This window comes from Streptomyces sp. (assembly GCF_019510245.1).
Lineage (GTDB): Bacteria > Actinomycetota > Actinomycetes > Streptomycetales > Streptomycetaceae > Streptomyces.
Map to the genome: position 1 here is coordinate 1 of NZ_JAEKKT010000199.1, position 45,563 is coordinate 45,563.

The 45,563-nt window shown below is 70.0% G+C and carries 45 protein-coding genes and 2 pseudogenes; 32 read left to right on the forward strand and 15 right to left on the reverse strand.

Annotated features, from left to right (window positions below):
* Window positions 1-131: 131 nt before the first annotated feature.
* Complete coding sequence (locus JF597_RS40065; protein WP_294008443.1) at window positions 132-1,334, forward strand: RNA-guided endonuclease TnpB family protein; 1,203 nt, start codon at window positions 132-134, stop codon at window positions 1,332-1,334.
* A 57-nt stretch (window positions 1,335-1,391) separates the two neighbouring features.
* On the opposite strand, the gene JF597_RS40070 is transcribed toward JF597_RS40065, so the two are convergent.
* On the reverse strand, window positions 1,392-5,963 hold the full coding sequence (locus JF597_RS40070) for an FtsK/SpoIIIE domain-containing protein (protein ID WP_294008445.1): 4,572 nt from the start codon (window positions 5,961-5,963) through the stop codon (window positions 1,392-1,394).
* Between the two features lie 246 nt (window positions 5,964-6,209).
* Between JF597_RS40070 and JF597_RS40075 the strand changes: the two genes are divergently transcribed.
* The 5 genes from JF597_RS40075 (at window position 6,210) to JF597_RS40095 (ending at window position 9,279) form a co-directional block, all read left to right on the forward strand.
* Window positions 6,210-6,512: a WXG100 family type VII secretion target gene (locus tag JF597_RS40075; protein WP_294008447.1), complete on the forward strand. Its 303-nt coding sequence runs from the start codon at window positions 6,210-6,212 to the stop codon at window positions 6,510-6,512.
* A gap of 320 nt (window positions 6,513-6,832) precedes the next feature.
* Entirely contained in the window at window positions 6,833-7,150 is a 318-nt protein-coding gene (locus tag JF597_RS40080; protein WP_294008449.1) for a hypothetical protein, read from the forward strand.
* Entirely contained in the window at window positions 7,140-7,847 is a 708-nt protein-coding gene (locus tag JF597_RS40085; RefSeq protein WP_294008451.1) for a hypothetical protein, read from the forward strand. Before JF597_RS40080 ends, JF597_RS40085 begins: the two co-directional genes overlap by 11 nt.
* Window positions 7,848-7,852: 5 nt before the next feature.
* Entirely contained in the window at window positions 7,853-8,332 is a 480-nt protein-coding gene (locus JF597_RS40090) for a putative T7SS-secreted protein (RefSeq protein ID WP_294008453.1), read from the forward strand.
* Window positions 8,308-9,279, forward strand: a complete 972-nt coding sequence (locus tag JF597_RS40095) for a hypothetical protein (protein ID WP_294008455.1) — start codon at window positions 8,308-8,310, stop codon at window positions 9,277-9,279. The genes JF597_RS40090 and JF597_RS40095 overlap by 25 nt, the downstream gene beginning before the upstream one ends.
* Here JF597_RS40095 and JF597_RS40100 read toward each other — a convergent pair.
* The 5 genes and pseudogenes from JF597_RS40100 to JF597_RS40120 form a co-directional block, all read right to left on the reverse strand.
* Window positions 9,269-9,766, reverse strand: a complete 498-nt coding sequence (locus JF597_RS40100; protein ID WP_294008457.1) for a hypothetical protein — start codon at window positions 9,764-9,766, stop codon at window positions 9,269-9,271. The genes JF597_RS40095 and JF597_RS40100 overlap by 11 nt on opposite strands.
* 53 nt (window positions 9,767-9,819) lie before the next feature.
* Window positions 9,820-10,425: a hypothetical protein gene (locus JF597_RS40105; RefSeq protein ID WP_294008459.1), complete on the reverse strand. Its 606-nt coding sequence runs from the start codon at window positions 10,423-10,425 to the stop codon at window positions 9,820-9,822.
* Between the two features lie 441 nt (window positions 10,426-10,866).
* A pseudogene (locus JF597_RS40110) lies at window positions 10,867-11,067 on the reverse strand (hypothetical protein); the annotation flags it as partial.
* A 138-nt stretch (window positions 11,068-11,205) separates the two neighbouring features.
* A complete protein-coding gene (locus JF597_RS40115; RefSeq protein ID WP_294008461.1) occupies window positions 11,206-11,583 on the reverse strand; it encodes a hypothetical protein in 378 nt (125 codons plus the stop codon).
* Window positions 11,583-11,930 carry a hypothetical protein gene (locus tag JF597_RS40120; protein WP_294008463.1) on the reverse strand — a complete coding sequence of 116 codons (348 nt, stop codon included), beginning with the start codon at window positions 11,928-11,930 and terminating at the stop codon, window positions 11,583-11,585. The genes JF597_RS40115 and JF597_RS40120 overlap by 1 nt, the downstream gene beginning before the upstream one ends.
* A 169-nt stretch (window positions 11,931-12,099) precedes the next feature.
* On the opposite strand from JF597_RS40120, the gene JF597_RS40125 reads away from it, so the two are divergent.
* Window positions 12,100-12,390, forward strand: coding sequence for a GntR family transcriptional regulator (locus tag JF597_RS40125; RefSeq protein ID WP_294008465.1), 291 nt, complete (start codon window positions 12,100-12,102; stop codon window positions 12,388-12,390).
* Here the strand turns inward: JF597_RS40125 and JF597_RS40130 are convergent.
* Together JF597_RS40130 and JF597_RS40135 are read right to left on the reverse strand one after the other, a co-directional pair.
* The gene (locus JF597_RS40130; RefSeq protein ID WP_294008467.1) at window positions 12,320-13,435 is read right to left on the reverse strand and encodes a hypothetical protein; all 1,116 of its coding nucleotides are present in this window, start codon (window positions 13,433-13,435) and stop codon (window positions 12,320-12,322) included. The two genes, JF597_RS40125 and JF597_RS40130, sit on opposite strands and share 71 nt — an antisense overlap.
* A gap of 35 nt (window positions 13,436-13,470) precedes the next feature.
* On the reverse strand, window positions 13,471-14,208 hold the full coding sequence (locus JF597_RS40135) for a hypothetical protein (protein ID WP_294008469.1): 738 nt from the start codon (window positions 14,206-14,208) through the stop codon (window positions 13,471-13,473).
* A 199-nt stretch (window positions 14,209-14,407) separates the two neighbouring features.
* Here JF597_RS40135 and JF597_RS40140 point away from each other — a divergent pair, with 199 nt between their 5' ends.
* Genes JF597_RS40140 through JF597_RS40160 form a run of 5 tightly spaced genes read left to right on the forward strand, consistent with a single transcriptional unit; the run spans window position 14,408 to window position 18,176 of the window.
* Window positions 14,408-14,710: a type VII secretion target gene (locus tag JF597_RS40140; RefSeq protein WP_294008471.1), complete on the forward strand. Its 303-nt coding sequence runs from the start codon at window positions 14,408-14,410 to the stop codon at window positions 14,708-14,710.
* Complete coding sequence (locus JF597_RS40145; RefSeq protein ID WP_294008473.1) at window positions 14,707-16,113, forward strand: hypothetical protein; 1,407 nt, start codon at window positions 14,707-14,709, stop codon at window positions 16,111-16,113. The genes JF597_RS40140 and JF597_RS40145 overlap by 4 nt, the downstream gene beginning before the upstream one ends.
* 46 nt (window positions 16,114-16,159) lie before the next feature.
* The gene (locus JF597_RS40150) at window positions 16,160-16,963 is read left to right on the forward strand and encodes a hypothetical protein (RefSeq protein ID WP_294008475.1); all 804 of its coding nucleotides are present in this window, start codon (window positions 16,160-16,162) and stop codon (window positions 16,961-16,963) included.
* Window positions 16,960-17,577, forward strand: coding sequence for a hypothetical protein (locus JF597_RS40155; RefSeq protein ID WP_294008477.1), 618 nt, complete (start codon window positions 16,960-16,962; stop codon window positions 17,575-17,577). The genes JF597_RS40150 and JF597_RS40155 overlap by 4 nt, the downstream gene beginning before the upstream one ends.
* Window positions 17,577-18,176, forward strand: a complete 600-nt coding sequence (locus tag JF597_RS40160) for a hypothetical protein (protein WP_294008479.1) — start codon at window positions 17,577-17,579, stop codon at window positions 18,174-18,176. Before JF597_RS40155 ends, JF597_RS40160 begins: the two co-directional genes overlap by 1 nt.
* 9 nt (window positions 18,177-18,185) lie before the next feature.
* On the opposite strand, the gene JF597_RS40165 is transcribed toward JF597_RS40160, so the two are convergent.
* Entirely contained in the window at window positions 18,186-18,857 is a 672-nt protein-coding gene (locus JF597_RS40165) for a hypothetical protein (RefSeq protein ID WP_294008481.1), read from the reverse strand.
* A 484-nt stretch (window positions 18,858-19,341) separates the two neighbouring features.
* Here JF597_RS40165 and JF597_RS40170 point away from each other — a divergent pair, with 484 nt between their 5' ends.
* The 9 genes and pseudogenes from JF597_RS40170 (at window position 19,342) to JF597_RS40210 (ending at window position 25,914) form a co-directional block, all read left to right on the forward strand.
* Window positions 19,342-20,073 carry a hypothetical protein gene (locus JF597_RS40170; protein ID WP_294008483.1) on the forward strand — a complete coding sequence of 244 codons (732 nt, stop codon included), beginning with the start codon at window positions 19,342-19,344 and terminating at the stop codon, window positions 20,071-20,073.
* Between the two features lie 16 nt (window positions 20,074-20,089).
* Complete coding sequence (locus JF597_RS40175) at window positions 20,090-20,941, forward strand: hypothetical protein (protein ID WP_294008485.1); 852 nt, start codon at window positions 20,090-20,092, stop codon at window positions 20,939-20,941.
* Complete coding sequence (locus JF597_RS40180) at window positions 20,938-22,245, forward strand: ATPase, T2SS/T4P/T4SS family (RefSeq protein WP_294008487.1); 1,308 nt, start codon at window positions 20,938-20,940, stop codon at window positions 22,243-22,245. Before JF597_RS40175 ends, JF597_RS40180 begins: the two co-directional genes overlap by 4 nt.
* 6 nt (window positions 22,246-22,251) lie before the next feature.
* Window positions 22,252-23,250, forward strand: coding sequence for a type II secretion system F family protein (locus tag JF597_RS40185; protein ID WP_294008489.1), 999 nt, complete (start codon window positions 22,252-22,254; stop codon window positions 23,248-23,250).
* On the forward strand, window positions 23,247-24,167 hold the full coding sequence (locus JF597_RS40190) for a type II secretion system F family protein (protein WP_294008491.1): 921 nt from the start codon (window positions 23,247-23,249) through the stop codon (window positions 24,165-24,167). The genes JF597_RS40185 and JF597_RS40190 overlap by 4 nt, the downstream gene beginning before the upstream one ends.
* A gap of 69 nt (window positions 24,168-24,236) precedes the next feature.
* Window positions 24,237-24,488: a hypothetical protein gene (locus JF597_RS40195; RefSeq protein ID WP_294008493.1), complete on the forward strand. Its 252-nt coding sequence runs from the start codon at window positions 24,237-24,239 to the stop codon at window positions 24,486-24,488.
* 135 nt (window positions 24,489-24,623) lie between these two features.
* Window positions 24,624-25,000 (forward strand): annotated as a pseudogene (locus JF597_RS40200) (TadE family protein).
* Window positions 25,001-25,456, forward strand: coding sequence for a TadE/TadG family type IV pilus assembly protein (locus JF597_RS40205; protein WP_294008495.1), 456 nt, complete (start codon window positions 25,001-25,003; stop codon window positions 25,454-25,456).
* A complete protein-coding gene (locus tag JF597_RS40210; protein WP_294008496.1) occupies window positions 25,453-25,914 on the forward strand; it encodes a pilus assembly protein TadG-related protein in 462 nt (153 codons plus the stop codon). The genes JF597_RS40205 and JF597_RS40210 overlap by 4 nt, the downstream gene beginning before the upstream one ends.
* Window positions 25,915-26,033: 119 nt before the next feature.
* Here JF597_RS40210 and JF597_RS40215 read toward each other — a convergent pair whose 3' ends face one another.
* On the reverse strand, window positions 26,034-27,656 hold the full coding sequence (locus tag JF597_RS40215) for a sigma-70 family RNA polymerase sigma factor (RefSeq protein ID WP_294008497.1): 1,623 nt from the start codon (window positions 27,654-27,656) through the stop codon (window positions 26,034-26,036).
* A gap of 195 nt (window positions 27,657-27,851) precedes the next feature.
* On the opposite strand from JF597_RS40215, the gene JF597_RS40220 reads away from it, so the two are divergent.
* The 5 genes from JF597_RS40220 to JF597_RS40240 all read left to right on the forward strand — a co-directional run bounded on the left by JF597_RS40220 (window position 27,852) and on the right by JF597_RS40240 (window position 34,027).
* Window positions 27,852-28,202, forward strand: coding sequence for an SsgA family sporulation/cell division regulator (locus tag JF597_RS40220; protein WP_294008498.1), 351 nt, complete (start codon window positions 27,852-27,854; stop codon window positions 28,200-28,202).
* 218 nt (window positions 28,203-28,420) lie between these two features.
* Complete coding sequence (locus tag JF597_RS40225; RefSeq protein WP_294008499.1) at window positions 28,421-31,420, forward strand: BTAD domain-containing putative transcriptional regulator; 3,000 nt, start codon at window positions 28,421-28,423, stop codon at window positions 31,418-31,420.
* Window positions 31,417-32,286, forward strand: a complete 870-nt coding sequence (locus tag JF597_RS40230; protein ID WP_294008500.1) for an A24 family peptidase — start codon at window positions 31,417-31,419, stop codon at window positions 32,284-32,286. Before JF597_RS40225 ends, JF597_RS40230 begins: the two co-directional genes overlap by 4 nt.
* A gap of 84 nt (window positions 32,287-32,370) precedes the next feature.
* Window positions 32,371-33,570, forward strand: coding sequence for a cyclic dehypoxanthinyl futalosine synthase (gene mqnC / locus JF597_RS40235; RefSeq protein ID WP_294008501.1), 1,200 nt, complete (start codon window positions 32,371-32,373; stop codon window positions 33,568-33,570).
* Window positions 33,571-33,577: 7 nt separating this feature from the next.
* On the forward strand, window positions 33,578-34,027 hold the full coding sequence (locus tag JF597_RS40240; protein ID WP_294008502.1) for a hypothetical protein: 450 nt from the start codon (window positions 33,578-33,580) through the stop codon (window positions 34,025-34,027).
* A gap of 64 nt (window positions 34,028-34,091) precedes the next feature.
* Here the strand turns inward: JF597_RS40240 and JF597_RS40245 are convergent, their stop codons facing one another.
* Window positions 34,092-35,138, reverse strand: coding sequence for a chitinase (locus tag JF597_RS40245; RefSeq protein ID WP_294008503.1), 1,047 nt, complete (start codon window positions 35,136-35,138; stop codon window positions 34,092-34,094).
* A gap of 305 nt (window positions 35,139-35,443) precedes the next feature.
* Between JF597_RS40245 and JF597_RS40250 the strand changes: the two genes are divergently transcribed.
* The 4 genes from JF597_RS40250 to JF597_RS40265 are packed head-to-tail and all read left to right on the forward strand — an operon-like array spanning window position 35,444 to window position 40,432.
* A complete protein-coding gene (locus JF597_RS40250) occupies window positions 35,444-35,833 on the forward strand; it encodes a hypothetical protein (protein ID WP_294008504.1) in 390 nt (129 codons plus the stop codon).
* A gap of 22 nt (window positions 35,834-35,855) precedes the next feature.
* A complete protein-coding gene (locus tag JF597_RS40255; RefSeq protein WP_294008505.1) occupies window positions 35,856-38,288 on the forward strand; it encodes a bifunctional polysaccharide deacetylase/glycosyltransferase family 2 protein in 2,433 nt (810 codons plus the stop codon).
* The gene (locus tag JF597_RS40260) at window positions 38,288-39,712 is read left to right on the forward strand and encodes an acyltransferase (RefSeq protein ID WP_294008506.1); all 1,425 of its coding nucleotides are present in this window, start codon (window positions 38,288-38,290) and stop codon (window positions 39,710-39,712) included. Before JF597_RS40255 ends, JF597_RS40260 begins: the two co-directional genes overlap by 1 nt.
* Window positions 39,713-39,736: 24 nt before the next feature.
* Complete coding sequence (locus JF597_RS40265; RefSeq protein ID WP_294008507.1) at window positions 39,737-40,432, forward strand: demethylmenaquinone methyltransferase; 696 nt, start codon at window positions 39,737-39,739, stop codon at window positions 40,430-40,432.
* A 15-nt stretch (window positions 40,433-40,447) separates the two neighbouring features.
* Here the strand turns inward: JF597_RS40265 and JF597_RS40270 are convergent, their stop codons facing one another.
* Together JF597_RS40270 and JF597_RS40275 are read right to left on the reverse strand one after the other, a co-directional pair.
* Window positions 40,448-40,786, reverse strand: a complete 339-nt coding sequence (locus tag JF597_RS40270; protein WP_294008508.1) for a PASTA domain-containing protein — start codon at window positions 40,784-40,786, stop codon at window positions 40,448-40,450.
* A gap of 83 nt (window positions 40,787-40,869) precedes the next feature.
* On the reverse strand, window positions 40,870-41,406 hold the full coding sequence (locus tag JF597_RS40275) for a GNAT family N-acetyltransferase (protein ID WP_294008509.1): 537 nt from the start codon (window positions 41,404-41,406) through the stop codon (window positions 40,870-40,872).
* A gap of 48 nt (window positions 41,407-41,454) precedes the next feature.
* Here JF597_RS40275 and JF597_RS40280 point away from each other — a divergent pair, with 48 nt between their 5' ends.
* Window positions 41,455-42,789 carry a geranylgeranyl reductase family protein gene (locus tag JF597_RS40280; protein ID WP_294008510.1) on the forward strand — a complete coding sequence of 445 codons (1,335 nt, stop codon included), beginning with the start codon at window positions 41,455-41,457 and terminating at the stop codon, window positions 42,787-42,789.
* A gap of 6 nt (window positions 42,790-42,795) precedes the next feature.
* On the opposite strand, the gene def is transcribed toward JF597_RS40280, so the two are convergent.
* Together def and JF597_RS40290 are read right to left on the reverse strand one after the other, a co-directional pair.
* On the reverse strand, window positions 42,796-43,422 hold the full coding sequence (def, locus tag JF597_RS40285; protein ID WP_294008511.1) for a peptide deformylase: 627 nt from the start codon (window positions 43,420-43,422) through the stop codon (window positions 42,796-42,798).
* A gap of 230 nt (window positions 43,423-43,652) precedes the next feature.
* On the reverse strand, window positions 43,653-44,459 hold the full coding sequence (locus JF597_RS40290) for a C40 family peptidase (protein ID WP_294008512.1): 807 nt from the start codon (window positions 44,457-44,459) through the stop codon (window positions 43,653-43,655).
* Between the two features lie 791 nt (window positions 44,460-45,250).
* On the opposite strand from JF597_RS40290, the gene JF597_RS40295 reads away from it, so the two are divergent.
* The coding region (locus JF597_RS40295; RefSeq protein ID WP_294008513.1) for an NADH-quinone oxidoreductase subunit A at window positions 45,251-45,563 on the forward strand (313 nt) is incomplete at its 3' end.

Sequence of the window (45,563 nt, forward strand, 5' to 3'; positions counted from 1 at the left end):
ACGCTCAAGATGGCGCACAGGCCAAGTGAAACTGCGCTGGCCCATGGGGCGAGCTTGAGCCGTGTGCATTGAAAGGTGCACGCACGGTTCTGAGGGGGCCGGGGTGCAGTAATGCATCCCGGCTACCCGACTTGTACCCGGACGCCGGTCAGCGGATCGCCCTGGCGAAGACGTTCGGGTGCGCGCGCGTCGTGTTCAACGACTGCGTGCGCGCCCGCGAGGACGCCCGGAAGGCGGGCGATGTCTTCCCGAAGGCTGGCGAGCTGTCGAAGAAGCTGATCACGCAGGCGAAACAGACCGTGGAGCGGTCCTGGCTGGGTGAGGTCTCCTCGGTCGTCCTCCAGCAGTCCCTGCGCGACGCCGACACCGCCTACAAGAACTTCTTCGCCTCCCTCAAGGGCACCCGCAAGGGCCCGGGACTGGGCCCGCCCCGCTTCAAGTCCCGCAAGGACAACCGCCAGGCGATCCGGTTCACCGCGAACGCACGCTGGAAGATCACCGACAGCGGACGGCTGGACCTGCCGAAGATCGGCGCGGTGAAGGTGAAATGGTCCCGCACCCTGCCTGCCGCTCCCACCTCCGTCACCGTGATCAAGGACGCCGCGGGCAGATTCTTCGCCTCGTTCGTCATCGATACCGACCCCGCCGCCGACGCGGCAGCGATGCCCGACACCGGCCAGGCCATCGGCATCGATCTCGGACTCGCCCACTTCGCCGTGCTGTCCACCGGCGAGAAGATCGACTCCCCCCGGTTCCTGCGCCGGGCGGAGAAGAAGCTGAAGAAGGCCCAGCGCGAGCTGTCCCGCAAACAGAAGGGATCCAGGAACCGCGAGAAGGCCCGCCTGAAGGTCGCCCGCGCCCACGCCAAGGTCACCGACGCCCGCAAAGAGTTCCACCACCAGCTCTCCACCCGGCTGATCTCCGAGAACCAAGGGATCGCCGTGGAGGACCTGTCGGTGACGGGGCTGGCACGCACTCGGCTGGCGAAGTCCGTGCACGACGCCGGCTGGTCGCAGTTCGTGGCCATGCTGGAGTACAAGGCGGCACGGTATGGACGCACTCTGGTGAAGATCGGGCGTTTCGAGCCGACCTCCCAGACCTGCTCAGCCTGTGGCGTGGTGGACGGGCCCAAAGCACTGTCCGTCCGGGAGTGGACCTGTGCCGCCTGCGGCACGACCCACGACCGGGACCACAACGCCGCACTCAACATCAAGACGGCCGCCGGACTGGCGGCATCGGCCTGCGGAGCGCCGGTAAGACCAGAACCCGTTCTGGCACAGCGCGTAGAAACAGGAAGCCACGGATTCCCGACGACCGGAAACCGTGCCGCGTAGCGGCACAGCAACCAGTCGGGAAGGCCAGAATCCTCGCCCTTCAGGGCGAGGAGCATGTCAATGCGGGGTCGTCACCGTGACGTGCTCCCCGCTGCCCAGGTGCAGCATGCCCTTGCCCGGCTGGATCGGGCCGCCCACCATGGCCCGGGTGGTCCGGATGCCGATCAGCTCGCCGGAGCCGGACTCCTGGGGGGAGAGCAGGATGCCCCGGCGGGCCTTCTTGGCGTCCACCTGCCAGCCCGAGAAGCCGTCGCAGATCTCGTCCTCGTCACCGGCGATGACGACGGCGAGCCCCTCCTCGGTGCCACGCTCCACGATCCGCTTGAAGACGTCCTCGGCGTCGCAGTCGTCCAGCACCTCGGCGTCGTCGACCAGCACGACGATCGGCTCGGCCGGGGACGCCGACGACAGCACCTCCGTCAGCTCGTCCTCGTCCACGTCCCGCCCGGTGAATACCTTCAACACGCCTTCTCGACCCTCCAGTTCACGCAGCGGCGACTGCCGGGGCGCGGCGACGACGATCCGCACGCCGTTGGCGAGGTAGGAGCGGGCGAAGCCCAGCAGGGCCGTCGAGCGGCCGGACTTGGCGGGGCCGCCGATCACGAAGGCGGGGACGCCCTGCGCCAGGTCCGGTCCGAAGGCGGTGAGTTCGTCGCCGCCGACACCCACCAGGGCCCACAGCGGGGCGGCCGCCGCGGCCGGGGCCCGCATCGCCCAGGCCTCCTCGAAGGAGATCCGGCTGGGCAGCACGTCCACCCGGAACGGGCGCCGGGAGCGCTCCACCTGGGCGTCGCGGGCCTCGGCCGCCTCGCCGATCGCGACGATCGCCGCGTTCTGGCCCTGACCGGTGGTGTCCGCGGAGAGCAGCGCGAACTGCGTCTCGGCGGCCGTCTCGCTGCGGAAGGCGCGCCCGGGCGGGATCTCCTCGGGAACCTTGCGGGAGTTGATGTCCAGCATCGAGAAGTCGGCGCGGTCGGCGAGCCGCAGACCGTACTTGTCCTCGGTGAGGGAGGAGATCCGGCCGGCCAGGATCTGCCGGTCACCGGTGAGGACGAGATGGATGCCGACGCTGGCGCCCTCCCGCATCATCACCATGATCTGGTCGGTGAGGTCACCGTGGTTCAGTTCGCCGAGGGTGGGCAGCCAGCCCTCCCAGCGGTCCAGCAGCAGCACGATGTGTGGCAGCCGCTCCGCCTCCGGTACGGCGGCCCGCTGCTCGCCGATGTCCGCGAACCCTCGGTCGGCGAGGAGCTCCTGACGTCGGCTCAGTTCGCCGGAGAGGCGGGCCATGAGCCGTTCCACCCGCTCGGTCTGGTTGCGGCCGACGACGGCACCGCAGTGCGGCAGCCGGGTCAGCGCGTTCAGCGCGCCGTTGCCGCAGTCGATGCCGTAGAGGTGCACGTCGGCACAGGAGTTGGTGCGGGCCAGCGAACCGGCGATGGTGCGCAGCACCTGCGAGCGTCCGGTGCGCGGGGCACCGGCGATGATGAGGTGCCCGAAGGTCGCGAAGTCGACGGCGACCGCGCGCCGGGCCTGGTCGGCGGGCAGGTCCTCGACACCGTACGCCGCGGCGGGCAGGGCGCCCTGCGCCTGGACGGCCGGCACGTCGTCGAGCAGCAGCATGTCGTCGAGGGCGGGCAGCCACGGCGAGTGCTGGGCGGGGATCCGCAGCGCGGTGTTGGCCTCGCGGACGGCGTCGACGAGCACCTTCAGGTCGGTGATCTCGTCGTCCTCCTTCGCCTCGGACTTCGGCTTGCGCAGCGCCGCCCGCCCGAGGTCCTGCCAGGACAGCGCCCCGGCCCAGGGCGCGAGCGTGGCCGGGTCCGCGGCCCCCGGCCGCCGTCCCCCGACCCGGCCCGACTGGAAGGGGATCAGCGAGGCGTGCCCGAGCCGGACGTACGCCCGTCCCGGCGTGCTCTTCGCGATGTGCCCGGCGTCGGGCGCGTCGATGACGTCGGTCGACTCACCGGCATCGGTGACGCGCAGCGCGATCCGGAGGTTGGTGTTGGCGCGGATCTCGGGCGACACGACACCGGAGGGCCGCTGGGTGGCGAGCAGCAGGTGGATCCCGAGCGACCGCCCTCGCTGGGCGATGTTCACCAGTCCCGTGACGAAGTCCGGCAGGTCGCGCACCATGGACGCGAACTCGTCGATGACGATGAGCAGTCGGGGGACGGGGGAGCGGGAGGGGTCTCTCCGGACGAGGTCCTGGTAGTCCTCGATGTCCTTGGCGTCGGCCGCGGCGAGGATGTGCTCGCGCCGCTTGAGTTCCGCCCCCAGCGACTCCAGCGCCCGCTCCACGAGGTGGGCGTCGAGGTCGGTCACCATGCCCACGGTGTGCGGCAGCTTCACGCAGTCCTTGAACGCCGAGCCGCCCTTGTAGTCGACGAGGACGAAGGTCATGTTCTCGGGGGTGTTGGCGACGGCCAGCGCGGCCACGATGGTCTGCAGCAGCTCGGACTTGCCGGAACCGGTGGTGCCGGCGATGAGCCCGTGCGGCCCGTCGCGCCGCAGGTCGATGCCGAACGGGCCGTCGTACGACTCGCCGATGACGGCCATGGTCGACTGGCCGCCCATCCGCCAGCGCGCGGCGATCGCGTCCCGCGTGGGCGGTTCCAGCTGGAGCACGTCGAGCAGCCGGCTGGCCGCGGGCAGGGCGGAGTCCTCGCTCTCACCGCTGATGTCGCGGAGCGGGGAGAGCGAGCGGGCGAGCCGCCCGCACCAGGCGGCCGAGACGAAGTCGGGCCGCACGTTCCGCTTGCGCAGCGCCCCGCTCTGCTCGACGCGCAGCCGCAACTCCAGGTCCTGCGGCGCCTGTTCCTCGCCGCCGCTCTGGGGATGCCAGGCCTGGAAGGACGGGAAGCCGCCGACCGCCTGCTGCGCCACGGGCGCCGCTTGCGCGGCCTCCTTGACGGGCCGCGGCTCGGCGACGACGACGCCCTGGCACTCCCCGGGCAGGAACCGCTCCTCCTCGTCGAGGCAGAGGGAGCGGATGGCGACGCCGGGCCCCTCCTTGAGCAGCCGTACGACACCGGGCATGGACCGCAGCCGCCGGGACCCGTCCCACACCACCACGATGTCCGGGTCGGAGAACGCCGGCCCGTCCGTCTTGCTCCGGCCGCCCTTCTGCAGGGCCTTCTGCCGTCCGTCGAGCAACTGGGTCAGCTCGCCGACGCGGGCGCCGACGGTCTCGGAGTCGGTGCCGATGAGGACGTTGACGTCCTGGCCGCCACCCGGCCGGGCGTGCGGCAACCACCGCACCCATTCCCAACGTTCACCGGCGTCGTTGTCGGTGAGCACGTAGAACTGCACGTCCATGGGGCTGTGCAGGACGGAGGTCTGGGCGACGGCCCACCGCCCCAGCGCATGCGCCGAATCCCCCGGCCCGGCGATGCCGATCACCCCGAGGTCGCGCAGCGAAAGCCCCACCGGGGCGTCCTCGATGTACCAGCGGACCTTGCGCTTGTGCTCGTCCTGCTCGGGGTCGTCGAGCTCGACCTCGCTGGGCACCCGCCCGGTGCCGAACCGGATCAGCAGATGGTCCGCGTCCGTACGCCGCCGCTCCCACAACCGGGTACGCGGCCCGGTCCCGTACGTCAGCACGGCCGCCGGATCCGGCACCGCCGCCCGCCGCTCGGACCGCTCCGCGACGAGCGCCTCCTGCGCCTCCCCCTCGATCCGCGCCTTGTGCTCCTTGTACTCCTTGAGCTGCTTGGCGTGCGACTTCCGCCCGTGCTTCTTGTCCATGAAGTAGTTGCCGAAGAGCATGAGGGGGCTCATCAGCGCCATGATCAGGTAGTACCAGCGCCCGAACATCATCACGGAGACGACGGCGCCGACCAGCGGCAGCAGCGCCATCAGCCAGGGCAGCGGCCGGGCCTCGTAGTCGCCGGGCGGGTTGGGCAGCGAGAAGTGCGTCTGCCGTTCGGCGGGACGCAGCCGCGGGGGCCGGTTGTAGTCGAGCCCGGCACCGTCGTCGGACCACTTGAGCGCGGCGTTGGGCGGGGCGTACCCGGCGATCTCGAGGAGGGTGTTGCCGAGGGCGAGCTGTGAGTTGAGGGGCCAGTCGCCGCCGCTCTGCACCGTTTCCCCGTCCAGCCGCGCGTCTTCGGCATGTATCGCGACTTTGCAGGTGCCGTCGATGGCGATGGTGAGGGTGGCCGCGCGGGCGGGCAGTTCCGGGTCCTCGACGCGGAGGTGGGAGGCGGGTCCGGAGCCGATGTCGTACCGCCCGACGCCGAGCCGGTGCACGGCGCCGGCGGCGGGACCCCCGGCGACCCGGAACTCGACGATGCCCGTGGGTTCACCGAGCAGGCACCCGGCGGGATCGTGGAGACTGACGACGACGCCGTCCCGCAGGGGCGAGCCGACGACGGTGGCCGCGGGGTCGAGGGCGTACCCGTCGACGTAGGCGAGCGGCCCGGAGACCCGGACGGCCGCGGCCTGTTGCCGATGCGCGCCGATGGGTATGACCTGGGCGCCGCCCGCACCGGGGTCCGGATATCCGAGACCGACCTGCCGGGCCAGCTCCCTTGCGACGTCACCGACGGTCGACTCCGGATCCGCGTCGAGCACCACGTCGGCGGTGGCACCGCCGACCGGATCGACGACGGTCAGACTCAGGCGCACGTTCCGTCCCCCCACACACCTAAAGCACCCAACACATCAGTGCAAGTGACCTTAGCCGTCCATCCTTTCCCGGGTGCAACGGGATGAGCACGGTTCACGATTCCACCGCATGAGGACCGTGCGGTCGCACGCGTCACCCCCGTAGGATCTTTGCTCGTGCGGACGCGGCCATGTCATGGCCACGGGTCTGCACGGACAACGCCACGGGGGAAGGCCCTGAGGCCACACGAACGGGAGGGAGCCGTCATGGCCGGCAAAGACACGGATCTCACATATGCCGAGATGGAGAAGGTCGCGGGCGACCTGATCAAGGACATGCACGAGCTTGAGGACAAGATCAATAATGTCGCGAAGCGGGTCTCCGCGCTGGTGGAGAACGGCTTCACCACCCAGAGGGCCTCGGGGGCGTACGACGACTCCATGAAGGACTTCACGAAGGGAGCGACGAAGACGATCCAGGGCCTGCACGGGCTGTCCGACTTCCTGAAGAAGGCCAAGGAAGCGTACGAGCAGCTGGACGACTCGTTGGCGAAGCAGGCCAAGGGCTAGTCACCTCGGCATGTGACGGGCCACGTCGGTGCGATGGAGCGGTCGGCCATCGCACCGACGGGTTTTGTGCGTACGTCTTCGTCCAACTCGTCGCGAACCGTTGAACTGAACCCTCGTGGGGTGACTGACCGCGAATGTACGCAGTTCTTTGGTGCACTGTGTTTCCGGGAGACGCGCACAGTAACCACTTGTAACGCGTCCGCTGCAATGAAACGGCCGGTGGCGGTCGTACCTGCCCAGAGCAGTAGGCTCCGACGGCCGCATTGTCGGCGCGACTTGTGCGGCGCCGACTCAATCTGGGTTATTGGGGGATACCAGACATGTCCAAGGGTGATCTCGTCGTGAGCCTCGTCGGGCTCGATACCTTGGCGGGGCAACTGCGGTCGATCAAGCAACGCATGGACGACACCGGCCAGGTTGACCGGAAGCTCGGAAACGGAGAGCTGGGTTCGAGCGCGGCATTCGACGCGATGGAAGACTTCATGCACGGCTGGAAGGACGGCCGTAAGGAGATCGACGTCGGTCTTGAGAACGTGGCGAAGATGGCACAGGAGATCGTCGACAAGATGACCAAGCTCGACACGGATCTCCGGAACGCTGTCCGCAAGCACGAGAAGGAGGGCAAGGGTGGAAACTGAGGCCCCCCTCGCTGATGAGCCCACGGCTGAGGACCCCTTTGCGGGAGCGGCCCCCGGGGACGTCATCGGCATCAACATCCAGGTCCCCAGCACCTGGTACGAGTTCGACGTCCACCCCGCCACGGTGAACCGCTCGATCCGAGAGGTCGTGGCCGAACGGGTCAAGCAGCGACCGGAACTGGCGGAGCACCAGGCGGACTTGGTCAAAACCCTGAAGAAGGTGGCTCGCGAGGCCCGGAAGGGCAACGTCGTCTACTCCGGCTCCATGTGCGAGATCGTCGACGGCGAGCCGATGGTGGCGAGCCTCACGGTCAGTGTGAACGCGGCCGTCAACGAGACCACCGGCGAGACCGCCATCACCGGACTCGACACGCTCATGAGCGTCTTGGCGCCGATCGAGCCCGGCCGTCGGCCCACGGACCCCTGGCGCCGCGTGCGCCTGGTGGAACTGCCGGATGCCGGCCAGGCGGCACGCGCCGAAGGCATCGAAGACATTGAGATCCCCGACGACAACCGCAGCTACCGTGCCGTGATGATGCAGACGCTCGTCCCGTTCCCGGGCAGCAACCCGAAGGTCGCCGTCATCAGCGCCAGCACCCCGCAACTCGCCCTGGTCGAGCCCATGCTGGAGCTTTTCGACCTCATCACCAGCACCTTCCGCTTCGTCTACCGCGCCGACCCCGCCACGGAGAGCTGAGCTCAATGGTCCGCCCCACCGACTGGCACAACCTCGACCTGCACGACGACCCGACGCCCGGTGATCCACACGAGGTCAAACTCCAGGGCCAGCGGTACAAGACCTTCGTCGAAGACGTCGCCACGGTGCTCAGAGGCATACGCTCCGCCTCGAAGGACTCCGTCCTCAAGGAGTCGGCCGGCAAGGCCATGGACGCCTTCAAGGAACAGATCGGCAAGCTGCCCGGCCAGTTGCAGAAGCTGCACGACTCGTACGAGTTGGTTTCGGGTGCCCTGCTCACGTACGCCGGAAAGCTGGAGCACGCCCAGACCACGGCGGACCACGCGCTGGCCAAGGCGCGGATACTGCGCGGCGAGCTCTCCAGGGCACAGTCCCGGCTGGCCGGCGCCACCACTGCGGCGAACAGCGCCAAGTCGGCCCAGGACAAGCTGAACAGCACGCCAACGAGCACCAGAAGGCGGTGCAGGGCCAGGTCGACAGCCTGAACTCCCAACTGGCAGAGCTCAGGGCCAAGGCGGAGAACGCCGGCAAGGACCAGGACAGGGCCGCCACGAAACTCGTCCATGACATCCACAGTGCTTCCGACGCCGGGATCCACAACAAGAAGTGGTACGAGAAGGTCGGGGACTGGCTCGGCAAAGCCTGGAAATTGACTGTGTTCGTGGCCAAGATCTTCGTTGCCGTGGCAGGGATCGTGCTGCTGTTCATGGGGGGCCCACTGGTGTGGTTCGTCTTGGCGGCGGCATTGATCGTGCTGGCGGACACCATCGTCCAGTTCGCTCAGGGAAAGGCTGGTTGGGGCGATCTGCTCTTTGCCGCGCTGGACTGCATCCCAGTGGTCGGCAAGCTGTCCATGCTGGCGAAGGCGGGCAAACTCGCTGGTGGGGTCAAGATGGTGTTGCGGGTGAGGAAAGCGGAGATCGCCAGCGCCCGCCTGATCAAACTGTGGCACACGGGCGAGGACCTTAAGGGCTTTCGTAAGATTGCCTTCGCCTTTGGCAAGGGCGAGTTCAAGAACACGCTCAAGGATGCCCTGAACGGTGGCTGGGATGACGTGAAGAAGAACGCGACGGGTAACCTCGTCAGCAACGCCGTCGGTGTGGGTTCCGGTGCACTGGTGAGCAAGGGCTTGAGCAAGGGCCTGCCCAGTGCGGCCACAGCCATCTACCGAAGCGGTCGGATCAACATGACGCGCGGGGAGTTCCATGATCTGGGCATGGCCTTGGCTGGGAAGACCAAGAAGAGCGCGGCCGTTCTGGGAGCCACTCAGGGATTCCTCACGAGTGTCACCAAAGCCACCGTCAACAGCGCAGTGTTCGGCGCCGACTTTGATACCAGCGGCGTACTGTTGGACACCGTCAGTGGCTACGGTGACAGCGGTCTGGGCTACAAGCCGGGCATCCTGTCCGCCAAGGCTGCACTCAACGGCTGAGGTGTGCCCTCGATTCTTCGAACCGTGCCAGTGATTCCTTCACCTGGATACGGAAGTCGATGTACCGATCAGTACCGTCCTCGGCCCTTTCGACGTACCTGGTGGGCTCCGTGACACGGCCGAGGACGCTGTCCGTAAGTTGCTGAGCCGCCGTCCAGATGGCGGCGGCTGTGGACTGCGATGACGAATCGTCGATCACCGTCCAGCGATGACTGATCGTCATGCGTCCGTCCCTGAGCCTGAACTTCAGCGAAAGTCCGAGGCCTGAGCACTTGAACGTGCCGCGCCCGCGCTGCAGCAGCTCGCTCACACCGTCGAGCAGATCGACCAGCGCCGGGAAGAGTATGATCCCCGGGCCGCCGTCCGGCTGCCGAGAGTTGCGCGAGGTGGCGCTCCCGGCGCTTCCCTTCACGTCCAGATGCCCCTGGAACATGCCGTCGATTACGTCGTCTTGATCGTCGAGAGTGCTGTACAGGAATTCAGGCATCGGAACCTCACGCTGTTCTTGTCGGGCTCTCTGGGCGGTGGGGCCTGTGACGGTTAGTTGCCGGTGCCAGCCTCCTGCGCCAACTGCCAGGCGGCTTCGTCAACTCCGTTCGAGCGACCACCGGTGAGTGGCGGATGCTTGGGGCGGACGGCGATAAGTTCGTGTTGCCCCAGAGGCGTGATCACCATGCCGAAGCGCGGATCGCCCGCAAAGGCGAACCCGCGGGCTCGGGCGTCGGTCAGCGTGGCCCGCCATCGTTTGCCGAGCCCGTTTCGCAGTGCGAGAACGCTGACCCTCTTGTTCGGGGCATCCGGGTCGGGAAGTTGAAAATGCGCGACGTCCCCTGCCAGCACCTTCTTCAGCGGAGGGTGCTCTTTCCACGGATAGACGGCCAGGATTCCCTTCATCTGTTTAACGCGTGACAAACGGCGCTCCGATACGACGAGTCCAACTGTAGACAGAAGGACCAGCGGAGCAACGACGTATCCGGGGATTGACCCATCGGCCAGCGACTGCCACAAAACCATTGTCAACAAAGGGAAGCCGGGCAGGGAAAATCCCCAGAGGGTGAATGTCCAGAGAGACCGCCGACGCGCACGCTGCCATGCGCGAAGGGTGTCTGGATCATCGAAGGCGGTACGAGTCGTTTCGTCCCCCATGCGGTGAACCCTCCCGGCATTTGGTTAATTGTGCCCGCCCGTCGCTCATTTGACGGAATCGGTAAGTTAATCGGCGTTACATGCCGACGGTATCAGGAGTGCTCCGCTGGCGGAGCGAGCGGGATGTGAGGCCGGTGCGGCTCTTTCCATGCCGCGCCCAAGGGTGATTCTAAGGACCGGACTCGGGGGACGGGGTGCGCACCGTCTCACCCATGGACGCCGGCCCGTTGGGCCGGTCCAGGTACTCGACGCGTGCGTGCTGATCCGCTGTCGCCACCGCCCGTGCCGCACTCACAAGAGCCCGCCGCGCGGCCTGCGCCCTTCGGAGGTGTCGGGATCTTGCCGATCCTGCAACCGGGCGGCAGCGTCCGCAGAGACACCGAGACGGCCCTGTGCGTGTTCGGCCAGGGTCATCCTGTTCACGCGTGGAGAAGATTCCTCTCAACGGTTGACGGCTTGAGCTTCCTGGACCTTGATGTCCTGGGTCGTCCCGAAGGTGCTGTCCGGCAGGTCGCCGCCCGCGCCACCGGTTCCCGACCAGCTGATCTGTCAGGTGATGGTCGCCTTCAGGTGGTATGCGCCGTCGCCGGACGAGCGCAGGTACTTGCTTCCGCAGGGCGGGGTCTGGTCGGATTTACCACGATCTCATACCCGTTCGTGCGCTGTGTCCGGGGTGTGGTGAGCCGTGAGTTCCGTTTCGCTATCGCGGTGCCTGGCATCTCGGGCCGACGCACGGCACCGGTTCGGTCCGTGCGTCGGCCGGGAGCGGTGGTGGGTGCGTTATATGTTGCTCTGCCCGTGGGAGCCATCGCGGTCCTCCTCGTCGTCCGGTACGACCAACCGCATGCCCCGGGACTCGGCGACACGCAGCGCGTCGGTGAGGCACTCAGCGAGGCGGATGCCGGCGTAGCGGACCTCGGTGTACGGCGACATCGGGTCGTCCAGCACCTTGCGGGCCTGGCCGAGGACGTCGCTGCCGGTGGCGAGCTGGGCGGCTTCCAGGTCATCGGCGAAGTGGGAGAGATAGCCGCCGTTGCTGTCCGTGACCAGGAAGCAGGGCTTGCCTTCGGGGGTGGGCCAGGGGAGGAGGCGGGGAGAGAGATCGCGGTGTACGTCGCCATTTGCGACGCGGTAGGTGGGGCCGTTCGCGAGTTCCATCAGGCAGCCACCTCCGGCGCGCCGATCACGTGCTGATCGAGGTCGATCCCGAAGTCGGCGGCGAGGACGAGGGCGAGCCGTCGGCGCTGCTGGAGGGCGGCCTCCCGCTCGTGGGCGGTGAGGTAGGGGCGGACGAGGGGGGAGTCGGCGCCGTCGAGAAGGGTGTCCAGACCGTACGGCGACCGGTGGCAGGGGAGGTGCGGGGTCTCGGCGGTGAGGGGGCAGCGTACGAGCGTGAAGTGGACGTGGGGGAAGGGCGGCCGGTGCGGACGGCGGCGCCGTTTCCCGGTGCCGGGGGCGAAGAGGAGGCGCAGCCATTCGAGGGCGCGGGGGATAAGGTCGTGCATGTCGACGCTCCTTGTAAGCGTTGGCCATGCCCCGGGAGGTAGCCGCCTCGCCGGGGTCTTTGTAGACCACTCTGCCCTAGGACGCGATAGGTAGCAACCAGAAGCATTAGGTTGCATGTGGACGTTCCCTCATGTGGTGCCTTGCTTCAAGCCGCCTTAGCGTGCGGTTATGGCTAACGATCGGTGGACGCCCGACCCCACAAGTCCCGCCTACGTGTATCTGCAAGTCGCACACCACATCGCAGAGCAGATCCGCACTGGACGCCTGCCGGTGGGCGCCCGGCTTCCCGCTGAACGTGATCTTGCCGAGCAATACGCGGTAGCCATCAACACCGCCCGCCGGGCCGTGCGCGAGCTTCGGGACCAGGGCCTTGTCATCACAGTCCCGATCAAGGGCACGTTTGTGCAGACTCAGGAGCCTTCCAGCGAGCCATCCGAAGACAGCGGACCGAACGCATGACGGAGCCGCGCGTTACGCGCGGCTCCGTCTCTCTCTGGGCGCCCCCTTGGCTACTCGCCGGTCCCGCGTCTTCTTGGGACTCCCGGGGCGGCCAGTAGCGGGAGCCCCGCGGGCCGCCCGAATCTGGCTGCTGGGCGGGACCGTCTGGGTCGGCCGAGTTCGTCCACGTGACTTTCCAGGTGATGGACGCCTTGAAGGGGTAGGTGCCAGCTCCGGACGAGCGGCGGTATGTGACGGTGCAGGCCGTGTCCTTGCTGTCGACTGTGTAGCCGTTGTCGCCCTTCACCAGGTCGTACGTGCAGGTCTGCGGATCGGCGTCCGAAGTGCCCGCGTCGACCTTGAGGGCGATGGGGGTGGCGACGGTCGTCGCGGCCATCGCCACGCCCTTGTAGTCGATGCTGGCCGTTGTCCACACCCGGTCGAAGTCGCCGTCCAGCTTCACGCGAGTACCGAGGTTCACCTTGAGCCGGTCAGGCGTCGGGCTCAGTACCACCGGCGGGGTGGGCAACTTGGTCGAGTTGTAGGCAAGTTCGGAGAGGGTCTCCGGAGTCAGCTGGTGAGGGTCCTGCTTCGGTTGGGCGGGCGGGACCCAGATCTCCCAATTGTCGGTGGGGACCGGACAGAGCGAGGAGTAGGCGTCGTCCCGGAACTGGACCTGCCACCAGAGTCCTTTGTCGCCCTTGTGGTAGTCCTCGTCGGCGCGCTTCTTTGCGTAGCTCGCCGCTGGTTCCTGGGCTCCCTTGTACGAGGACTTGATGAACTCCTCGTACTCGTCCGGCGTGTACATCGGCTCGTACCAGCAGACCGGGGGCTTCCAGTTCGCATTTGAGGAGGTGGCCCTCGACGTGGAGCCGCTGGAGCTGCCGGTCCTGCTCTGCCGGACCTGGATGTGGGCACCGATGACACCCTTGCCGGAGCTCGCGCTGGAGTCGGAGTCGGGCTGGCCCGTCTGGCCGGTTCCGGTCGTGCCGGTGTCGCCTCCTCCTGTGCTGTCGTCCGCGTGCGCTGGGAAGCTCGCCGCCAACACCAGGACAAGGCCGATCACAGCAGCCGTTCGGAAGCCTGGGTGAACCACGTTCGTCACTGGCTCTGCACGCACGCCGCATCCCCCTTCTTCCAACTCTGCTGCGTCACCTGCCAGTCACCGGCGGAGTCTCGCTGGGCCTGGACCGTGTACAGGACGAAGCTCTTGTCGCTCGGCTGCGTGCGCTGCACCTTGCCGGTCTTGATCACCTTGTCGTAGGCCTTGCTCTGGTCCTCGCAGTAGCGGGCGGCCGCCTTGCCGCTCGCGACGTCCGTGACCTCGAAGTCGTAATACCGGTACTGACCGGTGACGGTGAGCCCTTCCTTCTTGAACTCCGCGACCCGGTTCACCCAGAAGATCCGGGCATTGGCGGCGAAGTAGCGGTTCACGTTGGCGGTCTGCCCATCACCTTTACCGAAGGCCTCGATGCGGGCCTGGGCTGCGTACGCCACGTCCCGGAGGACCGCGTCCTTCGTGGCATCGCCGGTCGAATCCCGCTCCACCTTCATCTGGATGTCCGACGGAAACGCGAAGGCAGGTGCGTTCTTTTCCGCCGAGGCGGAGGGCGACGCCGAGGGTGACGGAGAGGCCGACCCTCCGGTACCGGCCCCCGCGATCTTGTCGTTGCCCTTGGAGCCGTCGTCCCCGCCTCCGCACGCCGTCAGCAGCAGAGCTGCGGTCGCGGCGAGCGCGGCGGCAACGGGCATGGTGCGGCGCTTCACTGTGGACTCCCCCGTGAGAATGAAGTTCGGCAAGACTGCAAACGGTATCTGTGAGGTCCCGGGTTTCGCCACCGCGAACGTCCTGACGGGCCGGTTGCGGGGGACTTCTGGACAGAGGGTGGAGGCGGTGCGGCCCGTCGGGCGATGGCCCCCTCCTTTGAGCTCCCTTTGCGGTCCGTTGGTTGTAGCCCCGAAAACCCTCGACACACAGTGACCCTGGCCCTCTGCGTCTCGCGGGGCGGCCGGTAGGCAGGTGTTCACGGGGGTAGTTGTGGCGGACCACGTCAAGGTGTCCACGAGTGAGTTGCGGGAGATCAGCAGATCTGTCGCGAAGTTGAAGTCCAACTTCGAACATGCGAAGGACCTCGTCGACTCGTACGGCTCGGAGATCGGGTCCGGCGAGGTGGCCGATGCCCTCGGTGACTTCGCGGACGACTGGAAGAAGAAGCGCAAACAGCTCTGCGACGGGCTGGAGTTCCTCGGGAAGACGGCGGGCGAGGCGGCGAAGGCCTACGACGGGATCGATCAGCATCTTGCCGACGCGCTGGTCAAGGCTCAGCCGGGGGACAAGTGAGCGATCACGACTTCGCCGGCGTCGACTGGCAGACGGCCCGGTACGACGACAGGGAGTTCACGCCGGGGGACCCGTACGAGGTCGCCCGGCTCGGGAAGCGGATCTCCGACACGGCCAAGCTGATCGAGGAGCAGGCCGGCAAGCTGAACAACCTCGTCGACGGGAACGGGTGGGACTCCGACGCGGGGAGGGAGTTCACCAAGAGGACGGGCGACACCGTCACGCTGCTGAGCCAGTCGCATCAGCGGTATGCCGCGGCGGGGGCGGCGCTCGGTTCCTCCGTGCCGTACGAGCCCATCGCCGACTCCGTGCGGGAGAACTGGGCCACCGCCCTCAACCACGCTCAGAACAGGGTGCGCGCCGCACTGAAGAAGGCCGCCGCGGCCGACGCCGACAGCAGTAACTACCAGAAGCAGATCGATCAGCATCCCTCCGGTGACGACAACCACCCGGACAAGCAGAAGCTGAAGCGGCAGAAGGAGGCCTCGGACGGGGAGCTCGACGCCGCGAAGCGGGAGCTTCGGGCCGCGCTCGAGTACCGGGACACGCAGGCCGGGTATGCCGCCAAGGCGCTACGGGACGCCATCGACCACGACGGGCTGAAGGATCCCAAGCACCACTGGTGGGACAACTGGAAGGACTGGGTCGCCGACATCGGGCACTGGGCCGGGGTGGCCGCCGCTGTGCTGGGCGTCCTGGCCCTCGCCCTCAGCTGGGTGCCGGTCCTCGGTGAGGTACTCGGCGCGCTGGCGCTCATCGCCTCGGTCGTCGCCCTGGTCTGCGACACCGTTTCGGCGCTGGACGGCAAGGGGACCTGGCTGGACGTCGCCATCGACGCCATCGGCGTGCTCTCCTTCGGTGCGGGACGGGTCCTGGGGACGACGGCCAAGGAGGCGGCGATGGCCGCCCGGGGCGCCTCCGCGGTCAAGGACCTTCAGTTGGCCCGGGAGATCGGGCTGAATCCGACAGCGGCCCGCGAACTCGCCGAGACGCTCAACGGTGTCAAGCCCGGTGAGATCGGCAAGGCGCTGTCCGAAGGGCCCACGAAACTCCTGCCGCGGATGCGTTCGGTGGTCAAGGAGTCGCTGAACCTCAAGGCGTATGCGACCGACATCCGTGACGCCCCCGCAGTGCACCGGGCGGCCAAGGCCTTCGCCGAATCGGCGCCCAAACTGTCGGAGATCGCTGACTCCTCCTTCAAGAGCATGGCGGGCCAGGCCAAGGCCCTTTACTACGGCAGCCAGGTGCTGCCGCTCCTGGCCGGCTGGTCGAACCTGGCCCACACACAGGCCCACGAGCCGTGGCTCACCGGGCCGAACGTCCTTCAGGGCGTCAAGGAGGTTCCGGGCATCGGGGCCGGCGGAACACCGTTCTACAACTGGCACTGGAGCACCAGCGGCTGACCCGGTCGGCTGTCAGGAACCCCAGAGCGGAGAGAGCAAGGATCACGTGGCGAGTGAGAACGAGCGGTCTGTCGACGAACTGTTCGCGGAACTGCCCGAGAAATGGCAGCGGTCGCTGGAAGAGGTGGGGATGGGGCTGCCGGAGCTGCGGCGGATCGCGGCCGGCCCGGACGGCATGCGGCGGGTACGCACCATCCTCGCCGAGTTCTCGGAGGCCGGCCCCGCTTCTCGGCCTCCACGGATGGTGTACGGCGGCGCAACGCCGGTGTGGCCGTGGGCCCGGCTGCTCCTGGTGGCCGTCGTGTCGGTCGCCGTTTGCCTGCTCTCCAGCCTGTTCGTCGGCAAGGCGGCGGCGTTCGTCGGGCTGCTGCTCGGACTTCCGGTCATCCGGGTGGCCTTCAAGACCCGTGACTCCCGAGGAGCCCCCGTGGCCCGGTACGTCACCGCGGCCGCCTATCTCGTGCTGGTCCTGGTCGGCTCGTACTTCGCCAACGCCTGGTACCTGCAGCTGCGCGGGGTGGAGCAGACGGTCACCATCGCCACGCCGACCCATCAGTGGACGCACGGCACCCGTGAGACGTACTGCCGGGTCCGACTGCGGGACGGGTCCGTCCACGAGGTGGTCGACAACAGGGAGAACTGCGCCGACCGGATCGGGCAGACGACGACAGCCGTCGTCGATCCGGCAGGCCACTACAAGCCCTCGCTCGGCACCAAGTCCGAGATGGGCGGACTCCTCGAGGGTTACGTCTGCCTGGGCGCCGCCGTGGTGCTCGTGCTGGCACCGGTGACGGTCGTGGCCGTCGGGCGGCGCAACCGGTACGGCCAGGCGATGGGGACGGCGGTATGACCGGCGAGACCGCCGCTACGGCCACGGCGCCCCCTTCCGACTACCGGCTCGCCGTTCCCGAGGGCTGGGAGCGGATCGTGCTCGATCCCGACCGGTGGGCCCACCGGATCGACAAGGTGGTCAAGCGCGGTCTGCGGCGTACGCAGGCCGGTCCGCAGCTTGAAGCAGCGCTCGCGGAGCGGATGCGGGAGCAGGCCGAGGCGGCGCACGCCAACGGCGGTGTCGAGATGTACGTCATGAACCAGGTCCTCGGCCAGGTTCCGGTCTCCGCCGGCCTGGTCGTCACCCTGCTCCGCCCGGCCCCCGGCACCGAGGCCGGCGACCTCGGGGACATCGCCCGCTCCCTTGCCCTGCGCGCGACCGCGGAGGCAGAGGACGTCACCTTCGTCGATCTCGCCCCGGGTCCCGCCGTACGCCACCGCTATGTGCGCCGCCCGGCCCCCGACGACTCCGACGGCAACAAGCTCGCGGTAACGCACCTGGACGTCTACCTCGCCGTGCCCAACAGTGACCAGCGGCTGCTGCTCTCCTTCTCCACGCCGATGGAACCGCTGGCGGAAGCCCTGGTCGGTCTCTTCGACGCCGTCGCCCGCACTCTGCAATGGATGGCCTGATGCCCGAGTTCGCAGCGTCCACGGTGCATATGAAGGTGCCGGAGGACGCCGTGTCCCTACCGGTGCGCGTGGCGGGGGCCGACCTGCATACGTGGGCCGCGGGGGCGGCCGCGCGGCTCGTCGGTACCGACACCCCCGACCCCAAGCTCCTCGACGCCCTCGCCGCCGAACTCCGCGAGGCCGCCGCCGACTCCCGCGAGCGCGGTCCGATCACGGCGCTGTCGTACGTCCCCGAGCCGCGCCTCGGTGAGCTCGCCCGGATCGAGTTGTCCGCGCTGGTCGCCGACGACACGTACCCGGCCGTGACCGTCGACCTTCTCCGGAGCTACCTCGCGGCCCCCACCGCCGACTCCTACCGGCTGCCCGAGGCGGAGCTGCGCACCCTGCCTGCCGGGCCCGCGGTGCGCGTCCGGCACGCGTACGTCCGGGACGTCGGCCGGGACGGGCTGGGGACGGTGCTGGAGACGTGCGCGTACGGCATAAGGGCCGACGAGACGTGGGGGCTGGTCCTGCTGACTTCCTGGCAGGCGCTGGCCCACACGGACACCCTGTGCGAGCTGACCGACGAGCTGGCCCGGACGGTCCGGGTCACCGCGTAGCCGGACGGCTCAGGCAGCCGCCAGGCGGCTGACGAGGGGCTCGCCCTCCAGAGACGTCAGGCGGCACCAGGAGCCGTCCGTGAAGGTGATCCTGAAGTCCCGGCCGCCGATGCTGAACGGCCGTCGTTCGACCGTGGCGACGGTGCTCAGGTCCGTCTCCCAGAGGACTTCCTCCCAGGGTTCCCGGGGGTCCTGGAGTCCGCCGAGGACCAGCAGGCGGCGGTCGGTGAGGACCAGGTGCGTGGTGTCCGTGTCGGGGCGGCGGGCCGGGTCGAGTTCCCAGGGGAGGGTACGGGCGATCGTGCCGGGGGCGGCCCACAGCACCGGGAAGTCCGTCTCCTCGTTCTCCGGGTCCTCGCTGCTGCCCAGCGAGCCGGAGCCGCTAGGGCCGCTGCCGGAGGGCACGTTGCCGCCGGAGACCACGGCCAGGGCGAGCACACCGAGGAGGAACGCGACGCCCAGCACGGCCCGCACCACGGGGGCGGTCCGCGACCTGAGCCGGTAGGCCGGGCCCGCCGGCCAGCCCGGCAACTCGGCCTGTATGTCGCACCGTTCGGTGTCGCGGAACCAGCGCCGGCCCCGGACCCGGTGCGCCGCGCCGGTCGCGAAGGACACCGGGGCGCGCGCCACGAGTAGCTCGCCCTCCGGGGGTTGCCAGGAGTGGCGCTGCGGCACGGTCACGGTCGGTCCTCCTCAGGGTGGTTCACGGCGACGGAATCCGTCGTCCGGCCGGTGATCCGTGATCCTAGTCAGGCCGGCGTCGGAAACCGGCCGCCGGCGTGAGCACTTCGTGCAGGCCTGATGAGCGCACGGTGACGCCGCCGGGTGCGGACCGGCCACGAGCACGGTGCGGGGGATTCACCGGCGCACACCTTCGGGTCCCTTGATGTGTCGCGAGTCCCAACCGCCTTACAGGTCGCCACCGTTGCAGACCGCAACGACGATTTCAGTGAGGTCAAGGAGTCCGGCCGCGCCTTGAGGGGCTTATGTGCGGCTGATACGGTGCGATCGCTTGACACCCACCCCGCGGCCGAGTATTTGGCCGGTTCGGGGTGATTCGTGTGGAGTGTCCGCTTTCGCTGTGCCGGTGCGCAGGGCGACGAGCGTTGACAGGTTTTCAGAGTTCTTGACAGACACTGTCTTGGCTGTAACGGGGAGCGGTTGCGTGAAGATCCAAGAGCGTACGGGGGCGGGCGCCGGTCGTTCCGCCGGTCCGGCTCAGCCTTCGGTCGGTGACCGCCTTCCCACCGCGCCGCGCGAGCGCAAGCCCGCTCTGGCCGCGCTCGCCGTGCTGCTGATCCTGCTGGGTGCCCTGGGGGCCACGACGCTCGTGCTGCAGGCAGGTAAGCGGATCGAGGTCATCAAGATCACGCAGGAGATTCCGGCCGGCTCCTCGGTGACCGGAAGCAACGTGACCTCCGTGATGGTCGCCGACGACTCCAGCATCCACTACGTCCGGTGGTCCCAGCTGGAGAGCCTGAAGAAGCTGAAGGCCGTCAGCACCATCCCGGCCGGCGCCGTCGCCGTCGGCGAGATGTTCGGCAGCGGCAGCAAGCTTCCCGCCGGAAAGTCCACCGTCGGCCTGGCCCTCAAGGAGGGGCAGTACCCGTCCGGCATCGAGATCGGCGACACCGTCGCCGCATACCGCGTCACGGGCTCCTCGTCCTCCGGCGGCTCGTCCTCCGGTGGTTCGTCCTCCTCCGCCGATGGTGACTCGCTGATCACGGGCAACGCCAAGGTCAGCGCCGTACCGAGCGACAAGAGCAGCTCGGACCTGGTCAGCAGCACCAACTACGCCATCACGCTCACCGTCGACAGCGACAAGGCGGCGGAGCTTGCCAACGCGGCGTCCAACGGAGAGGTCGCCCTCGTCCTCGTACCCGGCAACGGCAACTAGAAGGCGGCCCCACCCCATGGCGCTCATCGCAATCGCCGCCGACAAGGGTTCTCCCGGCGTCACCACCGCGGCCGTCGCGCTGGCCGCGGTCTGGCCGCGCCGGGTCCTGCTCGCCGAGGCCGACCCGGCCGGCGGCGACCTCGTCTACCGCAGTGCCGCCGCGCACGGCGGGCCGCTCAACCCCAACACCGGCATGCTGTCCATCGCCGCCACGGCGCGCCGAGGGCTGGTACCGGACCAACTCTGGGACCACGTACAGCCGTTGAGTGGCGGGCTCGAGGTGCTCGTCGGGCTCGGGATAGCCGAGCACGCCGCCGGGCTCGCCGGGCTGTGGCCCACCCTCGGGCACGCCTTCGCCGCCCTCGCCGACTCCCCGAACGCCCCGGCCGACGTCATCGCCGACTGCGGACGGATCAGCGGTGACACCCCGGCCGTGGAGATGTTCCCGCACGCCGCCCTGGTGTTGCTCGTCTCGCGGACCGAGCCCGAGGCGCTCGCCCGGGTCCGGGACCGGGCCGCCGCCCTCGCGCAGAAGCTGCACGGCGGTCCGCGCGGCGCCGCCACCCTCGCCACCCCGCTGATCGGGGTCGTCCTGGTCGCCGACCCGTCGGGCGCCGGCAAGCTGGTCAACCAGGTCAACGACATGCTCGTGCACGCCCAGACCGGCGCCCGCGTGGTCGGCACCATCGCCGACGACCCGGCCGGCGCCGACCAGCTGGCCGGCCGCAAGCGCGGGCGTCTCGACAAGTCCCTGCTCATCCGCTCGGCCCGCAAGGTCACCGCCGACCTCCACCAGCAGTACGGTGCCGCCTGGACCGTACCGACGTCCGTACCGCCGCAGGCGCCCCACGCGGGGGCCGGCCGATGACCGCTGTCGACCACCAGTTGGTCAAGCGGTTCCGGCAGGACGCCGGCGACCGAATCGCCGAGCAGCGCCGCAAGGACCAGGCGTCCGGCGTGACGCCCATGTCCACCGAGGACGAACGGCAGTACGCCCGCGCGGTCATAGCCCAGATCCTGGAGGAGTACGCCCGCGCGGAGATCAACGCAGGACGCACCCCGCTGGACGCGGAGACCGAGGAGCAGTACGCGGCCGCCGTGCACGCGGCGCTGTTCGGCGTGGGGCGGCTGCAGCCGCTGCTCGACGACCCGGACGTCGAGAATATCGACATCAACGGGTGCGACCAGGTCTTCGTCGGGTTCAGCGACGGGCGCGAGGTCGTCGGGGACCCCGTCGCGGAGACCGACGAGGAGCTCATCGAGCTCATCCAGGTGCTCGGCGCCTACTCCGGTCTGTCCTCGCGGCCCTTCGACTCCGCCAACCCGCAGCTCGACCTGCGCCTTCCCGACGGGTCCCGGCTCTCCGCCGTCATGGACGTCACCCGGCGGCCCGCGCTCTCCATCCGCCGCGCCCGCATGGGCAAGGTCTTCATCTCCGACCTGGTGGGGAACGGGACGCTCACGCCCGAGGTGGCGCACTTCATGGCCTGCGCCGTCCGCGCCCGCAAGAACATCATGATCGCGGGGGCGACCAACGCCGGCAAGACGACGCTGCTGCGCGCCCTCGCCAACGAGATCCCGCCGCACGAACGGCTCATCACCGTCGAGCGGGCGCTGGAGCTCGGCCTCGACACCTTCCACGACCTGCACCCGAATGTGGTCGCGTTCGAGGAGCGGCTGCCCAACTCGGAGGGCCAGGGCGCCATTTCCATGGCCGAGCTGGTGCGCCGGTCCCTGCGCATGAACCCGTCCCGGGTCATCGTCGGCGAGGTCCTCGGCGACGAGATCGTCACCATGCTCAACGCGATGTCGCAGGGCAACGACGGGTCGCTCTCCACGATCCACGCGAACAGCTCCAGCGAGGTCTTCAACCGCATCTCCACCTACGCGCTCCAGGCCTCCGAGCGGCTGCCCATCGAGGCCAGCCAGATGCTGATCGCGGGCGCGGTGAACTTCGTCGTCTTCATCCAGCGGCGCAACGACTACCAGACCGGCGGTCGCCTCCAGCGCATGGTCACCTCCGTCCGCGAGGTCAACGGCGTGGACGGCAGGGTGCTGTCCAGCGAGGTGTTCGCGGAGGCCCCGGACGGCCGGATCGTCCCGCACGCGCCCATAGCCTGCCTGGAGGACCTGATGGCCTACGGCTACCAGCCACACGGGGCGTGGGGGTGACGTGACATGAACCTCAACCCCTTCGCCTCCCTGGGCTCCATGGGCGGGCTCTTCTCCACCACGGTCCTCTACGGCCTCGGCTGCGGTGTCGCCGTCGGCGGCGGACTGGCGCTGCTGATCCTCGCGGTCCGCGGCCTGCCCGCCAAGCCCGACCACGAGAAGCAGAAGGCGAACGAACGGGCCGCCGAACTCATCCGGTTCGCCGGCCAGCGCGGTTCGCTGGCCGCCATCATCGGCCTCGTCGTCCTGCTGCTGACCCGCTGGGCGGTGGCCGGCATCGCGGCCGGCGTCCTCGTCTTCTTCTGGGACAAGCTGTTCGGCGGCGCCGCCGAGGAGCGGGCCGCGATGAAGCGCGTGGAGGCCCTCGCCTCCTGGACCGAGTCGCTGCGCGACACGATCGCCGGCGCGGTCGGCCTGGAGCAGGCCATCCCGGCCTCCGGCCGGGCCGCCGCACCGATCCTGCGGCCGCACCTCGACGCCCTCGTCGACCGGCTGCGCGCCCGCACCCCGCTGCCCGACGCACTCCAGCACCTCGCCGACGAGATCGACGACGCCTCCGCCGACATCATCGTGGCGGCTCTCATCCTCAACGCCCGCCTCCGCGGCCCCGGTCTGCGCCAGGTGCTCGGCGCGCTCGCCAAGTCGGCACGCGAGGAGGTCGACATGCGCCAGCGCGTGATGGCCCAGCGGGCCTCCACCCGGCGCTCGGTGCAGATCGTCGTCGCCGTGTCGGTCGCGTTCGTCCTCGGCCTCGCCGTCTTCAACCGGGACTTCGTCGCGCCGTACGGCACCGCCGTCGGCCAGCTGGTCCTCGCCCTGGTCTGCGGGCTGTTCGCGCTCGGCTTCTGGTGGCTGCGCAAGCTGTCCACCATCGAGACCCCGGAGCGGTTCCTGGTCCGCGACCAGTCGTCCGTGCAGTTCGTACGGCCGCCCCGCGCCGCTCCCGGCCAGGCCGGCCAGCCCGGCCAGCAACAGCTCCCCACCGAGGAAGGAGCCCGCCGGTGAACCTCACGATGCCGATCGTCGTCGGCGTGACCCTGGGGCTCGGCGTCTACGTCCTGATCCGCGCCCTGATGCCGTCCAGGCGCAGCGCGGTGGCCCAGGTCGCCCGGATCGACGCGATGCGGGCGCGCGGCGCGGCCTACGAGTCGGCGCGGCAGACGCGGGACACCGGCAAACTCGGCACGCTGCGCGCCGAGGTCGGCGAGCGCGTCGCCGACTTCTACCGGCAGCAGGGCTGGGAACAGCGCTCGCTCCGCGCCGACCTCGCCGTACTGGACCGCAGCTGGGAGAAGTTCCTGGCGACCAAGGTGCTGCTCGCGGCGGCCGGCCTGATCTTCGGGCCGTTCCTGTTCGCCGTCGTCTACACGATGGGCTTCGGCCACAACCCGGTCATCCCGGTCTGGCTGGCCCTGGCCTGCGCCGCCCTGTTCTTCTTCCTGCCCGACCTGGAGGTACGACGGGACGCGGCCGAGAAGCGCCGGGATCTGCGGCGCGTGATCGGGGCGTACCTCGACCTGGTGTCGATGAGCCTCGCCGGCGGCCGCGGCCTGCCCGAGGCCCTGATGGCGGCCGCCGAGGTCTCCGACGGCTGGGCCAACCAGCGCATCCGCAACGCCCTCGCCGACGCCCGCATCACCGGTGTCAGCCAGTGGCAGGCGCTGGGCGCGCTCGGCGAGGAGCTCGGCGTGGAGGAGCTCAAGGACCTCTCCGCCTCCCTCGCCCTGGTCGCGGACGACGGTGCCAAGGTCCGCGAGTCCCTCGCCTCCCGTGCCGAGACCATGCGCCACCGCGAACTCGCCGAGATCGAGGGCAGCGCGGGCGAGAAGTCCCAGTCGATGCTCGTCGCCCAGCTGCTGCTGTGCGCCGGCTTCCTGGTTTTCCTGATCTTCCCGGCGGCGATGCGGGTGTTCCAGGTGTGAGCCGGCCCGAGCTGACCCGAGCTTCGTAGAGAACCTTCGCCAACTGCTGTTTCGAGAGGACAAGTCATCATGAACACACGGAACTTCAGCACCGGGATCCCGGCGATGGACTTCCTGGTCACCTTCCTGCAGGCCCGCGTGGAGCGCGCCCGCTCCGGCGAACTCGACCGCGGTGCCTCCGCCGTCGAGTGGGTCATCATCTCGGCGGTCGTCGTGGCGATCGTCGGCGTGGTGGCGGCCATCATCAACGCCGCGCTGAGCGACGGCGCCAACAAGGTCGGCAACTGCATCAAGGGCGCCAACGCCAGCGGAACCTGCTGAGCGGCCGAGCGCGACCACTACGGGGATGACAAGGTGACGGGGGAGACGGGGATGTCTGCGGGCGTGAGCGGAGGCCTGCGCGGCTGGGTACGCCGCCGGGCGGCGGCCGCGCGCGGCGACTCGGCCGACTCGGGCATGACGGCCATCGAGTTCGTGTTCCTCACCCCCGTCCTCTTCTTCATGATCTTCGCGACGGTGCAGTTCGCGCTGTACTTCTTCGCCGACCACGTGGCCCAGGCGGCGGCCCAGGCCGGCGCCCGCAAGGCCCGCGCCACCGCCGACGCGGAGCCCGGCGCCTGGCGCGGCGAGGCCCAGGACGTGGTCGACTCTTACATCAGGCAACTCGGGCCGCAGCTGGTCCTGTCGCCCGACGTGCGGTGCTCCAGCCGGAGCAGACCACGGTCGGCGTCGAGATCACGGCCCGCATCCCGACGGTGTTCCCGGGCCTGGACCTGACGGTGCACGCACGGTCCGCGGGACCGGTGGAGCGGTTCGTGGAGGACAGGAACTAGATGTCCTCCGTGCAGAGGTCCGTGCAGAGGTCCGTGCAGAGGTCCGTGCAGAGAAGACTTCCGGCCGACGACCAGGGGCTGTCGACCGTCGAGGTCGTCATCCTCGCCCCGGTCATGATCATGTTCATCCTGGTCCTGGTCGCCTTCGGCCAGCTCGTCGACGGGCGGGGGGCCATCGACGGCGCCGCGCGGGACGCGGCCCGCGCCGGGTCCATCCAGAAGGACCACGTCACGGCCATGTCGGAGGCCCGGAAGGCCGCCGAGGCGGACCTGTCCGACGTCTGCTCGGGGCCGGTCTCCGTCGTCCAGACCAGCGCGGGGTTCGAGTCCGGCGGCATCTTCACGGTCGAGGTGAGCTGCCGGGTGAGGGGCCTCGCCATGCTGGGCCTGGACATCCCGACGACCCTGTCCTCGACGTTCTCCTCGCCCCTCGACCCGTTCCGGAGGGCGGCATGAGCCTCGCGGTGCTGCGCAGTTGGTGGACCGCGCGCCGGCTCCGTCTCGACGACCGGGGCTCGGGCGCCGGCGCGGTCATCATCTTCGCCCTGGTCTTCCTCGCCCTGTCCGCGTTCGTCATCGACGGCGGCCTGTCCATCTCCAAGCGCGAACGGGCCGCGGACATCGCCGAACAGGCGGCCCGTTACGCGGCCCAGGACATCGACCTGGACGCGCTGTACGAGAACCAGGGCGAGGCGCCGATCAACTTCCAGGACTGCGACGCCCGGGTGCAGACCTTCGCCCGCGAGATGGACATGTCCGCCGCCGACGTCGCGGGCACCCACTGCACCGCCGCCGACGCCCAACAGGTCCAGGTCGAGGTCCAGTTGACGTACGAACCGGTCTTCACGGGCATGTTCTACGGCGGCGCGATCGTGGTGCACGGCGAGGCCACGGCGGAGAACGAGGTCGGCTAGGCGCCGGGCGCTCCGCCGGCAGGGCCGCGGTGCGCCGTCGTTCGTCCGTCCGCGGCGCCGTCCGGGCTGGTCGCGCCCGCGGGGCTGTAGTCGCACGTGCAATGCAGCCGCGCGCCCCTTCAGGGCGTTTGCTCAGGCCTCGGGGCAGCGGCGGTGCGGTTGCCGTGGCCATGGGTACGACCGTGGCCGTGGCCGTGGCCGTGGCCGTGGCCGTGGCCGTCGTGACCGTGCCGGGGTGGGCAGTCGTCGTCGGGCGGAGTGACCGGATCCGGGTCGGCCGGTGCCGGGTCGGGGTCCGTGACGGGCGGGGGGTCCACGGGAGCCGGGTCCGCCGGGGGTGTGGGATCCGCCGGGGGAGTCGGAGCGGGAGCGGTGGGCGGTGCCGGGGGAGTGGGTGCCGGGGCCGTGGGAGGGGAGGGCGGCGTCGGCACCGGCGGTGCGGGCGGAGTGCCGCTCCCGTTGCCGTTGCCGTTGCCGTTGCCGTTGCCGTTGCCGTTGCCGTTGCCGTTGCCGTCGCCGTCGCCGTCGCCCGGTGGGGTCTGCCCGCCGGGATCCGCCGTCGAGCCGCCGTTGCCGCTGTCACCGCCGGACGGCGGCTGCGTGGTGGGCCCGGACCCGGACGCGACCGCGCCGTCCGCGCCGTCGTCCGTGACCTGCGGCCGTACCGCCTCCCCGCCGCCCTGCCCCGGTGTCACCGTCGGCCGGGTGGCGGGCGGGTCCGTCGGGGCCGCCGGCTGCCCGGCCACCGGTACCTGCGCCACCGGCGCGTCGGCGACCGGTGTCCGGGCCGGGACGGAGGCGGATCGGCCGGGGCCGAGTACCAGCACCAGCGCGGCCGCGGCGGCCGCCATCGCGCCCGCCGCCGCGACCATCACCGGCGCCTTCGTGCCGGCGACACCGGTGGCCTGCCGTACGCCGTGCAGCAGCCCGCTGCCGCCCGCGCCCCCGCCCGTGGCGTGGCCGCCCGCCGCGGCTCCGGCCGTGGTCAGGGACAGCAGGAACCTGCCGGCCGTGCCGCCCACCGCGAACACCAGCAGGGCCGGGCCGGCCAGGGCGGGGAGCCGGTCGTTGGCGCTGATCAGGGCGGCGAGCCGGGTCCGGCAGTCCTCGCAGGTGTCCACGTGGCCGAGCAGCCGGTCGGACTGACGCTCCGTCGCGGCGCCCCGCACGTACGCGGGCATCCGGCTCCAGTGGACCTGGCAGGCGGGGTCGTCCGGAGCCCCGGTCTGGGTGCGCAGGAAGGCCTGCCGCATCCCCTCCCGGGCGCGGTGCAGCAGGACGGCGGTAGCTCCCTCCTTGGTGCCCAGCTGCGGCCCGATCTGGGCCAGCGGCTGGCCTTCCGCCTCGGCCAGCCAGAGGGCCTTGACCCAGCGTTCGGGCAACTGGGCCAGGACGCGGACCAGCAGGTCGACGGAGGAGACGTGCTCGGCGGGGTCCTCGCCGTGCCGGCCGGACTCGGCCTGTTCCTCCGCGTGCGGGTCGCGGGGCGTCTCGCGTACGGCACCGTTGGTGGCGTACGCGAGGTGCCGGACGGTCGTCGTCAGGTACGCCGACACGTTGTCGATCTCGTGGCCCTCGGCCAGCCGTCGCCAGACCCGGAAGTGCGCCTCGGCGACGAGGTCTTCGGCGAGCCAGGCGTTGCGGGTGAGGGAGCGGGCGTACGCGACGAGCCGCGGCTGCTGTTCCTCGTAGATCCGGGCATAGGCGGCGGTGCTGATCACTGCAGAGGAACCGTCGTGCATGGCGGAACGCTCCAGTTGCCGGCTCAGGGGCGGGAGAAGGTTTGTCAGCCTAGATGACGAAACTTTCAAGCAAAGTTTCCAGAGCGCCGACAAGTGACGCATGTCACTCAACTTCCTTGCGTTTCCGGCGTAATCAACCCGCGGCCGGGGGCTCTCACTTGTACGACGGCCCACCACGCACCCCCGGAGACGATCGTGCCCATCACGCTCGAGCAGCCCACCGGCGCCCGCCTGCTCACCGCCGACGCGCAGGAGGTGTCGGTGCCCGCGACGCTCCGCTACACCTCGGCCGACCCGCAGGCCGTGCACTTCGTCTTCCCGCCGTGGATCTCCCTGGACGGCGAGGAGGTCACCTGGACCTTCGCGCGGGCCCTGCTGGAGGAGGGCCTGGAGGGCCCGGCCGTGCTCGGCAACGTGCACGTACGCCCGTACGGCGACTCCCGCACGGTCGTCGAACTCCGCGCGGCGGAGGGCGTGGCGGCGGTCAGCTTCCCGACCTCCGCCCTCACCCGCTTCCTGCTGTCCTCGCTGCGGGTCGGCGGCTGACGGACTGTGCGGGATGTGTGGAGGCGGTGTGTGCGGGGCGGGTGGCGGTAACTCCGGCCAATGGGGAACGGGTTGCCGAAAGCGGAGAAGTCGGGCGGTGGTTGGTCGCTCCACCCCTTCGACGCTGTCGGTGCCAGTCAATAGGATCGTCAAGGGGACCTCGGCAGGCTCGATGTGCCCCCGACCCACTCCTTCCACACGACCACGGGGCACTCGTCATGGCGCGACGCAGCACATCAAGCTCGACGGGAAGGCCGACGGGCACCGGTCCGTCGGGTCCGCGGAACCGGACCCCGCAGCCGGTGCGGCTGCGTCGGCGTACTTTCGGGGACGTCGTCAAGGCGTTCCTCGCCTTCGTGGTGCTGCTCGTCCTCGTCGTCGGCGTCCCCGGCGCCCTCGCCGTGACGGTCGGCTGGCCCCTGCCGCGCAGTGCGCCCAGCATGGACTGGCTGTCGCAGCCGATCGACGTCCAGACGTTCCTGAACGCGCTGACGGTCGTCGTCTGGCTGGCCTGGGCCCAGTTCACGGCCTGCGTGCTGGTCGAGGTCAAGGCCGCCGTCTCCGGTGTCGGCCTGCCCGGCCGGGTCCCCGGCGCCGGCCCCAGCCAGCTGCTCGCCCGGCAGCTCGTCGCCGCGCTGCTGCTGGTCGGCGCGACCGCCGCCAGCTTCACCCCGGGCCTCTCGCAGCTCGGCCACAGCCTGGAGGGCAACCAGAAGGGCACGGTGGCCACCGCCCAGGCGACCCCCGGCATCCTCGCCCAGCAGCAGGAGCAGGCGAAGAGCACCGCCGCCGCCCTGGCCGAGCAGGCCGGCCACGCCTCGGCCCAGGCGGAACAGGGCGCCACCGCCACGCACGGTGCCACGAAGTACTACCGCATCCAGCCGCCCGAGGGCCGCCACCACGACTCCCTGTGGGAGATAGCGCAACGCCACCTCGGCGACGGCCGCCGGTACAAGGAGATCTACGAGCTCAACAAGGACCGCGTCCAGCCCGACGGCTCCCGGCTCTCCGAGGCCAGCCTCATCCGCCCCGGCTGGATCATGGAGATGCCCGGCGACGCGCACGGCGGCGAACTCGTCGCGAACCCCGACGCGCACGTCTCGCCGGAGGTCCGGCAGCAGATCGGCGACTACGCGCAGACCGGCGACAACGCCCAGCACCAGCACCAGGAGCACCAGGAGCAGGGCGGCGGGCAGCACGCGGGCGAGGACGGCGCCACCGCTCAGATCACCGTGCCGAGCCAACGCCAGGCCGGCGACGGCACCGGCACCCCCTCCGCACACGGGACCCCGGCGCACGAGACCTCGGCGCACGGGACCTCCGGGCACTCCTCCTTCGGTCTGCCCGAGGCCCTTCTCGGTGCCCCTCTCCTCGCCGCCGGCCTGCTCGCCGCCCTCGGCCGCCGGCGCCGGCAGGCCCTGTGGCAGTCGGCGCTCGGTGCCGTCGGCGGCCGCCGCGGCATGGAGCCGCCGATCCCGGCCGGCGACGCCCAGGACGTGCAGGACGCGCTGCTGGTCGGCGCCGACCCGGAGGGCGTACGACTGCTCGACCGGTCGCTGCGCGCCCTCGCCGCCGCCCTCACCGCCGAGTCCCGTTCCCTGCCCGTCGTCTACGCGGCCTGGCTCAGCCACGGCGACCTGCACCTGCAACTCGCCCAGCCGGCGGGCAAACCCCCGGCGCCCTGGCAGCTCGGCCAGGACCAGACGTTCTGGACGCTGTCCCGCGCGGACGCCGAGCGCTACGAGGACACCGACGCGGCCGCCCCGTACCCGGGTCTGGTCAGCCTCGGCACCATGGACGACTCGCGGCTGCTGCTCAACCTGGAGTCCGTGCCCGGCATCGTCTCGCTGAGCGGCCGCGAGGCCGACCGGGCCGCCGTGTTCGCCTCCGTCGCCGCCGAACTCGCCACCAACGGCTGGGCGGACCGGATGACCATCACCCTGGTCGGCTTCGGCGCGGACCTCACCCCGCTCGCCCCCAGCCGGCTGCGCCATCTCGACGACGTGGAGGCGCTGTTCGAGACGATGGAGGCGGAGACCCGGCAGCGGCGCGGCGCGCTCGGCGCCGCCGACCACCACTCGGTCCTCACCGGCCGGACCGGGCCCGCCCAGCACACCCGCTGGGCGCCGAACCTCGTCCTGCTCGCCACCCAGCCGTCCGCCGAGGACGCCGTGCGCCTCGCCGAACTCGCCGCCGACGCCGCCCGGCTCGGCATCGGCTACCTGGTCGGCAGCGAGAGCGACGACCTGCCCGGCGCCGCCTGGGCGATGGAGATCACCCCGGACGGCAGGCTCCTCGCCCCGCTCCTCGGCCTCGAACTCCAGGCCCAGCTGCTGCCCGCGGTCCAGCAGCGCGCGGTCGTCGAGCTCTTCGTGGAGTCCGATCCCGAGCGCGACCCCGACGGGCCCACCACCACCCCGCCGTTCCTCGTCGACATCAGCGAACAGGGCCGCCCCGCGGTGTACGCGCGGCTCGTCGGCCCGTACGAGATCATCGGCCTGGACACCCCCGACGGGGACCGCAGCCCCCTCCTCCACGAGGCCCTCGCCCTCCTCCTCCTGCACCGCGAGGGCGTGCACCCGCGGGTGCTGTCGTCCGCGCTGTGGCCGCGGGGCGTCACGGAGGACGTCCGCGACGCCCTCCTGGAGCGGCTGCGCGGCTGGCTCGGCACCGACCCCGACGGCAGCCCCCGGCTGCGCGCGGACGCGGCAGGCCGCCTCACGCTCGCCAAGTCGGTCGTCTCCGACCTGGACGTGCTGCGCTCCCTCTACTACGAGGCCACCCAGGGCAAGGGTGTCGAGAGCCGCGCGGTCCGCGGCCGCCTCCTCACCGACGCGCTCGTCCTGGTGCGCGGCCCGCTGCTCGCCGACCGCGCGGAGGGCCGCTACCGCTGGCTCACCCACGAGATCATCGACGCCCAGCTCCCGCTCCTCGTCGCCGACATCGGCCTCGCGCTGTCCGCGTTCCACCTGGAGAAGGACCGCGCGGAGAAGGCGATCGAGGCACTCGGCGCGGCCCTGCGGACCGCGCCGGAGGACGAGCGCCTCTGGAACGAGCTGCTGCGCGCCACGCACGCCACCGGCGACCCGGACCGGCTGCGCGCCCTCGCCGCCGACCTGATCGCCCGCAGCGGCGCACGCGGCCTGCCCCCGCGCACCGAGGCCCTCCTCGACGAACTCCTGCCGACCTGGCGCGACGGCGCCGCCGCCACCGGATGACGACCGCCCTGGACGTCGCCCTCCCGGCCGTCGCCGCCCTCTGGGGCGCGACGGCCGGCGCCCTGCTGCCCCGCGCCGCCTACCGCTTCTCGGCGCCGGCGGGGGAGGAGTGGCGCAAGCAGTGCCCGGCGGCTCACCCCGTCAGAGGCTGGCTGGGCACCGCACCCTGCACCGTCTGCACTACCGACGCCCCGGCCCAAGCACCCACCGCCGGCGACGAACCCGCGGTCGCCGACGGCGAGGACGCCCCACCGGAGCCATCCGCACCCGACAACGAGACTGTCACGGGTGGTGCGGGCTGGAACACCAAAACCGCAACCACCCACCCACCCGCACCCGCAGCCCTCGCCCTCGCCACCGCCCTCGTCTGCGCAGCCCTCGCCCTGGCCACCGGCACCCGCCCCGAGCTCGCCGTCTGGCTGCTCCTGGCCCCCGTCGGCGTACTGCTCGCGGTGGTCGACTTCCGGGTGCAGCGCCTCCCCGACCCCCTCACGCTCCCCCTCGCGGCCGCCGCCCTCGCCCTCCTCGGGGCGGCCGCCCTGCTCCCCGAGCACGCCGGCGACTGGTCCACCTCCGTCTGCGCGGCCCTCGCCCTCGGCGGCGGCTACTTCGTCCTCTTCCTCATCAACCCGGGCGGCATGGGCTTCGGCGACGTGAAGCTGGCCCTCGGCGCGGGCGCCGTCCTCGGCTGGTACGGCTGGCCCACGGTGCTGCTCGGCACGTTCGCCGGTTTCCTGCTGGGCGCGCTGTACGGCGGTGCGCTCGTCGTCGTACGGCGGGCGGGGCGCAGGACGGCGATCGCGTTCGGGCCGTTCCTGATCGCGGGCGCGTTCGCGGGGCTGCTGGTGGGGGCGTACACGGCCTGAGGCCGGGCCGTCCGAAAGGCGGACGCGGGGCTGGCGTAGGCTGGTTCGGTCCGTCCACAAGCCATTACGAAAGGGACGCGCCCGGTGACCGAGAAGGCCGACCTTCAGTCCGTCCTCGACCGTGCCGCTGCCGGTGGGCGGATCACCCCGGAAGAGGCGCTCGACCTCTACCGCGACGCCCCCCTGCACGCGCTGGGCGCCGCCGCCGACGCCGTACGCCGCCGCCGCTACGCGGGCACCGAGCACATCGCGACGTACATCATCGAGCGGAACATCAACTACACGAACGTGTGCGTCACGGCGTGCAAGTTCTGCGCCTTCTACGCGGCCCCCAAGGACACCGCCAAGGGCTGGACCCGCGACCTCGACGACATCCTGCGCCGCTGCGCGGAGACGGTCGAGCTGGGCGGCACCCAGATCATGTTCCAGGGCGGCCACCACCCGGACTACGGCGTCGAGTACTACGAGAAGCACTTCAAGGCGATCAAGGACGCGTTCCCGCAGCTGGTGATCCACTCCCTGGGCGCCTCCGAGGTCGAGCACATGGCGCGGATCTCCGGCGTCTCCGTCGAGGAGGCCATCACCCGCATCCACGAGGCCGGCCTGGACTCCTTCGCCGGCGCGGGCGCGGAGCTCCTCCCCGAGCGCCCCCGCAAGGCCATCGCGCCCCTCAAGGAGAGCGGCGAGCGCTGGCTGGAGATCATGGAGACGGCGCACGGGCTGGGCGTCGAGTCCACGTCGACCATGCTCATGGGCACCGGCGAGACCAACGCCGAGCGCATCGAGCACCTGCGCATGATCCGCGACGTCCAGGACCGCACGGGCGGCTTCCGCGCCTTCATCCCGTACACCTACCAGCCCGAGAACAACCACCTGAAGGGCCGCACGCAGGCCACGCTCTTCGAGTACCTGCGGATGATCGCGATCGCGCGCCTGTTCATGGACAACGTCGCCCACATCCAGGGCTCCTGGCTGACGACCGGCAAGGAGGTCGGCCAGCTCTCGCTGCACTACGGCGCGGACGACCTCGGCTCGATCATGCTGGAGGAGAACGTCGTCTCCTCCGCGGGCGCCAAGCACCGCTCCAACCGCCTGGAGATCATCGACCTGATCCGCAAGGCGGGCCGCGTCCCCGCGCAGCGCGCCACGACGTACGAGCACCTCGTGGTCCACGACGACCCGGCGAACGACCCGGTCGACGAGCGGGTGATGTCCCACATCTCCTCGACGGCGATCGAGGGCGGCACCGCCCACCCCGAGTTGAAGCTGCTGGCCTCCAACTGACGTACGGGTGGAGACGATTCACACGGCGAACCGGGTCTTCGTCACCTGGGACGCCGAGCCGGTCGAGAGCGGTGCGGTGGCCGTCGTACAGGACCGGATCGCCGCCGTGGGGCCGTACGAGGAACTGCGCGAGCGCTTCCCGCGGGCGCGGGTCCGCACCTGGCCCGGCGCGCTGGGCCCCGCCCGCCTCCACGACGGGCCCCTCCCGGCCGCGCCCAGCCCGCGCGAGCGGGTGCACGCCGTGCTGAAGCGGGGGGCGGCGGCGGTCCTGGAGCGGTACGTCGACTCGCCCGAACTGAGGGCGGCGGCGGACCGCAACGACGTGGTGGTCCTCCTGGGCACGCCCTCGGAGTCGGCGCTCGTGCGGTCCGCCAGGGCCGACCTGGCGGTGTTCGACGAGGCGGGGGAGTGCATCGCGACGGTGTGTGCGGGGCGCCTTGTCCACAGGCGGCGCTAGTCCGACCTGCTTTCAGGGGCGTGGGGAACTGCGCGATCGACCCCCACCGGCCGTCAGACGACACTCAACCGGCAAACGCCTCCGCGAACGCCCCCGAACTCTGAGTCACCCCGCTGCAATCGGTCGCCGCGTCATCCTGTGAAGCAGCCCCGCTCGCACACCGCACATCCCGGAACGTCGACCACATCGACACCCACGCGACCCCCTCCTCGTCCGCGAACGCCCGCACGTCCTTCGCGTCGGACAGCGTGAACGTCTCCCCGTCCACGTCGTTGACCCCGATCATCGAGGTCAGCGCCATCCCGCCCCACGCCCCCGCGTCGGACAGCCCGAACACCTTCTTCAGCTGCGTGTGCGCGGCCTTCGCCGAGGTGACCGCGTAGTCGCCCATGTCCCCGTCGTACGACTCGCCGTAGTTCATGGTCATGATGTCGACCGTCGAGACCTGCACGTCGTACTTGTTCGCGGACGCCAGCAGCGCGAGGCTGTCGGAGTCGAGCCCCGACGGCATCACCGGCAGCGTGAAGGAGACCTCCAGGTCCGGCCGTTCCTTCTGGAGCAGCGCGATCGCCTCCGACCGCAGGGCGACCGAGTCCGAGTCGGTCAGCGTGTCTCCCTCGATGTCGAAGTCGGCCTGGGAGGAGCCGGCGGCGTCCAGCGCGGCGCCATAGGCGGCGGCGAGCTTCGACGCGCTGGAGCACGTCGTCGCCAGCTCCTTGCCCGAGGCCCCGCCGAAGGAGACCCGGACCGTCGCGCCGTCCTCCTTCAGCTCGGAGATCCGCGACTTCACGGTCGAACTGCCGACGGCGGCCGTCCCGTTCCACGCGGGCGTACAGCTGCTGCCGTCGGCGATCACGAAGGCCAGGTTGTACGTCGAGGGCGACCCCGCGTCGTCCGTGGCGGCGGCCTCCGTCGCGCTGACGTACGGCGCGTAGGACGTGCCGGACCCGTCCGAGCCGTCCGACCCGTCCGCCTCGCTCGCCGAGGCCGACGCCTTCTTCGACGGCGCGGGCGCCGCGTCCGACGTGCCGTCGGAGCCCGAGGAGCACCCCGTGACTGCCATGGCAAACAGGCAAGTAAGCCCAGCAGTCGGCCTGAGGAAACTCCGCATGAAGATGCACCCGCTCTCGTGATGTGTGTCTCAGGCTCGAAACAAAGCCTGATTCAAAAGGAAAACGTCTCACACGGTCATGGTGTTCAACGGTTCGCTCGATACATAGAAACCTCATGGAGTGAAGCGCGTGAATGGGGCGAAAGGCGCATCACAAAAGGGGTGTTCAGGTGGTTTCCCCTACCCGGTGGCCACCGCAGCTGTTCACAGAATCTCTCAGTGAAAAGACAGGTAAAGGGGTTTCTCATGGTCGCCTCACAAGAACCCCGAAGGGGGTCACATAAAGACTCCCTAATATCCGTGGAATGCAATCCGAGCCTGCCATCGAAAGCCGCGCCGCGGTGCGCGGTCGCCGCCGCAAACAAGGCAACGGGTCTGCCGAGGGGCCTGTCTTCGTCGACTCCTCGGGGCGCCGCTCCAAGGTGCTGCGGCGCGTCGGCCTCCTCCTCGGCGTCGTCTGCCTCGCCTACACGGGAGTGCTCGGCGCCGCCTTCATGGGCTGGGGAACCTCGCTCACCCCGGACTCGCTGATCCCCGACTTCGCGCGCGCCGGCAACGCCCCCGGCGGCGAGCGCCCGCAGGGCGGCATCGGCCGTCAGGCCGGTCTGCCCAGCGGCCGCCCGTCGGCACTGCCCTCGGTCACCGCGACCCCGTCCGTTTCCGCATCCGCCACCGCATCCGCATCCGCGGACTGACCGGGAACGCAGGCCTCTCCCCATGACTTCTCCGACCTCCGCACGCGGCCGCAGGCGCGCCCCCACCCGCATCGAGCGGGCGGCGGGCAGGGCCGCGGCGCTGCAGAAACCACGTGTCATCCTCGCCCTGCTGCTCCTGCTGGCGCTGACCTGCGTCATGCTGCTCGACGGCTATCTGCGCGCAGAGGTCGGCGGCGACCAGCGGGTGCGCACCGGCGCCGGCTCCGGCAAGGTGCCGGACAAGATCATCGACGGCGGCCCGATCCTCACGTTCCGGGGCGGCCGGGCGACCACGGTCTCGGTCCCCGCCAAGACCATCGCCCTCACCTTCGACGACGGCCCGAACCCGACCTACACCCCGCGGGTCCTCAAGATCCTCGAACAGTACGACGTGCCCGCCACGTTCTTCCTGGTCGGCTCCATGGTGTCGCGCTACCCGGGCATCGTGAAGACGATGGTCCAGCAGGGCAACGAGGTCGGCATCCACACGTTCACGCACGTCGACCTGTCGTACCAGAGCGACGCCCGGATCAACCGCGAGATGCAGCAGACCCAGCTCGCGCTGGCGGGCGCGGCCGGCATCACCACGACCCTCTTCCGTGCGCCGTACTCATCGGAGACGGACGCCATCGACAACTACAGCTGGCCCGTCTACCAGAAGCTCGGCAAGGAGGGCTACACCAGCGTCTTCGTCGACACCGACAGCGACGACTGGAAGAAGCCGGGCGTCTCGAAGATCGTCAAGTGGGCCACGCCGAGCGGGACCAAGGGCGCCGCGGTCCTCTTCCACGACGCCGGCGGCGAGCGCTCGCAGACGATCAAGGCGCTGCCGCAGTACATCAAGAAGATGAAGGCGAAGGGCTACACCTTCACCACCGTCAGCGGTGTCATCGAGAAGCGGAACGCCGCGAACCGGCAGGCCGCCGCCGCGAGCACCACCTCGAACGCCCGGACCACCACCGGCCTCACCGAGGCCGGCGCGACCGGAACCGGAACCGGCACCGGGACGAGCACCGGTACGGGCGCCGGTGCGGGTACAGGTACGGGCACCGGATCCCGGCCGGGCGGCGGCACCGGTCCGAGCGGCGAGGCCGGTACCGCCCCCGAAGGCGGCACCGGCACCCGCACCACCGCCGTCTCCCGCCTCCAGGCCGCCCACCGGACGGCCACCGGCATGACCCTCTACGAGGGCAAGGCCCTCATCGTGGCGGTCGCGATAGCCGAGTGGGCCCTCCCCGTCCTCTCCGGACTGCTGTTCGTCGTCGGCGTCGCGGTGATGGGCCGCTTCGGGATGATGCTGCTCATCGCCCGCCGCCACTACAGACAGCGCAACAAACGCCGGTTCAGCTGGGGCCCGACGGTCACCCGGCCGGCGAGCGTGATCGTCCCGGCGTACAACGAGAAGGAGTGCATCGCCAACACCCTGGAGTCGCTGGCGCAGAGCACCCATCCGATCGAGGTCATCGTCGTCGACGACGGTTCCACGGACGGCACCTCGGAGATCGCCCGCGCCGCCGCCGACAAGCTGGGCATGCGCAACGTCCGCGTCGTCCGCCAGGAGAACGCGGGCAAGCCGGCCGCCCTCAACAACGGCGTGCGCAACGCCGCCTACGACATCGTCGTGATGATGGACGGCGACACGGTCTTCGAGCCGGACACGGTACGGCACCTCGTGCAGCCGTTCGCCGACCCCGAGGTCGGCGCGGTCGCCGGCAACGCGAAGGTCGGCAACCGCAACACGGTCATCGGTGCCTGGCAGCACATCGAGTACGTGATGGGCTTCAACCTCGACCGGCGCATGTACGACCTGCTGCGCTGCATGCCGACCATCCCCGGCGCGATCGGCGCCTTCCGCCGTGAGGCGGTCCTGGAGGTGGGCGGCATGAGCGAGGACACCCTCGCCGAGGACACCGACATCACCATCGCCATGCACCGCGCGGGCTGGCGGGTCGTCTACCAGGAGCACGCCAAGGCCTGGACGGAGGCGCCCGGTTCGCTGAAGCAGCTGTGGTCCCAGCGCTACCGCTGGTCCTACGGCACCATGCAGGCCCTCTGGAAGCACCGCAAGTCCCTCACGGACAAGGGCCCGTCCGGCCGCTTCGGCCGCGTCGGCATGCCCCTGGTGGTCCTCTTCCAGATCGTCACACCGGTCTTCGCCCCGCTCATCGACGTCTTCACGGTCTACTCCATGATCTTCGTCGACTTCGAGGCGGCCCTGCTGGCCTGGCTCGCCGTCCTCGGCATCCAACTGGCCTGCGCCGCGTACGCGTTCCGCCTGGACAAGGAGAAGTACCGCTACCTCGCGATGATGCCGCTGCAACAGCTGGCCTACCGCCAGATGATGTACCTCGTCCTCATCCACTCCTGCATCACCGCCCTCACCGGCGGCCGCCTGCGCTGGCAGAAGCTCAAGCGCACCGGCGAGGTCGGCACCCCGGCGGGAGTGAGCGGCTGATGACCTGGGACCAGCAGTACCCGTACCAGCAGAACCCGCACCCGCAGGACTACAACGGCTACGACTACGACCCCTACGGCGGCCAGCAGCAGTACGCCCAGCAGCCGTACCCCGACCACACCCACACCCCGGCACCGGACCAGACGGCCCCACTGCCCCTGGTGGACCCACAACCGCAACCGCAACCGGACCTGCAACCGCAACCGCAATCGCAACCGCAACCGCAGCCGGGTCCCACCGCTGCCACCGCAACCGCGGTGGGCAATCGTTCCGCACGGCGATGGGGGTCCCCCCGCTCGAGCGAAGCCGAGAGTGGGGGAGGGCGGGCACAGCCGACAGCGCCGGGCACCGAGGCAACAGACGCCAAGGACGCCGACCCTCGGCCCAAGGCCCCTGCACGGGACCGCTACTTCGACACCCTCCGAGCCGTCGCCCTCATCCGCGTCGTCACCTACCACACCTTCGGCTGGGCCTGGTGCGGCATGGTGTTCCCCTCCATGGGCATCATGTTCGGCCTCGCCGGCACCCTGATGGCGAAGTCCCTGGAGCGCCCCGCGGCGAAGGTGGTCAAGAGCCGCCTGCGCCGTCTGCTTCCCCCCTTCTGGTTCTGGGGTTTCTTCGTCGTCCTGGCGATGCTGATCCACGACTGGATGCCGGGCCGGCAGATCGTCTACTGGATCGTGCCGCTCGGCGACCCGCCGGGCGACGCGTGGGGCGAGCAGGCCTGGGAGATCCTCTGGTACCTGCGCACCTACCTCTGGTTCGTCCTCCTCTCCCCGGCCCTGCTGTGGATCTTCCGCAAGGCCCCCGTCCCGGTGCTCCTGGCGTCGCTGGCCCCGATCCTGGTCCTGAACTTCGTCTGGTCGGGCCCGGACAGCCGCTTCGGCAGCGCACTGTGGGACCTGGCGACGTACCTCTTCTGCTGGATCCTCGGCTTCGCGCACCGCGACGGCGTGCTCCGGCGGATGAAGCCGGCCCTGGTGATCGTCGGCTCGCTCGCCGCCGTCGGCTACGGCGGCTGGTACGCCTTCTCGCACCAGGCCGACTTCGGCACCTACGACCTGGACGAGAACCCCCTCGCGCAGGCCTTCTGGTCGGCCGGGTTCGTGATGCTGCTGATGTGGGCGAAGGCCTACTTCAAGATCGACTTCGCCTGGCTGACACGCTTCCGGAAGCTCGACCGGACGGTCACGATCTTCAACGCCCGCGCGGTGACGGTCTACCTCTGGCACGAGATCGCCCTGGTCCTCGCGGTCCCGCTGATCGACCAGATGTGGAACGTGCCCGCATTCGAGAAGTGGCTCCCGCTGGACAGCCAGTGGTTCATGTTCGGCGTGGGCTGGATCCTGATCGCGGTGTTCGTCGTGGCGTGCGGCTGGGTGGAGGACGTGGCCGCGAAGAAGAAGCCGAAGCTCCTCCCCTGAGGGCGTGCTGCAAGAATGGCGAGCGTGACCCGCGCTTCCCTGAACAAGCAGCCGCACGAAGTCGCCTCGATGTTCGACGACGTGGCGGAACGGTACGACCTGACCAACGACGTGCTGTCGCTCGGCCAGGACCGGCAGTGGCGGAAGGAGGTCGCCAAGGCGGTCGACGCGCGCCCCGCGCAGAAGGTCCTGGACCTGGCGGCCGGCACGGGCACCTCCTCCCAGCCGTTCGTCCGGGCCGGCGCCTATGTCGTGCCCTGCGACTTCTCCCTCGGGATGCTCCAGGTCGGCAAGCGGCGCAACGCCTGGATGCCCTTCACCGCCGGGGACGCCACCCGGCTGCCGTTCGGGGACGACACCTTCGACGCCGTGACGATCTCCTTCGGGCTGCGCAACGTCCAGGACACCGACGCGGCCCTGCGTGAGATGTACCGGGTGACGCGGCCCGGCGGGCGGGTGGTGATCTGCGAGTTCTCGCACCCGACCTGGGCGCCGTTCCGGACCGTCTACACCGAGTACCTGATGCGCGCCCTGCCGCCGGTCGCCCGCGCGGTCTCCTCCAACCCGGACGCCTACGTCTACCTCGCGGAGTCCATCCGCGCCTGGCCCGACCAGCCCGCCCTGGCCGGACGGCTGCGTGCGGCGGGCTGGTCGAAGGTGGCCTGGCGCAACCTCACCGGCGGGATCGTCGCCCTGCACCGGGGCTTCAAGGAGGCCTGAGCCCCGACCGGGGGATCACAGGCTGCTCACCTCGAAGGTGGTGTCCCCGGGCTGGTCCAGCTCCCGTTGCAGCCCGCCCCCGGGCGGCCGTGGGATGCGGGGCTCACGCACGCCCCCGCCGCCCTCGCCCTCACCGAAGTCGAACCACACGTACACCATCGAGTCCCGCGGCACCTCGGCACCGGGCTGCGGGAACTGGCGCACGACGTAGTCGACGACCGCGAGATGGAAGTCCGGCCGGTCCGGCGCGTTGAGGAACAGGCCCCGCGACCGGGCGGTCTCGCGCGCGTCCACGGCCATCAGTCCGACCAGCCGTGGCACGCGTACTTCGGGTGTTTTGGGTGTTATATGCACAGATGTCACCCCCAGCGGTACTGGAAGGGTAACCCCCGGCACGGGGCGGCTGGAAGCGGTAGGTGTCTTTCTGTGACAGATCGTCACTCTGTGTAGTCAATGGGTTTGGCGCTTCGCAGGTCGAGCCGGAAGCAGAGCGCCTCCTCCGCGAAGCGCGGGTCCGGGAACGTCCCCGCCAGTTCCATCCCGAGGCGCCGGGTCACCGCCACGGACCGCTCGTTGCCCGGCCGCACCATCGCCACCACCGTCGGCACGCCGGCCCCCCGCAGCCGCTCCAGCGTCATCCGCGCCGCCACGGTCGCGTACCCCTTTCCCCAGTGGTCCCGTCCCAGCCGCCAGCCGATCTCGATCTCGCCCCTGGGGCCCCACTCCCGCGGCCACGGCTGGGCGCCGGTGAAGCCGATGACCTGTCCGGCCTCGTCGGTCATCGTCCACAGGCAGTAGCCGAGCTCTGCGTCGTGCCGGCGCTGGCGGGCGGTGAGCTCCTCGTAGACGGACAGCTCGGCGGACCGGCCGCCGTGGAACTCCATGACCTCCGGGTCGTCGAAGACCCGGTGCCAGGCGAACGCGTCCTCGTGCGTGGGTACACGCAGCCGTACCGCGGGGAGAGCTCGGTTCACAGGGGCAGCCCTTCAGCAGGGTGATCAGTACCGCTGAATAGACTGCCCATGTCCAGTGCCGGTCGGCACGCAGATTTCGAGCCTTGGGGAGCCCCCGCCGTGACCGAGCCCCTCTCCGAAAACACCGCCGATGTCATCGTCGTCGGCGCGGGGCCAGCCGGCTCCACGACGGCCTACCACCTCGCCAAGTCCGGTCTGGACGTGCTGCTCCTGGAGAAGACCGAGTTCCCGCGCGAGAAGGTGTGCGGCGACGGACTCACCCCGCGCGCGGTGAAACAGCTGGTCGCCATGGGCATCGACATCTCCGAGGAGGCCGGCTGGCTGCGCAACAAGGGCCTGCGCATCATCGGCGGGGGCACCCGCCTCCAGCTCGACTGGCCGGATCTCGCCTCCTTCCCCGACTACGGCCTGGTCCGCAAACGCGACGATTTCGACGAACAGCTCGCCCGCCAGGCGCAGAAGGCGGGGGCCCGGTTGTACGAGCGGTGCAACGTCGGCGCCCCGATCGTCGACGACCGCACCGGCCGCATCACCGGCGTGCACGCCAAGCTCGGCGAGGAGAAGCGCGAAGTCACCTTCCACGCGCCCCTCGTGGTGGCCGCCGACGGCAACTCCACCCGGCTCTCCCTCGCGATGGGCCTGCACCGCCGCGAGGACCGCCCGATGGGCGTGGCCGTCCGGACCTACTTCACCTCCCCCCGTCACGACGACGACTACCTGGAGTCCTGGCTGGAACTCTGGGACCGCCGCGGCCCCCAGGACCGCCTCCTTCCCGGCTACGGCTGGATCTTCGGCATGGGCGACGGCACCTCCAACGTGGGTCTCGGCGTCCTGAACACCTCCGACTCCTTCAAGGAACTGGACTGGCGCGAGGTCCTCAAGGCCTGGTGCGCCTCCATGCCCGAGGACTGGGGCTACACCCCCGAGAACATGACCGGCCCGATCCGCGGCGCCGCCCTGCCCATGGCCTTCAACCGCCAGCCCCACTACACGCGCGGCCTGCTCCTCGTCGGCGACGCCGGCGGCCTGGTGAACCCCTTCAACGGTGAGGGCATCGCCTACGCCATGGAGTCCGGGCAGATCGCCGCCGACGTCATCGTCCAGGCCCACGCGCGGGCCACGGCCGGCGGCCGCGAGCTGGCGCTGCAGCGCTACCCGCGCGTCCTCAAGGACACCTACGGCGGCTACTACACGCTGGGCCGCGCCTTCGTGAAGCTCATCGGCAACCCGAAGGTCATGCAGATCGCCGCCCAGCGCGGCCTGACCCACCCGCTGCTGATGAAGTTCACGCTGAAGCTCCTGGCGAACCTCACCGACCCAACCGGCGGCGACGCGATGGACCGCATCATCAACGGCCTGAGCAAGGTGGCCCCGAAGGCCTGACCGCTCCTAGGAGCCGATCGCCTCGATGTTGGCGGCCCGGCGGGCGTAGACGTCCTCCCGCCGGTCCGCCACCTGCCGCAGCGCTTCCTTCCGCTCCCGCCTGGAGAGCCGGTCGAGATACACGCGCCCGTTCACATGGTCGGTCTCGTGCGCCAGGCAGCGGGCGAAATACCCGGTTCCCTCGACGGTGAGCGGGTTGCCGTGCTTGTCCTGCCCGTGGACGACGGCCCGGTCCGGCCGCGGTACGTCCATCGCGGCGCCCGGCACCGACAGGCACCCCTCGACGTCGTCGAGCAGCCGCCGTCCGGCCGGGTCCGGTGCCTCCAGGACGGGGTTGACGATGTGCCCGACATGCCGGACACCGTGATCGTCGGGGCAGTCGTACACGAACAGCCGCAGATCGACCCCGACCTGGTTCGCCGCGAGGCCGGCTCCCTCCGCGATGTACATCGTGAGGAACATGTCGTCGATGAGCGCGGCGAGGTCGGGACCGAACTCGGTGACGTCCCGGCACGGCTTGTGCAGGACGTCCTCACCGGTCTCGGTGATCCGGCGCACCGAACCGCGCCGGGCCTCGGGAGCGTGCCTGGGGTAGTAGTCCATGGGGTTCCCCTGGACGAAGACGCGTGGCATCGCGGTGTCTCCTTCTCGGATCTCGGGGCCGCCGCTCCGTACGGGCGGCCTGCACCGAGCATCCCAGGAGTCACCGGATCACGGGCGGGCCTGTGGAAAACCCTCGCGGTGACCCGCGACCTGTGGAGAACCGGGAGAAGGGCGGGCACGCCGGAAGGGCCGCTGCCCCCGAGCGGCTGCGGCCCTACCGTGCTTGCGTGATGCCTGAGTTGTCCCGGTTGCCCGGGTTGTCAGAGCACCCGCACCGCGCCGGTCGGCGGGTCGTACGACAGCGGGTGCTCACCGACACCGCTGGAGGGGTTCTGGGCGCCCACGAACATGCCGTCGCCGACGTACACCGCCACGTGGTAGGCGCTGCCGGCGCTGCCCCAGTAGAGGATGTCGCCGGGCTGGAGGTTGCTCAGCGAGACCTGGGTGCCCTGCGTCGACTGGTCCTGGGAGACGCGCGGCAGGCTGACGCCGACCGACTTGAAGGCGGCCTGGACGAGACCCGAGCAGTCCCACGAGTTGGGGCCCGTGCCGCCGGAGACGTAGGCGTCGCCGATCTGCGCCTTCACGAAGGCGACCACCGCGGCGGCCGAACCGGTCGCCGTGGACGTGCTCGTGGAGGTGCTGGAGGCCGTGGAGGCGCTGAGGGTGGTCCGCTCGGCGCTGCGCGAGGCGGCGCGCTCCGCGGCGGCCTTACGGGCCTCCTCGGCCTTCTTCTTCTTGGCCTCGGCCTTCTGCTTCGCCTCGGCGAGGTCCGCCTTGGCTTGCTTCGCGGCATTTGCGGCCGCCGCGTCGCGCTCGGCCTGGAGGGTGTAGTTCGCCGCGGCCTGCTGCGTGGCGTCGGCGGACTGGGCCACCTGGGTGGCCAGATCGGCCGTCAGGGTGGGCAGTTCGAGCGTCTGCGTCACGGGTTCGGCGGCACTCGCCGAGGCCGCGCCCGCCGCTGCCATGCCGAGGACGCCACCGGCAACTCCGGCGCGCACGGCGATGCTTGTCGTCGCGCTGCGGCGGGGCTTCCGGTGGCTGCGTATGTGAGCGGTGTGGGACATGGGAACAACCGGTATCAGGGGCTCCTTCATATCTACAAGAAACGTGTGCTGCGCCACAGTTGCTCAACCGAGACCGTGAATCCCTCGGGTGTCTTTCTTTATTGACGCCGTAACGGACATTGTGGACGCCTGTGATCAAGCCCGTGATCACGCTCTTTCGCTGTTACGTCCGGATTGCCCCCCGCTTACCATCGGTTTGGATGGTTGGCCAAGCCCCGCTCTCAGGCGCCTCTCATGGATGTGGCGGAGGTCACGGAACGGTTACCGGGAGGGGTGCGTCTCGCGCGGGACCGGGCCGGGGTCGAGCCGGCCGCGGATCCGGGTCGCGGTCCGCCGGGGTTCGTGAACGCGTGCACGCGTCCACACCGCGCCCCGCGCCTCCCTCTGATGTGTGAATGCGGTCCTCTATCAAGGCGCCCCGTCCATCGCGAATTTGCATGCAGGGGAACTCTCTTGATATGGAGACGGTCCCTCCGGACCCCCTCCGGCCAGCACCGACGGTCGAAAATGTCACTTCTGGTGATCAGCTGAACGCTTCGCGTGTGAAGATCACTACTCATCCGACTTCATGATCGATCGTCAGGTGGTGGAGATCACAAAGCTTGTGCAATACCCCGTGTCGCAGATCACAGAGCGGCGGGCATAAGATGCGAGGCAGTTGGGCTTGTGACCTGCTTCACATGTTCGCGATCTTCGCCCGGGACGCGCGGGGTTCGCGTGACGGACGAGGCAGGTGGGGAGCCCGATCCGAACCGCCACCAGTCAGTGCCGACTGAGAGGAGCGAGGAGCGGTGAACGCCTATGCGCCCATCCTCGTACTGGGAGCCCTCGGGGCAGGCTTTGCGATCTTCTCCGTGGTCATGGCCACGCTGATCGGTCCGAAGCGGTACAACCGCGCCAAGCTCGAAGCCTACGAGTGCGGAATCGAGCCGACCCCCACGCCGGCCGGCGGCGGGCGTTTCCCGATCAAGTACTACCTGACGGCGATGCTCTTCATCGTCTTCGACATCGAGATCGTCTTCCTCTACCCCTGGGCCGTCACCTTCGACGCCCTGGGTGTTTTCGGGCTCGTGGAGATGCTGCTCTTCGTGCTCACCGTCTTCG

Bases quoted from the DNA above. Each gene is read 5' to 3' on its own strand.
- JF597_RS40230 (WP_294008500.1), top strand. From the start codon at position 31,417: ATGACGACCGCCCTGGACGTCGCCCTCCCGGCCGTCGCCGCCCTCTGG.
- JF597_RS40155 (WP_294008477.1), top strand. From the start codon at position 16,960: ATGACCGGCGAGACCGCCGCTACGGCCACGGCGCCCCCTTCCGACTAC.
- JF597_RS40090 (WP_294008453.1), top strand. From the start codon at position 7,853: ATGGTCCGCCCCACCGACTGGCACAACCTCGACCTGCACGACGACCCG.
- JF597_RS40205 (WP_294008495.1), top strand. From the start codon at position 25,001: ATGTCCTCCGTGCAGAGGTCCGTGCAGAGGTCCGTGCAGAGGTCCGTG.
- JF597_RS40100 (WP_294008457.1), bottom strand. From the start codon at position 9,766: ATGCCTGAATTCCTGTACAGCACTCTCGACGATCAAGACGACGTAATC.
- JF597_RS40260 (WP_294008506.1), top strand. From the start codon at position 38,288: ATGACCTGGGACCAGCAGTACCCGTACCAGCAGAACCCGCACCCGCAG.
- JF597_RS40250 (WP_294008504.1), top strand. From the start codon at position 35,444: ATGCAATCCGAGCCTGCCATCGAAAGCCGCGCCGCGGTGCGCGGTCGC.
- JF597_RS40115 (WP_294008461.1), bottom strand. From the start codon at position 11,583: ATGGAACTCGCGAACGGCCCCACCTACCGCGTCGCAAATGGCGACGTA.
- JF597_RS40195 (WP_294008493.1), top strand. From the start codon at position 24,237: ATGAACACACGGAACTTCAGCACCGGGATCCCGGCGATGGACTTCCTG.
- JF597_RS40290 (WP_294008512.1), bottom strand. From the start codon at position 44,459: ATGTCCCACACCGCTCACATACGCAGCCACCGGAAGCCCCGCCGCAGC.
- JF597_RS40215 (WP_294008497.1), bottom strand. From the start codon at position 27,656: ATGCACGACGGTTCCTCTGCAGTGATCAGCACCGCCGCCTATGCCCGG.
- JF597_RS40080 (WP_294008449.1), top strand. From the start codon at position 6,833: ATGTCCAAGGGTGATCTCGTCGTGAGCCTCGTCGGGCTCGATACCTTG.
- JF597_RS40180 (WP_294008487.1), top strand. From the start codon at position 20,938: ATGACCGCTGTCGACCACCAGTTGGTCAAGCGGTTCCGGCAGGACGCC.
- JF597_RS40175 (WP_294008485.1), top strand. From the start codon at position 20,090: ATGGCGCTCATCGCAATCGCCGCCGACAAGGGTTCTCCCGGCGTCACC.
- JF597_RS40280 (WP_294008510.1), top strand. From the start codon at position 41,455: ATGTCCAGTGCCGGTCGGCACGCAGATTTCGAGCCTTGGGGAGCCCCC.
- JF597_RS40225 (WP_294008499.1), top strand. From the start codon at position 28,421: ATGGCGCGACGCAGCACATCAAGCTCGACGGGAAGGCCGACGGGCACC.
- JF597_RS40120 (WP_294008463.1), bottom strand. From the start codon at position 11,930: ATGCACGACCTTATCCCCCGCGCCCTCGAATGGCTGCGCCTCCTCTTC.
- JF597_RS40160 (WP_294008479.1), top strand. From the start codon at position 17,577: ATGCCCGAGTTCGCAGCGTCCACGGTGCATATGAAGGTGCCGGAGGAC.
- JF597_RS40075 (WP_294008447.1), top strand. From the start codon at position 6,210: ATGGCCGGCAAAGACACGGATCTCACATATGCCGAGATGGAGAAGGTC.
- JF597_RS40245 (WP_294008503.1), bottom strand. From the start codon at position 35,138: ATGCGGAGTTTCCTCAGGCCGACTGCTGGGCTTACTTGCCTGTTTGCC.
- def (WP_294008511.1), bottom strand. From the start codon at position 43,422: ATGCCACGCGTCTTCGTCCAGGGGAACCCCATGGACTACTACCCCAGG.
- JF597_RS40185 (WP_294008489.1), top strand. From the start codon at position 22,252: ATGAACCTCAACCCCTTCGCCTCCCTGGGCTCCATGGGCGGGCTCTTC.
- JF597_RS40255 (WP_294008505.1), top strand. From the start codon at position 35,856: ATGACTTCTCCGACCTCCGCACGCGGCCGCAGGCGCGCCCCCACCCGC.
- JF597_RS40125 (WP_294008465.1), top strand. From the start codon at position 12,100: ATGGCTAACGATCGGTGGACGCCCGACCCCACAAGTCCCGCCTACGTG.
- JF597_RS40105 (WP_294008459.1), bottom strand. From the start codon at position 10,425: ATGGGGGACGAAACGACTCGTACCGCCTTCGATGATCCAGACACCCTT.
- JF597_RS40210 (WP_294008496.1), top strand. From the start codon at position 25,453: ATGAGCCTCGCGGTGCTGCGCAGTTGGTGGACCGCGCGCCGGCTCCGT.